The organism is Phenylobacterium immobile (ATCC 35973) (assembly GCF_001375595.1).
Taxonomy (GTDB): Bacteria; Pseudomonadota; Alphaproteobacteria; order Caulobacterales; family Caulobacteraceae; genus Phenylobacterium; species Phenylobacterium immobile.
This window is the reverse complement of record NZ_CVJQ01000002.1, coordinates 166246-220632: the sequence shown is the minus strand read 5'-3', so window position 1 is coordinate 220632 and position 54387 is coordinate 166246. Positions and strand designations below refer to the sequence as shown.

Genomic DNA, 54387 nt, shown 5'->3' with positions numbered 1-54387 from the left:
GCTGCCAGTACTGCGGTTGTCGCGACGACCTGACCTTCGACCACGTGCTGCCGCGATCAAAGGGCGGCCGCACCAGTTGGGAAAACATCGTCACGGCCTGCGCGCCCTGCAACCTCGCCAAGGGCGGGCGCACGCTCCGAGAAGCAGGCATGAAGCCGTTCCAGGTTCCCAGGCGACCCACGGCGCACGAACTACAGGACCGCGGGCGGCGATTTCCCCCGCACTACCTGCACCAGAGCTGGCTCGACTACCTCTACTGGGACATTGAGCTAGAAGCGTGAGGCGGTGCGCCGGATGGCCTGGTTCTCCAGAGCGTAGAGGCCTTGCTTCAGGCTGGCCATGTCCTGCTCAAGGCCGAGAAGGAGGGCCTCGCGGCTCGGCGTTTCATCGGCGTAGATCGAAAAGCCGAGCAGGATCGCCAGCGTCGAAAGCGCGCCCAGCAACATCGTCTTCTCATAGTCGCAAGCGCCGCCGTGGTGCTCGTCGAGGTACATGATCATCCGGCCGCCGTAGTGGATCGTGCCGGAGTAGAGCGTTGAACGCTCGATCAGCGTGAGGTTCTCAGCCTTGGCCGCTGCGGCCAGTTCTTCCAGCGGTTGAAGGTTGAGTTTGCGCTCGATCATTCGCCTGCCCCCGGACGCGGACTTAACTTGTCGAGCGTCATAGGCCAAGGTGGGTCGGATTGTGTGAAATGATCAAGTATGGCAGCCGCGGCGTATGGTAGCGTCGGCGCATAGCCTCGAGCGAAATGCGACGCTTCTAGACCTTTTCGCTGACCTTGATCGCGGCGAGGCAGCCCGCGCGAATGACGGCCGACATCAGAGCATAGCCCGGCGCCCCGTGGGCGCCTTGCGCGACAGCATGATCGCGGTGAGCGAGTTCCTCGTCGCGGAAAACGCTGAGTTCGGCGGCGAGGTCGGGCTCTCGGGCCGCGACCTCGACGATCTGCTCGGCGTAATGCGCCTCGATAACGGCTTCGACAGCCTCGGTGCAGGCATGCGCGGCCTTTTCGCCAAGCAGCGCTGTTCCCGCGCCCAGCGCGAACCCGGCGAGGCGCCAGAGCGGCGCGAGCGCCGTCGGGCGGACCCGACGTTCGGTGAGGATAGCGTCGAAACGATCGAGGTGGGCCTGTTCGTGGCTCTCCATCTCGGCGAGCTGACCAGCGATGTGTTCACGCCCCGCCGCCTTTCCGAAGACGGCGCGCTGGCCCCGGTAGATGGCGACGGCGGCCATTTCGCCGGCGTGATCGACGCGCAGCAATTCGGCGACCCGGCGACCTTGCGCGCCCTGTCCAGGGCGCGATGGGATCGGTTTGGTCACCGGCGACGCTCGCGCAGGGCGGCGATCAGGCTGAGCACAGCAAGGCTGAGGGAAGCCAGTGCGTTCCAGCCCGCCATCGACAGGCCGGCGAACACCCAGGGGGCTTCGTCACAGCGCGCCGCGCGAATGGATTCGCCACCGACCAGCGCGGCCATGGCGTCGGCCGAGACGCCGACCCCGCCGCTGGAGCAGGCGGTGGGGCCGGGCCAGAACTTCCATTCGGCGCCGGCGTGGTAGATCGCGACGCCCGCGCCGACGAGGAAGACCAGACCGAGCAGCGCGTTCGCCACGGCCTTCAGCCGCGCGCCAGGTGGAGTGCGGACCACGATCATGGCCGCGAGGGCGACGCCGGCGGCGACCCAATAGACTTCGCGCTGACGCAGGCAGAGCGTGCAGGGCTGGTAGCCGCCGAAGGTCTGGAAGGCGTGGGCGGTCGCCAGCATCGCGGCGGAGGCGATGAGGGCGCTCATGCGCCAGCGGTTGAGGATCGGGTGCAGCATCTGCCGACGATATGAGCCCAAACCGAAGGTTACAGAAAGACCTTCAGGGCGATGAAGCCTGAGATGAAGACCGCGAGCAACAGCAGCGAATAGAGTGTCAGGCGCCGCTCAAACTCGGCCAGCATGGCTGGGCCAGCGAACTTCAGCACGCTGGCGACAATGAAGAAGCGCGCGCCGCGGGTCAGGATCGAGGCCCAGATGAAGGTGAAGACATCGAAGCGGGCGAAGCCAGCGGTGATCGTTACAAGCTTGTAGGGGATCGGCGTCAGGCCCTTGGCAAGGATCACCCAGAGACCGAACTGGTCGAACCAGCGCTGGAACTCCTCGCGGCCTTCCGGGTGGCCGAAGAGCTTGAGGATGAAGAGTCCGATGGGTTCAAGAAAAACCCCGATCGCATAGCCCAGCATGCCGCCGACGACGGAGGCGGCGGTGCAGACGAACGCGTAGAAATAGGCGCGATCGGGCCTGGCCAGGACCATCGGCGCCAGCATCACATCCGGCGGCACCGGGAAGAACGAGCTTTCCGCAAAGGACACGGCGGCCAGCGCCGGCGTCGCCCGCGGCGATCTGGCCAGCGTCATTACCCAGTCATAGAGCTTGCGAAGCATAGCGATCCTTGCGCGGCATGGGTCGGTAGCTAACAGGCGATCGGTGGCTTGTCGCTGGATTGCGGTCGACGCGGCGGCGAGCGCGGGCGAAGCTGGAGCGGAGCGGACCATGGAGGATGGATGCGGGCGTTGGCGATCGGATTGGCGGGGCTGGCGATGAGCCTCGCGGCCTATGGCGCGGAGGCGGCCGGGCCCAAATGGGCGCTCGTCGTCCACGGCGGGGCCGGCGTGATCGACCGCAAAGACCTAAGCCCCGAGCAGGAGGCGGCCTATCGCGAGGGTATGGCCGCCGCGGCCGAGACCGGCGCGGCGGTGCTGAAGGCCGGCGGCTCGGCGCTCGACGCGGCTGAGGCCGCTGTCCGGGTGTTGGAGGAGGATCCTCTGTTCAACGCTGGCAGAGGCGCGGTCTTCACGGCCGATGGGCGCAATGAACTCGATTCCGCCATCATGGACGGGGCGACGATGAAGGCTGGCGCCGTAGCGCGGGTGACGACGACGCGCCATCCCATCTCGGCGGCGCGCGCCGTCATGGAGAAGTCGCCGCATGTGATGCTGTCCGCCGAGGGCGCGGACGCCTTCGCCAAGGAAGCGGGCCTAGAGCAGGTCGATCCATCCTGGTTCTTCACGGAACGGCGCTGGCGCTCGCTTGAACGCGAACTTTCCCGGCAAGGCCTGCCGACCCCCGCGCGCCCCGCCGGCGCGCCCACCGCGCCGGACGCACGCGTGAGCCTGGCCCACGACGAAGGCAAACTTGGCACGGTCGGCGTGGTCGCGCTCGACGCCCAGGGCCATGTCGCCGCGGCGACCTCCACCGGCGGGGTGACCGCAAAGCGCTGGGGACGGATCGGCGACTCGCCGATCATCGGCGCGGGGACTTACGCCTCCGACGCCTCCTGCGCGGTGTCGGCGACCGGCACCGGCGAGTATTTCATCCGCCTGACCGTGGCGCGCGACATCTGCGCTCTGGTCGAACTCAAAGGCCTGAGTCTGCAGGCGGCCGCCGACGAGGTGGTGCAGAAGAAGCTCGTCGCCATAGGCGGTGATGGCGGCGTCATCGCTGTCGCGCCCGGCGGCCGGATGGCCTGGAGTTTCAACACCTCGGGGATGTACCGCGCCCGAATCGCCGAGGGTCAACCGTTGACCATCGGCATCTACAAAGACGAACCCTGAAAGAGGAGGCCTTGATGGCCGCAAACACACAACGCACGCTGGGCACCCTGACCGTAAGCCAGCAAGGCTTCGGCTGCATGGGGCTGTCGCACACCTACGGCCAGGCCGACGAGGCCGAGTCGCTCAAGACGCTGGACCGGGCCATGGCGCTCGGAATCACCTTCTTCGACACCGCCGACATCTACGGGAACGGCCACAACGAGGGGCTGGTGGCGAAGGCCATCGACGGGCGGCGCGACCGGCTCGTGGTCGCCACGAAGTTCGGCAATCGGCTGGACCGCGAAACCAGCGGCCGCACGCTGGACGCCAGCCCGGCCTATATCCGACAGGCCGTGGAAGCCAGCCTGACGCGGCTCAAGACCGACCGGATCGACCTCTACTACATGCACCGCCTCGATCCTCAGACGCCGATCGAGGACACGGTCGGCGAGATGGCGCGGTTGAAGGCGGAGGGCAAGATCCTGGCGCTGGGACTTTCGGAGGTGGATAGCGACATCCTGCGGCGCGCCCAGGCGGTCGCGCCGATCGCCGCCCTGCAGAGCGAATACTCCCTGTGGACCCGCGATGTCGAAGAGGACATCCTGGCGACCTGCGCCGAGCTGGGCGTCGGATTTGTCGCCTACAGCCCGCTGGGCCGCGGCTTCCTGGCCAACAGCGAGATCGTCGAGGCCAACGACCGTCGCCTTCAGCACCCGCGCTTCCAGGCCGACGCCATCGCCGCCAACAGCCTGCGCCGGGCCGCCATCGAGGCGGTGGCCGCCTCGCGCGGGGTGACAACCGCCCAGGTCAGCCTGGCCTGGGTGTTGTCAAAGGGCGTCGTGCCGATCCCTGGCACCCGGCATGTAAGCCATCTGGAAAGTAACTGGGCGGCCAACGACATCATCCTCACGCCGGACGAAACCGCGACGCTGGAGGCGGCCTTCCCGATTGGTTCCACAGTGGGCGCAAGATATCCGGCCGGATCACCCCCGGTGCCTTCGGCGAAGCGGATTTAGAGTTCCGGCGCCAGCGCTGCCCGCAAAAGGGCAGCGCTGGCCAATCCACATCAGAAGGCGTCTGCGGGCTGGCGTCCGCATGCGGGCCTGGCGATCTTCAAGCTCGGCGCCCTCGTTCGGGCGAAGCAGGCGTGAAGCGGCGGTTCCAACAAGCCGCGCGCGCGCGTTTGAGGAAGCCATGCGACCAGCGTTCAAGACGATTACGGATGACTTCGCCGAAGATCGGCTGGAGTTGGACGATTTCCTTCCCTATCGGCTGTCGGTCGCGTCGGGCGCGGTCACCGGCCTGATTTCGCGGGCTTATCGCGAGCGGTTCGGTTTGAGCGTGCCGCAATGGCGGGTCATGTCCGCCTTGGCCGAGGATGGCCGGCTGCGTGAGGCTGAGTTGATCGGCCGTACGATGATGGACGGCCTCACCGTGGCTCAGGCGACGCAAGGCCTGGCGCACCGCGGCATGCTGCTGCGCGCGGCCGACACCGTTTCCCTGAACCTCGCCGGGGAGCGGCTCTATGAACAGATCGCACCGCTGGCTCACGCCTACGAGGCGGCGTTGATCGCCGGGCTCAAGCCTGAGGAGGTCAAGTTGTTGAAGCGTCTCCTGCTACGGATCCAGGGCGCGGCCACCTCGCTGGCAGGCGAAGGCGAACCGCCGGAACTCGGCGGGTTCTAGCCCCAGCCCAGCGCCACGGCTGTGTGGTAGACGATGAACGACCCCAGGTAGGCGAGGGCGGTCATGTAGCCGAACATGATCCACATCCAGAGCCAGGAGTTGGTCTCGCGCTTCACGACGCCGAGCGTCGCCACGCATTGGGGGGCGAAGATGTACCAGGCCAGGAACGACAGGCCTGTCGCCAGGGACCAGTCGCCGGCCAGCACCGTGCCGAGCGCGGCGGGCGCCTCATCGGCGTTGGCGACGGCGTAGACGGTGCCGAGCGCTGCAACGGCCACCTCCCGGGCGGCGAAGCCCGGGATCAAGGCGACCACCATCTGCCAGTTGAATCCGATTGGGGCGAACAGCGGCTGTAGCGCCTGGCCGATCATGCCGGCGAAACTGTAGTCGATGGCTGGCCGCGTAGCGTCCTCGGGCGCGAATGGGAAGGTCGACAGCGCCCAGACCAAGATCATCAGCGGCATGATGATCCGGCCGGCGCGGCTCAGGAAGATCTTGGCCCGCAGCAAGAGGTTGTGGATGACGTTCTTGGGGTCGGGGACCTTGTAGGTCGGCAATTCCATCAGGAACGGCTCGACGGCGCTGCGCCAGAAGACGTGGCGGATCACGAAGGAGACCGCCAAGGCGGAGAAGATGCCGGCCGCATAGAGGCCGAACATCACAAGGCCCTGCAGGTTCAGCACGCCAGCGACGGATCGATTGGGAATGAAGGCGCCGATGATCAGGGTGTAGACCGGGATCCGCGCTGAACAGGTCATCAGCGGCGCGACCAGGATCGTGGTCAGCCGGTCGCGCTTGTTGTCGATGACCCGGGCCGCCATGACGCCTGGGATGGCGCAGGCGAAGGACGAGAGCAGGGGGATGAAGGCGCGTCCGTGCAGGCCGGCGCCGCCCATGATGCGGTCCATCAAGAAGGCCGCGCGGGCCATGTAGCCGAAGTCTTCGAGCAGGATGATGAACAGGAAGAGGATCAGGATCTGCGGCAGGAAGACCAGCACAGAGCCGACGCCGGCGATCAGGCCATCGACGAGAAGGCTTTCGACCAGTCCGTCCGGCGCGACCGCCGCCGCGAGGCCGCCCAGCGCGGCGACGCCCGCATCAATGGCGTCCTGCGCCGGACCCGCCCAGCTGAACACCGCCTGGAACATCACGAACAGAAGGGTCAGCAAGATCAGCAGGCCGGCCACCGGGTGCAGCAGCACCGAATCGATGCGCCCGGTCAGGGTGTCGGGGTGCTCCGGCGGCCGAACGTAGGTCTTGAGCAGGCGCTGGGCCTCGCGGTGGGCGGCGCGCAGCTCGCCGGCGTCCGGCTCGCGCCAGGTGTTGGCGGCGACGACGGCGCCAGAGGCGACGAGCGCCTGGACCTGGCCGGTAAGTTCGGCCAGGCCGCGCTTGCGGGTCGCCACCGTGGTGACGATCGGGCAGCCCAGGTCGCGCGACAGGCCTTCGAGGTCGATCCGCAGGCCCTGGCGCTGGGCGATGTCATACATGTTCATGGCCAGAACCATTGGCCGGCCGACGGCCTTGAGCTCCAGCACCAGGCGCAGGACGAGCCGCAGGTTCGTGGCGTCGGCGACGCAGACGATGACGTCAGGAAGCGCCTCGCCCTCCAGGCGGCCCAGGATTGCGTCGCGGGTGACCACTTCGTCGGGGCTGCGGGCGCGTAGGGAATAGGTTCCGGGAAGATCGAGGATCGACAGGTGCGCGCCGTCCGCCGTCGTCGCCTGCCCCTCCTTCCGCTCGACGGTGACGCCGGCGTAGTTGGCGACTTTCTGGCGCGCGCCGGTGAGCGCGTTGAAGAGGGCGGTCTTGCCGGAGTTGGGGTTGCCGACCAGGGCGACGCGGGTCGCGTGTCCGGCGTGGGCGACAGCTTCGCTCATCGGGCCTGGCCCTCATCCATGCGAAGCCAGATCTGGGCGGCGTCGCGCCGGCGCAGCGCCACGCGCATGTCGTCCAGGCGCACCGCGATAGGATCGTGGCCGATCGCGCCCTCGAACAGCACCTCGACATGGGCGCCTTCGACAAAGCCGAACTCCAGCAGCCGACGCTCCAATTCCGCCGGATCGAGGCCATGCTCGTGGTCGTGGTGGGCCTGCGTCGTTTCGCGACGAACCTCGACGATCACGCCGCGGTCGCCGGGGCTGGCCGACCCCAGCGAGCGCAGGGCGACATCCCCAGGCAGTTCAGTCATGACGCGATCCCGACCCAAACATTGCGAGCGATTATCATTTAATTGGCGCAACCGTCGAGCTTTTCAATGGCGGGTCGCTGTGAGGCGCCGAACGGTGTGGCTTGACCGTATCGCCGCGCCGTTTTCGCGAACGGAGCCTTGCCCTGGCGCGCGCGAGGCCGCAGATGACAGCGGTGCCCGAGCCATCCCACGAGAAGAGCGTCTCCGAGCTACTAGGCTCCATCGCCGAACGCGGTCGTGGCAAGATCGCGATCACCGACATCCTGGCGGTGTTTGGAGATCGCGCGTTCGGCGCGGTGATCTTTGTGTTCGCAGCGCCCCTGGTCTTGCCGATGCCGCCCGGCGTTTCAGCCTTGCTGGGCGCGCCGCTGTTGTTTGTCACCGCCCAGTGGATGGTTGGTCGTCGGACGCTGTGGATGCCGAAGGTGCTGCTCGACCGCACGATCTCGCGCAATGATTTCAAGAGCCTGGTCGAGAAACTGAACCCCTACCTGCGCAAGCTGGAGCGGCGGCTGCGGCCGCGCTGGACCTTCATTTTCAATCCCGTGATGGACCGCCTGACCGGCGCGGTCTGCTTCGTGCTGTCGATCATCGTCTTCCTGCCGATTCCCTTCGGCAACATGCTGCCCAGCCTGGCCATCGCCGCCTTCGCGATCGGCGCGGTGGAGCGTGACGGCCTGGCGGTGATCGTCGGCTGGATCTGCGCGATCCTGTCTGTGGCGCTGCTCGTTCTGCTGTCGCGCGCGATCATTGCGGCGGTGACCGCCTTCATGGGTACGCTGGTGGGCATCCTGACCTAGAGAGGGCCTGCTCAGCGTCGAACGTCGCCTGGTCGAACGTCGCCTGCCGGCCGCCGGCCTTCGATGATGGTGCGGGCGGTCGGGGTCGAACCGACACTCCTTTCGGAACCGGATTTTGAGTCCGGCGCGTCTACCAATTCCACCACGCCCGCACAGGCTAGGGCGCGCCAAAGCCGCCCGTTGGATCAAGGCTGATGTGCCACAAGCAGTCTCGCCCCGTCTACTCCTAGAGCGCAGACGAGGCGCACCGTTCAGCCTTCTGGCCGGACCGCGGGGTTTATTCCCATCAGAGGCGCGGGCGCCTCGCGCTCCGCCGTCAGGGACGGATCTTCTCGGGCGGCGAGGCCGGAAGCCTCGAGCGTGCGGACATTGGCCTCATGCTTGGCCCGGTCGATGCGATAGAAGGACAGGGTCACAAGGCAGCCGCCGTTGAAGCAGATCAGTGCGCCGACATAGGTCCAGGCCAGGTGGGTCAGCACCACTGGGTCGACGCCGACGACCTTGGCGTTTTCCGGGAAGTTGGCGAAGTGCAGCATCTGGCCGGCGGCCATGACGCCGACGCCGGACACGGCCTTTTTGAACAGATTGTCCGCCGAGAAGAGCAGGCCTTCGCTGCGTCGTCCGGTGCGGACGGCGGCGTCCTCGACGACGTCGGCGATCATCGCCTGGATGGCGATGGCGGTGGCCTGGGTGAAGGCCTGGGTGGTGAGCGCAAATCCCATCAGGATGCCAAACAGGGCGTCCGTGCCGCGGGCCGGCATGAAGCCCAGCTGGTCGAGAATGATCGGGGCGATCATCAGGACGATGCTGATCGCGCCTGTGGTCAGCCCGCCGACCCGCTTGCCGAGGCGCCTTGAAACCTTTGGCGCCATGTAGGCGCCGAAGATGCCGGAGGTCACCAGCAGGATCGCCAGGATCGTCAGCTGGTTCTGGGTCCAGCCCCAGTAGAAAAGCCCAATGTAGAGATTGAGGCTGGAGGTGATGCCCGTGCCAATGGCCAACACCATCCCGGCTGTCGCCACGACGCCGAACGAGGGGTTGCGGACAGTGGCGATGATCTCTTTCAGAGTGTCGCGGACGCTGGGCTTCTTCAGGCGAACAGGCGGCTTGGACAGGTAGGGGATTTGCCGGTGCGTCCCCATGGTCGAGATCAGGATGACCGTGAAGATGAAGAGGCCGGCGGCGAGCGCGAAGCCCGGGTAACCGGCGCGGTCGGTCACCCCGCCGGTGCCGTCGGGGTGCTGTCGCATGAAGATCTGATAGACGCTCACCTGCAGGGTGAGCGTGCCCAGGATGCCGAACATCTGGCGTAGCGCCAGTAGCTTGGTCCGTCCGTCGTAATCGCTGACCAATTCCGGTGCGAGCGACGTCGAAGGCAGTTCGAAGAAGGTGTCGAACAGCCGGATCGTCAGCAGACAAGTGAGCATGTAGGCGAAGAGCGCGCCCTCGCTCCAACCCTGCGGCGGGTTCCAGATCAGGAAGAAGGCGATCGAGACCGGCGCCGCGGCCGTATACATGAAGGGGTGCCGCCGACCGAGCCGAGAGCGGAAATTATCCGAGATCTGGCCGACCAGCGGGTCGACCACGGAATCGAACACGAGGGCGATCATGATCGCGCTGGAGACCAGGCGCGGATCGAGACCCACCACCTGATTGTAGAACAGCAGCAGGAGCATCGAGAGCCCCTGCTGCTTAATCTGGTTGGCGGAGGCGCCGGAGCCGTAAAGGATCTTGGTGAGCAAGCCGACGGGCGGGCGCACCCTAGTTTCGTTGACCACGGACTTCCTCCCAATGGTGGGCCGACGTGGGTCTTTCGCCCGTCGTCAGCCGCGTTGAACTCAGCTTGGTTTGGGCTGCACGCCCGGCTCCGTTCCGAAGAGCGGCGCCGGATTATCCCGCGCTGCGCCCAGGGCGGGCTCCTCGCGCGCAGCCAGGCCCGCCGCTTCCAGGTTGGCGACGTTGGCCTCATGTTTCTTGCGATCGATCGTGTAGAACGACAGCGTCACCAGGCAACCGCCGTTGAAGCACCATAGGGCGAAGACGTAGGTCCAGCCGAGGTGGCTGAGAACGTCGGCCGACACGCCGACGACCTTGGCGTTCTCCGGGAAGTTGGCGAAGTGCAGCATCTGGCCGGCGGCAAGGACGCCGACGCCGGACACCGCCTTCTTGAACAGATTGTCGGCGGAGAACAGCAGGCCCTCGCTACGCCGACCGGTCTTCACCGCAGCGTCTTCGACCACGTCGGCGATCATGGCCTGGATGGCCACGCTGGTCGCCAGCATGAAGGCCTGCGTCGACAGCACGAAAACCATCATGGTGTAGAACAGGATGTCTTCGCCCCGCGCGGGCATGAAGCCGAGCTGGTCGAGAATGACCGGCGTGGTCGACAGCGTGATCCCGATGGTCCCGGTGGTGATGCCGCCGATCCGCTTGCCGAAGCGCTTCGCCAGCGCAGGGGCGATAAAAGCCCCGCCGATGCCGGAGATCACTTGCAACACCACCAGGATGGTCAGCTGGTTCTGGTTCCAGCCCCAATAGAAGAGGCCCATGTAGACGTTGAGGCTGGTGGTGATGCCGCTGCCGATCGCCAGCACCATGCCGGCGATGCAGACAACCGCGAAGGACCGGTTCCGCACGGTGGCGCCGATTTCCCTGGCCATGGCGGCGAGGTTGACCTTCTCAGGACGCTTGGGCGGTTGGGTGAGGAACGGGATCTGCCGGAATGTCCCGGCGCTGGACAAGACGATGACCACGAAGATGAAAAGGCCAGCGGCCAGGGCGAAGGCGGGGTAGCCCTCGCGAACCGTGACGCCGCCGCTGCCGTCGGCATGCTGTCGCATGAAGATCTGGTAGACGCTCACCTGCAGGGCGAGCGTGCCGAGGATGCCGAACGCCTGGCGCATCGCCAGCAGCCTGGTCCGCTGGTCGTAGTCGCTGACCAGTTCTGGCGCGAGCGCGGTCGAAGGCAATTCGAAGAAGGTGTCGAACAGCCGGATCGTCAGCAGACAGGTGAGCATGTAGGCGAAGATCGCCCCTTCGGACCAACCGTGCGGCGGATTCCAGATGAGGAAGAAGGCGACCGCGACCGGCGCGGCTGCGGTGAACATGAAGGGATGGCGCCGGCCAAGCCTCGACCGGAAATTGTCTGATATCTGGCCCACCAGGGGATCAACGATGGAGTCGAAGATCAGGGCGATCATGATGGCGGTGGAGATCAGACGTGGATCCAGACCCACCACCTGATTGTAAAAAAGCAGCAAGAGCATCGATAAGCCCTGCTGCTTTATCTGGTTCGCCATGGCGCCGGAGCTGTACAGCACCTTGGTCAGCAGCCCCACGGGGGGACGGATTCTGGCCTCTGCCGGCATTGTTAACCTCCCGATTTTTATTCTTTTTGTCGTTTTATTCTATCGGTTGAGGCCGCCGCGGCAACGGCGGCCTCTGTAACAAAGCTTGTAAGACTCTAGGCGCTGGCCGCCGCCCTTGCGGCCTCGATGGCGTGAAGGGCGATCTCGTCGTCCTGCTCAGGGGTGCCGCCCGAGACGCCAATGCCGCCGATGGGGGCGAGGTCGCGCACCGGCTGGCCCCCCGCGTAGAGCGTGAAGCGCTCAGCGAGGCGGGCAGAGATTGGATTGGTGAGGCCGGGCCAGCGATCCTGGACCTTGGCGAGCTGCGCCGTCGGCATTCCCGTGAAGTTCGAGGTGCAGGCCTTGGCTTCGGCCACCACCGCGGTGAGACCCGGCATGCCCGGCGCGCGGCGGAACGCCAAAAGCACGCCGCCGGTATCGACAATCGCGATGCTGATGCCGCGCAGTTCGAGCGTCTTGGCGTGTTCGGCGGCCGCCTTGAGAACGAGATCGACTGGATCAGACATATTAACCCTCCATGAAGGAGGGCACCTTGCCATCGTCCGAGGCGATGGCAAGTGGTTCAGCAAAGCTAGGTTTCTATTCTGCCTGATCCAGAATTTCAGCGGGTTACATCTGTATCAGATCGTGCGGACCCGACAGATTATCTGTTAAATTACAATGGATCTATCTCAAATTCATGGATCGCCAGTCGATCTCGGCTGAAGGCGAGCGTCACACCCTCCCAGAATCCGTTGTCGTTTTCAAAGTAGAGAAAAGCGTCGGCGCCCTGGGCCGTCTGGGTGTCGACCCCTGTCACGCTCCACTCGCCGCGCAGTTCGCCATCGGCGCCGTAAACCTTGGCCGGGACTTGCATCAGATCCGGCGCGCAGATTTCGCTCAGCACGCCGCAGCGAATCTCCAAAGGGTCTGGCCCATGGATGAGGCAGACCGAATCCTTCCAGCCCTTGTCGGACATCCGAAACTCCAAGGAGTCGGCGGCGATCTTGCGCTGGACGGTGAAGCCGTAGGTCGCGACGGAAAGTTCGACGGTCATGGCGATCTCTGTTCTCATTGGCGGCCGGGGCGGGCGGGGAGTGATAGCGTCGGCGTCCCCAGACAGTAAAGCTGTGCCCCGCGCGGCTGTTCCCAGCCATGCTTCGGGACGGCGAGGATGGCGAGGCCGGACGCGCTAGAAGGCCATTTACATCAGACGTGAAGATGATAGTCCTTGCCTCAGCAAGAATGTGGTCGTAATGGCTGCAACTCGGCTTTTGGGGGAAACGCGGGCGGGCGCAGCTCTTTAAACGCGCACTGCAAGACAAGCTCGCGACCCCGATGGGGATGGTCTGACACGTGCTTTAAATACGGCCTTGGCCGATAAGGAGAACAACAGGAATGGTTGACGTGATTGAAAAGCCGGCCGTGAAGCTGGACCTCGACGCCCTGCTGCTGCAGCACGAAATCGAGCAATATTATTACGTGGAAGCTGGCCTCCTCGACAACCGCGACTACGCGGAATGGCTGAAGCTGTTCACCGAGGACTGCCACTATTTCATGCCGGTTCGTCGCACGAAGACCAGCAACGAGCTGGACCGCGAATTCACGCGTCCAGGTGAAATCGCCTTCTTCGACGACGACCACGCCATGCTGGTCGCCCGCATCAAGAAGCTCGACACCGGCTACGCCTGGGCTGAAGATCCGCCCTCGCGCCAGCGCCACCTGGTCAACAACGTCCGTATTCTTGAGAATGACGGCGAGAAGCTGAAGGTCACCTCGAACTTCCACTTCTATCGCACGCGTCTGAACTCGGAAGAGGACAACTGGATCGGCCATCGCGTTGACGAGCTGGTCCGTGTCGACGGCGAACTGAAGATCAAGACCCGCAACATCTATCTGGAGCAGACCGTTCTGCTCTCCCGCAACCTGAGCAACTTCTTCTAAGCTTCAGGCCAACGCCTATCAGCGACGGCGCGGGTTGTCATAGGCAGCCCGCGCCGTTTGCGTTTGAAGCGCCCACGGGATCGCAGTGCTATCTGCGCCGTCTATACGTCATACTTGCCATGGCAAATATGCCGCCCTAAGTTTCGGTAGCCTGACAGCGTACGTCGTTTGAGTCTGTCGAGAGCCTCGCCAAGGATCCTGACCCATGTCCAAGTCGCCGGATGCGCCCGCTCTGGAATTCCCGCCGCGGGAGCAATGGATGGTCTGGGGGCTCTTCCTCAAGGCGTTCAAGGTGGTCACCGATCAGGTGGATAAGGCGCTGAAGGCCGAGGCGCCCGTGTCGCTGCCGGAATTCGAGATCCTGCACATCCTCAAGAACAACGACGGCCGGATGCGGCTGATCGACCTGGCGACGGGCACGCTTCTTAGCCAGAGCCGGATCAGCCGGCAGGTGGACGCTCTGCAAGCCAAGGGATTCCTGGTGCGCGAGGTCTCCGAGGCCGACCGTCGGGCCACCTATGCGGTCCTGACGCCCGAGGGGGTGCGGACTTACGACCTCGCCAGCCAGCCGTTTCTGCGGGCCTACTACAAGCATTTCGCCGATTTGATCGGTGAAAACGCCCAGGCGTTCGGGACCATTCTCGGTCCCTTGATGAACCAGGAAAAGCTGCCATCAGGCTCGAGCCTGTTCATTGACGCGCTGCGCGCGGGCGCGATCCAGGCGCATTCGGACGCTCGTCCTGCGGCCAGCCCAGCAGCCTCGCCGTCCCGCGAGCGCGCCGAGCCGCGGATGCCGATGGAAGGCTTCGCCAGCTAGGACTGGGCGAGCTGACTATTGGATGTCCGGCAACCAAGCCTGAGCGGTAAAACCGTCTATTGAGGTCAAGTTAAGCCCGCGCGCGCGCGGTTGCCGCGGTCTAGCTAACATATTGCCTTTCCTCAGGAAATTGGCGCTTCCAGCTTAGCCTGAGACAGGGGCGCCGCGAAAATCTGTCGCCGACCCTTGCCATGTCAAGCCACACATTCTAGTCCTTCGGACGCCCGTAGCGGAGGCGCTGTCCGAGGCACGGGACACTCGAATTTTTGCCACCCGAAACGGGGGCGGGGAGGTACTACAATGGCTTCTAACGACATTGCGCGTCTTAGCGTTGAAGACGTCGAAAAGCTCATCAACACGTCGGACGCCCAGATCGTCGACGTTCGTCCGCCCTTCGACTATTTCGGCGGTCGCGTCCCTGGCGCCCTGAACCTGCCGGCGACTTCAGTCGTCAGCCGCAACGCCCAGGTCCCGAAGGACCGCAAGCTGGTGTTCGTCGACGACGACGGCCAAGGCATGTCCCTGGAAGCGGCTCAAGCTGCTCTGGACTCTGGCTTCTACACCGAAGGCGTGGCGATCCTCGACGGCGGCTATGACGCCTGGATCGAAGCTGACAAGACCACGGAAACCATCTCGGACGGCATCCAGCCGCCGCCGGTGAAGAAAGCCGCTAGCTGAGATCGATGGCGTACTACGACACCGTAGCCGCCGAACTCAGTCCTGAAGTCTACTCCGATCCCGGCCTGCTCGGCCGGGAGCTCGACGGACCGTTCGCACGCTCTTGGCTGTTCGGCGGTCCGGCGAGTTGGGTTGAACAGCCCGGCGCATTCTACGTCACGCGCGTCGGCCGAAAGGCCGTCGTGTTGTGGCGGGATTCGGCCGGGGTGCTCGGCGCCTACGAGAACCGCTGCGCGCGCTCGGAAGAGTCGATTGTCGCCGAGCCGCGAGGCTCCGCAGAAGAGCTGATCTGCGGCTGCCACGGGTGGGCCTACACCCGCGACGGCGCCAAGGGCAGCGTGCCACTGAAAAGCATGGGCGCTGCGGTGGTTGACCGCGGCTTCGTCTTTGTGGGCCGCGGCTCACGGACCTTCCGCGAGCAGCTGGGCGAGTTCGCCTGGTACTTCGACCTGATCGCCGACAGTTTCGCCGGCGGCGTCGTCTTTCACGGCGAACTGCCGTTGAAGACCAGGCTCACCTGCAACTGGAAGCTTGGTGTCGAGACCTACTGCGGCGACCAGTACCGCCGCCTGACCGTCACCAAGGCCACGACGGACGCCCTAGACAAGGGCGAACCCAACTTGACCGAGGGCTTCCAGGCCGCGGCTGGCGGCGGCGTGGTGATGTTGAGCGCCGAATATGCCGAGACGGAGGTGAAGGCGCTCAGCGCAACGATCTTCCCGAACCTGTCGTTCGATGGAGACATCGGCGTCCTGCACGTCTGGCATCCGGTCAGCGCGAATGAGACGGAGGTTCATACCTACTGTCTTGTCGCCGCCAATGATCCGCAGTCGGTGAGGGACGCCAAGCGTCGCCGTTGCAGTCTGCATTTTGGGCCTACCGGCATGGAGACCCAGGACCACGAGGCGGTCTGGTCGCAAATCACGAAGATCAGCCGCGGACGCCGCCGCCGCCGCGCAGGGCTCAACCTGCAGATGGGCCTCGGCCATGAGCGCCGATCCAACTACCCCGGCCAGATCTCTGATCTCGTCAGCGAGATGGGGCAGCGCAGCTTCTACGCCTGGTGGCAGGCGGAGATCGACGCGCCTGTCGATCCGGCCGTCCACGAGGACAAGCTTCAACTGATGATTCGCAAGCCCTCCGCAGAAGAGGGCGCGCCGCTTTCCAGTCAACAAAACCAAAATTAGGGCCCAGGAGGTCAACGACCATGAAATACAATCAACTCGGCCGTACGGGCGTTCGCGTCTCCGCACTCGCTCTGGGCACTGCGACCTTCGGCGTCGCGCCCCTTGAGAAGGATGGGCTCAAGCTCATCGACCGCGCCCTTGAGTTCGGCATCAACCACATCGACGTGGCCAACAGCTACGGCAACCAACCCCATTTTGATCGTCCTGGCGCGCCGGCCGCGAAGGATCGCGCCTCTTCTGAAGAGATCGTCGGCAAGGCCATCAAGGGTCGCCGCAATGACATCATCCTCTCCTCGAAGGTGATGGAACCGGTAGGTGAGGGCGTGAACGACCGTGGTCTCTCGCGCCGTCACATTTTCCAACAGATCGAGCGCAGCTTGAAGCGCTTCGACACCGACCATATCGACATCTACTACGCTCACCATCCGGACGTGACGACGCCGATCGACGAGACGGTGGCGGCCTTTGACGATCTCGTCCGCCAGGGCAAAATCCGTTACTATGCGCTGTCGACCTATCCGGCGTGGCGTCTGACGGACGCGCTGTGGAAAGCCGACAAGATGGGCGCCCGGCCGCCCGTGGCGAACCAGATTCCCTACAACTTGGCGCTCCGCACGCCCGAAGCCGAGGTCATCCCCGCGGTCCTGGCCGCCGGCCTGTCGCTGACGGTCTTCAGCCCGCTGGCGGGCGGCTTGTTCGCCGGCGCCGCCACCGACGGCCGCGCCTTCGCCGGCGCCCAGCGCTGGGGCGGCGCGGGTTTTAACGAACGACAGATCGAGCTCGCCAAAAAGGTCGAAGCCTTGTCGGCCGAGTGCGGCATTTCCAGTCCACACTTGGCGCTGGCCTGGTTGATCGCTCAGCCGGCTGTGGCGAGCGCGGTGATCGGTCCTGAGGACATGGCCCAGCTGGAAGCCAATATTGGCGCGGCTGACTTGGACCTTGATCCGGCCGTGCTGGCGACCTTGAACGAGATCAGCAAGGTCTGATCCAGCGTCCGTAGGATGACGTAGCGCCCGCCGACCTGAAACAGGTCGGCGGGCCTTTCGGTCGGGCCTAGACGTTCACCCAGGCGCCAGTGGCGTTGGATTCGTGCAGAGCATCCGAAATACGCTGAAGCTGATAGGCGTCATCGAAGTTCGGGGCCGGAGAGGTTCCAGCGCCTATGCCCGCAGAGAAATCGAGATAGAGCTTCCTATAGGCGCGGTAGATCGCCGGCTTCGGATCGTTTTCAAGAGTCGGCAGGATGAAGGCGGGCGGGATCTCGAGCGGCCTGATCTGAGGGCCATCGGCGAACCTGCCCCCGGACACCGTCTCGGCATCGCTGGCCACGAGGATGGGCTGAACGATTTCCAGAGCGCCTTCACTACCCAGGATGTTGATCCTGCCGCCGGGGCCGAAGGGTGATGCGCTCGAGGCCGAAATGGCGCCCCAGGCGCCGTTCGCCAGCTCGAAAGTGGCTGTGACGCCGCTGTCGCCGTCCAGAGCGCTGCCATCAGCCTGGAGCGCACCCGGCTTCGGTGCGATCGTGCGGCCGTTGATCGCCTTCACCGGGCCGAACCAATCGATGATGCTGTCGAAGAACGTTGACATCTGGCCCGTCGAGAAGCCGCCGCCGGTCTTCATGCCAAGGCGCCAGTGGCTCCGTGCCGGCGCCGGAAGCGGAGGCTCTTTTGGACCGACGAAGAAGGTCATGGAGATGCCCTGCAAGGTCCCGATATAGCCTTCGTCGATCAGGGATTTGACGTAGGCACGAGCGGGCGCATGGCGAAAGGCGTGAGCGATCATCGCCGTGCGGCCACTCGCCGCTGCGCGCGCCCGCATTTCCGTCGCTTCAGCCGTGTTGAGGGCGAAGGGCTTCTCCAGCATCACATGCAAGCCGGCGTCGAGGGCTTTCAGAACCATGTCGTGATGTGGCGCCGGCGGGGTCGTGATGGCGACGGCGTCCAGGCCCGGGTGGGCCAGGAGCGCTTCGAAATCGGTATAGCGACCCTCCACTCCTAAGCGGTCCGCCGCTTCGGTGAGTTTGTCAGCTGTGCGCGCCGCCAGAGCGACAACCTCGAATCCCTCGAGACGTGCAGCCGGAATGTGTCCCGTGACCCCCACTCCTAAACCCACGACGCCAAGTTTCAATTTTTCACTCATCGTTTCCTCCTCTGCCCGGGGCGCTGCTCGGCCCCTTGGTTCTAAACGGGTACTGGAGCTATAATGAATACTGCGGCCCCGCAAGAAGGCACAATTGCGTAACTAGTGACAAGGCGCTGGCCCGAGCACGCCAATGGGCCCGCCCGACGATGTGTCTCGCGCAACAAAAAAGCGGGCCGCGTGAGCGGCCCGCTTCTCTGTGCCGGGAAGCCGGACTGCCGGCTTCCCTTGTCGATTGGCTTACGCCGGTTGCTTGGCCGGCGCGGCGTTGGCCGAGGCCATCGCCTGCGGCGCAGCGGGCGCCGGACGGGCTTGGACCATGCCGTGACCCCAGATCGAAGCGGCCCGGTGTTGAACCACTTCCCACTTGTCCTCGTCGAGGATTTGCAGGCCGCCGAAGCCGTACTCGACGTTGAAGCCCGAAGGCGTGTTGCCGTAGAACGAGGTCATCTTGTCGTTGGTGTGACGACCGATGGCGCCCGTCGGGATGCCGCGCTGTTGGAACAGACCGAGGCCCAGGCCGACATCGTCCAGATCCTTCACTTCAAGCATGAAGTGGTTCAGGCGCTTGGGCGCAGGCTCGCCCTCAACCGCCGGACGCCGGGGCACGACGGCCAGGGAGTGGTGGCGCGGGTTCACGTGCATGAACGTGGCCCGGACCTGCGGGTTGAACTGGATGTAGTCCGAGAGCTTCGCGCCCAGCACTTCAGTGTAGAAGCGGACGTACTCTTCAACGTTGGCGACCTGCACCAGGATGTGGCCCAGGCCCATGCTGTCGGCGTTGAAACCGCGCACGCCGCGGGGCGAGACGAAGGGCTTGTGATCGACGAAGGCGCCGCAATAGATCTCGACGGGGAGGCCGTCCGGATCCGTGAACTTGATGAGGCCCACGACCATGCGACGGGCGCACTCTTCGGCCGTGCCCTGCGTGACTTCAATGCCATAGGCGCGGATCTGGTCGGCCATCTGGGCGAGCGACTCCAGGTCCTTCACTTCCCAGCCCGAGAAGACCAGATCGTCCTCGCCCGTGGGGCGCAGCTCGATACGGCGATGATAGCCGTCGTGACGGAGGAAAACCGAGCCGTCCTCAGCTTCGCCCACTTCCTGGAGACCCAGCAGGTTGCCGGCGAAATCGCGCCAGGCCGCCATGTCCGAGACACCGAAACCCACATAGCCAAGCTGCGTCACAGACGCCCGGTCGGCCGAATTGCTTCTCACGTAACCCATGGTAGCGCCTTCCTCAATGAAGCGGCCCACTCCGGGACCTGCTCGGTTTCAATTCAGAACTAAAGCTCTTATATAGTCTGGGCGAAGTCGCAAGGAGGCACAATTTTGGAACCGACCGAACTGGGTATCAGCGGCGATTGCAAGATTACGGGCCAGATCCTCGCGCGCATCGGAGATAAATGGAGCGTCTTCGTCATTGGCTCTTTGGCCCATCGTACGATGCGTTTCAATGAACTCAAGCGCCGGATCGGCGGGGTGTCGCAACGCATGCTCACCCTCACTCTGCGCGGGCTCGAGCGCGACGGCCTAGTCCGGCGCACTGTTTACCCAACGATTCCGCCGCGCGTGGACTACGACCTGACCCCCCTGGGCCGCACCCTTGTCATCCCGCTTCGCGGCATCGCCGACTGGGCCGGCGCACATATCGACGAGGTCATAGCCTCGCGCACCGCCTATGACAGCGAGGCTGACGCCGCGGGCGAGAAACGGGCGGCCTAGATGTCGAAGCTATGAAGGTTGTTCACCCGGGACAGGGCTGAGAGGCTGGGGTTGCAAAGCTCCAACTCCTAACCCGGAAGGTCCCGGATGAACGTCCACCAGAATGCCCGTCTGACGCCTGGGGGTCGAGCGCTGCTGGCGCGGCGCGTGTCGCAAGGCTGGACGGCGAAGGCGGCGGCGGAGGCGGCAGGGGTGTCGCTGCGGACAGCGCGCAAATGGATCGCCCGGCATCGTCGCGGCGGCGAGCGAAGGCATCACGACCGCAGCTCGGCGCCGCGACGATGTCCGCGCAAGGTGGCTGCGGCTCGTGTGGCTGAGATCGAGCAACTGCGGCGTCAGCGGATGACCGGTCCGGCGATCGCCCGGACGCTGGGCATGGCCCGCTCGACGGTGGGGGCTATCCTGCGCCGGCAGGGGCTGGGCAAGCTGGCCGCGCTCGATCCGAAGCCGCCGGTGATCCGCTACGAGCACAGCCGACCGGGCGCGATGATCCATCTGGATATCAAGAAGCTCGGCCGCTTCGACGTCGCCGGCCACCGCGTCACCGGCGACCGCCAGCTCGGCCGCTCGCGCCGCGCTGGCTGGGACTTCCTGCACGTCTGCGTCGATGACGCTTCGCGCCTGGCCTACACCGAGATCCTGTCTTCGGAAGGCCAACTCGACACCACCGGCTTCCTCGAACGCGCCCTGGCCTGGCTCGGCCGTTGCGGCGTCCGCGTCGAGCGGGTGATGACCGACAACGGCTCGGCCTACCGTTCCAAGCTCTTCGCCAACGCCCTGCAGGCCGCCGGCGCCCGCCACGTCCGCACCCGGCCGTACACGCCCAGGACCAACGGCAAGGCCGAGCGCTTCATCCAGACCAGCCTCAGGGAGTGGGCCTACGCCAAGCCCTACAGCTCATCGGCTGAACGCGCCCAAGCCATCGGACCCTGGATCGACGCCTACAACCTCAGCCGACCTCACGCCGGCATCGGCGGACTCTCACCCTGGACAAGGGTGAACAACCTTCTTGGAAACGACACCTAGATCGCGCGCGGCATGAAGCCGGGCCGGGCGGTTGTGGCGGACATGGTCTGTAAGAAATCGTTGCTGATCTGCCTCGCCATGTTCCTGGCGCTTTCCGGTGAAGCCGGCGCGCAGGGCGGCGCAGCGCAGATCGAGCTCGACGTGCTGCGGGCGCAGCAGTCGCAACTCGAGCAGCGCGACATCCTGCGACAGAATGAGATGATGGCGCTGGAGACGCGCCGGCGGGCTGATGATGCGGTCAACCTAATGCAATGGCCATCAATTCAGGGTTCGCCGCTGGCCGCCAGCGCGCCGCTTCAGCCGGCGTCGGGCATGATCGCCATACCTGACGCTGCGCTGGCGGCCTCAAGGGCTCGGGTGGAGGCCGTGACGCGCGCGCGTCGGTAGGCCCGGAGCGTCTCGCGCGCGGCGGCGTTATGGTTCAGGTCTGCGGACAGGAGAACGAGCAATGCGCTGGAGCGGCGGTAGGGGTTCCGGAAATGTGGAGGATCGGCGCGGCCTGGGGCCGGTCGGCGTCGGCGGGCTTGGCGCCGGCGGGGTGGTCTTGGCGCTGATTGGCTATTTCGTTTTCGGCATCGATCCGTCGACGACCATGAGCGTCGTCAACGGCGGCGGTCAGGCCCAGCAACAGGAAGGCGTGCGTGGGGGGCCGGCCGACGAGGCGGGCCGCTTCGTCGACGTGATCTCGACCTCGGTGGACGATGTCTGGTCCGGCGTCTTCAAGCAGGCCGGCCAGCAATACCAGTCGCCGGCGGCGGTGGTGCTGTACGACCAGTCGACCGGCACCGGTTGCGGCCTCGGCCAGTCGGCCATGGGCCCCTTCTATTGCCCGAGCGACCAGAAGGTCTACCTGGACCTCGCCTTCTGGCAGGACCTGGAGACCAAGCTCGGGGCGGGTGGCGAGGCGGCGCGCGCCTATGTCATCGCCCATGAGATAGGTCACCACGTGCAGCATCTGCTGGGCGCCGATGAACAGGCGCAGCGCCTCGGCAGACAGGGCGCGGAGTCCGGATCCGTCCGCCTGGAGTTGCAAGCCGACTGTTACGCCGGCGTTTGGGTGGCCCGCGCGCCCCAGGTCTCGGGCGGCCAGGTGGCGCTGGCGCCGGCCGACGTCGAGGACGGGCTCCGCGCTGCGGCGGCCGTCGGCGACGACCGGCTGCAGCAGCAGGCGCAGGGCCGCGTCGCGCCCGACAGTTTCACCCACGGCTCCTCCGCGCAACGCATGCGTTGGTTTCGTCGGGGCGTGGAGAACGGCGATCCCGCGGCCTGCGATACGTTCGCGTCCGGCAGCCTTTGATCCAGGCGCGGTTTTAGCCTAGTCTTGGGACGATCCTCGGGGGGCCGCGCCTAGGCGGCTGAGATGTGCGCGATCGCACGACCCGTCGAACCTGATCCGGGTCATGCCGGCGAAGGGAAGGACGTCTCGACGCCTATCGCGTCGGCGAATCCGTCCGTCCATCGTCGCTCTGACCGATTGCGCTCGATCGCTCGTCTTGGAGCGCTCGTCTTGGAGGCGACTGATGAACAAGCCCCTGGTTCCGCAAAGCCTGGACGCCGCACAGATTCCGACCGGCGAACGACCGGGCTCCAAAAAGGTCTATCAGTCTGGAGTCCTGTGGCCGGATATCCGGGTGCCGTTCCGCGAGGTCGCTGTGCACCCGTCCGCGGGGGAGCCGGCCCTGACGCTCTATGATCCCTCGGGCCCCTATACCGATCCGACCACGCAGATCGACATCGCCCAGGGTCTGTCGAAAACCCGCGAGCCGTGGGTTGTCTCCCGTGGCGACCTGGATCTTGTCGAGACCCCGCGGGAGGTGAAGCCCGAGGACAACGGCTTCGCCAAGGGCGAGCACCTGGCTCCGCAGTACAAGGCGCCGCGCCGCGTCTATCGCGCCCAGGCCGGCCGGACCGTCACCCAGATGGAATATGCGCGCCGCGGGATCATCACGCCCGAGATGGAATATGTGGCGATCCGCGAGAACCTGCGCCGCCAGGCCGGCGACCCCTTCATCCGCGACGGCGAGAGCTTCGGCGCCTCCATCCCCGACTTCTGCACGCCTGAGTTTGTCCGCGACGAGATCGCCCGCGGCCGCGCCATCATCCCGGCCAATATCAACCACCCCGAATTGGAGCCGATGATCATCGGCCGCAACTTCCTGGTGAAGATCAACGCCAATATCGGCAACTCCGCCGTCCTGTCGAACGTCGGCGACGAGGTCGATAAGATGGTCTGGTCGATCCGCTGCGGCGCGGACACGGTCATGGACCTGTCGACGGGCCGCAATATCCACAACATCCGCGACTGGATCGTTCGCAATAGCCCCGTGCCCATCGGGACGGTCCCCATATACCAGGCGCTGGAGAAGGTGAACGGCGTCGCCGAGGACCTGAACTGGGAGGTCTTCCGCGACACCCTGATCGAGCAGGCCGAGCAAGGGGTGGATTACTTCACCATCCACGCCGGCGTGAGGTTGGCCTATGTGCCGCTGACCGCGCAACGGGTGACGGGCATCGTCAGCCGAGGCGGTTCGATCATGGCCAAGTGGTGCCTGGCGCACCACAAGGAGAACTTCCTCTACGAGCACTTCGAAGACATCTGCGAGATCATGGCCGCCTACGACGTGTCGTTCTCGCTGGGCGACGGCCTGCGGCCGGGCTGCATCGCCGACGCCAATGACGCCGCACAGTTCGGCGAGTTGGAGACCTTGGGCGAGCTCACGCAGATCGCGTGGAAGCACAATGTGCAGGTGATGATCGAAGGGCCCGGCCACGTGCCGATGCACAAGATCAGGGCCAACATGGATAAGCAGCTCGAGGTCTGCCACGAGGCGCCGTTCTATACCCTGGGCCCGCTCACAACGGACGTGGCGCCGGGGTATGACCACATCACCAGCGCTATCGGCGCGGCCATGATCGGCTGGTTCGGCACGGCGATGCTCTGCTACGTCACCCCGAAGGAACATCTGGGCCTGCCGGATCGCGAAGACGTCAAGCAGGGCGTGATGGCCTACAAGGTCGCGGCCCACGCGGCCGACCTGGCCAAGGGCCACCCGACGGCGCGCGCCTGGGACGACGCCCTCTCACGCGCGCGGTTCGAATTCCGCTGGGAGGACCAGTTCAACCTCGGCATCGATCCCGAGACGGCGCGCGAGTATCACGACGAAAGCCTTCCGAAGGAGGCTTTCAAGACGGCCCACTTCTGCTCGATGTGCGGCCCGAAGTTCTGCTCGATGAAGATCAGCCAGGACATCCGTGAGGCGGCGCGCAGCCAGAATGAGGTCGCCGACGCCGGGATGGCTGAAATGTCTCAGAAGTTCCGCGATACCGGCGGGGAAATCCTGGTGCCCCTGAAGGGCGCGTGATCGGCCCGCCCCGCCCGCGACCTTAATCGTCGCGGGCGTGGGCGGCCTGATCCGGCCAGACGCGAACCGCGACGGCGACGGTTACCGATCCCAGGACCGCGGCGATGGCGCCGGCCCACTGGATCAGGTTCATGCCGTCGGCGGCGTGACGGCCCGCGACGGCGCCGCAGATGAAGACGAGGCAGGCGCTGCCCCATTCTGACACGGTCTGGGAAGACAGTTTGAACATGCCGGACGCCCCCAACGGAAGACTGAGCGAAGGCGGCGGACATAACCCTTCCGCCCAACGCGCTGCGATGTGAGGAGCGCCCCATCGCAGAAATCGGGCGCCGGCGAAACGAAAAAGGACGGCCAAGCTGGCCGCCCTTCTCGCTTTTGACAGATCGCGTGGCGCTTACGGCGTCGGGTTGCTGGTCATGTCGGCGCCCGGTTGGCTGGCCGCCTCGGGCGTCGGGTTGACTGGAGTGGGCTGGGCCGGCGCGACGGTGGCGGGGGCCGCCGCGGCCGGCGTCATGGCTGCGGTCGTGCTGGCGGGGACCGGCGCCGGCGCGACTGTCCCACCGGTTGAGACCTGCGGAATCTCTCCGTACGGGATCGGGCTCGCCGGCAGGGTGGCGCTGGCGCTCATGCCCATCTCGTCAGCGCTCGTGGCGGCGGCGCGCGTCGGAGCGGCGCGGGCCACGCGGACCGGTTGGGCGACTGTGGCGGCAAGCGGCGCCTGCGCGGTCTCGACGGGGGCAACGAGGGGGGCCGCCGGCTGGGCGGCGGGCGCGGTCATTGACGCCGTCTGGACGGGCGTGCTGGGTGTAATGGTCTCGACCGCGCCACGCGGTTGGCTGGCGTACCAGGCCCCGGCGGCGATCACACCGACCGCAGCCACGCCGGCGGCGATGGCCATGCCGGAGACGCCGCCCTTGCGGGCGCTAGCCGTCTTGCGTGGTTGCGAGGCGTAAATCGGGGCGGCGGCGAAGGTGTCTCCGCCGGTCAGGCCGCGCGTGTCCTAATCCCGGGCGTCCACGACCGGCGCAGGGCTTTCATCGATGCTTGTCACTGTGCGTGGCGTGACGGAGCGGTAAGTGGGCTCAGTGACGATGGTCTTGGTCGCGGCCGGCGCAAAGCTGCGCGGTTCAACGCTCAGAGACGACTCGCTCAACGACGATTCGCTCAAGGGCGCTTCGACGGCGCTCGGGGTGTGCGTCGCCGCGGGCTTGCGAGCGCCGAACAGGGACTTGTTGCGCTTGGCGCTACGTTCCCAGGTGGGCACGGGGGCGAAGGTCGATTCGGTCTCGCCGATGTTGTCTGAACGGGTTTGCATGATCGGTCTCCCTAACCTCTTGTCGAAGTGAACAACGGCAGGCGATCAAGCAAGGTTCCGAACACTTGATCTATAGATACTGGTAGTCGACCACGAGCACCGAAGCGGAATTTTACGGGATAGATCGGAAAATGGCGGGATTTAGACTTAACCATTAAGGGCGCTCCACGCACCACGCCGCATCGTGACCAAATCGAGACGCCGAAGCCCTCCAATGACCTTATTTGCGCGGGGGGCCGGCTTGACCATACCGATCTCTCCCGTCCAAGGTCGGCGCCAAGAACCGGAGGAAGCCATGGGTGTGACCGCGTCGCTGAAGCGCGACTGGCGTTTCTTGCGCGGCCTCCTGCGGACGCTCCGCCGCGTTGGTTCAGCGGCGTCCGACAGCGACAAACTGATCTGCGATGATCTTGAAGCGGCCGTCGCCGTTCATCGTTCGCGTCTGGCGATCCGTTGCGAGGGCCATGAGGCGACCTATGGCCAGCTGGACGAGATGGCCAACCGATATGCCAGTTGGGCGCGGAACGTGAACCTGGCGCGGGGTCAGACCGTCGCGCTGTTTGCGGCGAACCGCCTGGAGTACCTGGCCATCTGGTACGGGCTGAGCAAGGTTGGCGTCGTAACCGCCCTGATCAACAACCAGCTGGCCGGGGCGCCCCTGGCCCATTGCCTTAGCCTCTGCGGCGCGACGCAGGTCATTGTCGATATCGAAACGGCGCAAGCCTTGCAGGCGGTGCGCGAAGGCCTGGCGCGTCCGATCGAGGCCTGGACCCTGGACGAGCCCTCCGAAGGCTTCCGCGACTTGAAGCTCGCGCTGCGCAGCGCCAGCGCCGTGGCGCCGCACCGCGAGGTTCGCGCTGGGCTGAAGGGTTCTGATACGGCGCTGCTGATCTTCACCTCGGGCACCACCGGCCTGCCGAAGGCGGCGCGGATCACCCATGTTCGGGCGCAGCTCTATATGCGCGGCTTCGCCGGGGCGACCGGCGCAAGGGCCGAAGACCGGATCTATGTCGCCCTGCCCCTCTATCACGCCACAGGCGGTCTCTGCGCCATGGGCGCGGCGCTGCTGAACGGCGGCTCTGTGGTGTTGCGCAAGAAGTTCTCGGTCTCCCATTTCTGGGAGGAGGTGATCGCCGAAGATTGCACGATGTTCGTCTATATCGGCGAGCTGTGCCGCTACCTGGTCAACCATCCGGAAGCGCCTGAGGAGCGGCGCCACAAGATCCGCATGGCCTTCGGCAACGGCCTGCGCCCCGACATCTGGTCTGTGATGACCGATCGGTTCGCCATTCCCGAGATCCTGGAGTTCTATGGTGCGACGGAAGGCAATGTCTCGCTGTTCAATTTCGACGGCAAGCCGGGAGCGGTGGGTCGCGCGCCGGCGTGGCTACGCTCGCGGTTCAATGTGCGGCTGGTGGCTTTTGACGTGGAGACCGAGACGCCAGTGCGGGGTCCCGACGGCTTCTGCATAGAGTGCAAGCCCGGCGAAGTCGGCGAGTGCATCGGCGAGATCGGCGCCACGGCGCGGAGCCAGTTCGCGGGCTACGCGGACAAGGCCGCCTCTGAGAAAAAGGTGCTGCGCGACGTGTTCAGAAAGGGGGACGCCTGGTTCGCCACCGGCGACCTGATGCGCGGCGACTCCGAGGGCTATCTCTATTTCGTCGACCGGGTGGGCGACACCTTTCGCTGGAAAGGTGAGAATGTCTCAACGAACGAAGTCGCCGAGCGGCTCATGGGAGCGCCGGGCGTGCTGCAGGCGACGGTCTATGGCGTGGCCGTTCCTGGCGCCGAGGGCCGCGCCGGCATGGCGGGCCTGGTCGTCGAGCCTGCGGCGTTCTCCACGGCCGCCCTGGCCGATCATGTCGCCCGGGAGCTTCCCGGCTACGCCCAGCCGATGTTCATCCGCCTGCTGCCGGCGATGGATACGACCGGCACCTTCAAGATTCGCAAGCTAGACCTCGTTAACGACGGCTACGACCCGGCGAGCACCAACGATCCGCTGTTCTTCCACGATGGGGCGCGCGGCTATTCGCCCCTGACGCCAGCCATTCACGCCGAGATTGCGGCTGGGGCGGCGAGACTCTGATCGGCCTCTCCCAGGACGCGCGAAGCGGCCTATATTGGCGCCATGCTTGATACGCCCGTCGCCGCCGGAGGGACGCCCCTGATCGGCGCAGCCCTGATCAAGGACGAGGTGACACGCCTGCCGGATCGGCCGGGCGTCTATCGCATGATGGGCGAGGGCGGCGAGGTGCTCTACGTCGGCAAGGCGCGGTCGCTCAAGAAGCGCGTGATCCAGTACGCCCAAGGTCGTTTCCACACCCAGCGTATCGCTCACATGGTCGACCTGACGCGGTCCATGGAGTTCGTAACGACGCGGACTGAGACCGATGCGTTGCTACTTGAGATTAATCTTATCAAGCAGTTGAAGCCGCGTTTTAATGTTCTTTTGAGGGACGATAAGTCTTTCCCCGAGATCGTCATCCGGCGCGAGCACCCGGCCGCACAGCTGCGCAAGCACCGTGGCGCCCACACCATCAAGGGCGATTACTTCGGGCCGTTCGCGAGCGCCAACGCGGTGAACCGGACGCTGAACACTTTGCAGAAGGCTTTTCTTCTAAGGTCTTGTTCTGACAGTGTTTATGATAGTCGTAGCCGCCCATGCATGCTGCACCAGATCAAGCGCTGCGCGGCGCCGTGCACAGGGCTTGTCGCTCTTGACGACTACGCGGCCCTGGTCGAGCAGGCGGAGGACTTCCTGCGCGGCAAGAGCCGGGCGGTGATGGGCCGGATGTCGGCGGAGATGCAGGCGGCCTCTGACGAGATGGAGTTCGAGCGCGCCGCACGTCTTCGCGATCGGATCCGGGCTTTGGCCAGCGTGGCTCAAGAACAGCAGATCAATCCTGAGACAGTGGAGGAAGCCGACGTCTTCGCTCTGCACGCCGAGGGCGGCCAGGCCTGCGTGCAGGTGTTTTTCTTCCGCGCGGGCCAGAACTGGGGCAACCGCGCCTACTTCCCCCGGGTCGACAAGGCCGATGAAGACGCGGACATCATGGGCGCCTTCCTGGGCCAGTTCTACGACGACAAGCCGATCCCCAAGGTCATCCTGGTCAATGTCGTCCCCGCCGAGGAGGCCTTGCTGGCCGAGGCCTTCACTCAGAAGAGCGGCCGCAAAGTCGAGATCGCCAGGCCCCAACGCGGCGAGAAGAAACAGCTGGTGGAGCACGCCTTCACCAACGCCCGCGAGGCTCTCGGTCGACGGATGAGCGAGAGTTCCGCTCAATCAAAGCTGCTCGCCGGCGTCTGCGAAGCCTTCGGCCTGGAGGGTCAGCCGGAGCGCATCGAAGTCTACGACAATAGCCATATCATGGGGACGAACGCCGTCGGCGGGATGATCGTCGCCGGGCCGGAAGGCTTCCAGAAAAGCCAGTATCGCAAGTTCAACATCAAGAGCACCGAGCTTACCCCGGGCGACGACTTCGGCATGATGCGCGAGGTGCTGCGCCGCCGCTTCGCCCGCCTGGTGAAGGAAGAGGAGGAGGGCGCGGGCGCTGTCCGCCCCGACCTCGTGCTGGTGGACGGCGGGGCGGGGCAGCTGAGCGCGGCGCTGGAGATCATGGCGGACCTGGGCGTCGACGACATCGCCGTGGTCGGCGTGGCCAAGGGCCCGGATCGCGACGCCGGCCTGGAGCGGTTCTTCCTCCCGGGCAAGCCGCCCTTCATGCTCGAGCCCAAGTCGCCGGTGCTCTACTATCTGCAACGCCTGCGCGACGAGGCTCACCGCTTCGCCATCGGCACGCACCGCACCAAGCGGGCGATGGACATGAAGAAGAACCCGCTGGACGAGATCGACGGCGTGGGGCCGGGGCGCAAACGGGCCCTACTGCATGCGTTCGGCTCGGCGGCGGGGGTCTCGCGGGCCTCGGCGGAGGATCTGATGAAGGTGGCGGGCGTGAGCCAGCCGCTGGCGGAACGGATCTACGCGTACTTTCGGAAGTAGGGGGGAAGTATGCGGCTGCTCGCCCTGATCATTCTCCTTGCTTTTGCGAGCTCGAAGAGCGCCACCGCAGAGATCTTCGAGACCTTGCCCAGCCTGGATGAAATCGCAGCTAGCTATCCTGAGGCCGCAAAGGCGGGGAATCTAGGAGGGCGCGTGGTGCTGCATTGCGTTCGTCGGGGTCAGGCCGTTACCGGATGCGCCGTCGCAATGGAAGGTCCCGCAGGTTACGGCTTTGGCGCGGCCGCTATGACTTTGCTGGAGAAGGTTCGGCTTGCGGAGAGCTACGTTTCGCCATCGGTTGATGGGCCGGTTGAGTATCTCCCGCCACGCGCCCTGACGGTGAAATTCAAGATGGACAAGACCTATGGGACCACCGGTGCCGGGCCCTATTATCCCGTGAAGGCTTATGACGCCGGAGCGACTGGCGGGGCGTTGCTGGCTTGCAGTCGCGGGCGGGACGGCGTCCTCGACGCGTGTCGGGTGTTGGGCGAAGGACCCTCAGGCATGGACTTTGGAGGCGCTGCGCTGCGTGCGGCCAAGGCGGGGTGGATCAAGGTTCAATCTCGCCAGGGCAACGGCCCAGCGGACCTAGGCGAGCCGGTTCTGGTTTTGGTGCCGTTCGGGTTTTCGAAGCGCTGAGACGCGGGCGCCTTTAGCGACGGCGCGCGTTGAACAAGCTACAGCTTCGCCATACGCCGATGGAACCATCTTTATGAAATCCCTGCCGAACATCCTGACGTCGCTGCGCCTGGTCATGGCGCTGTTCATGTTCGTGGCCCTGGCGGCGGCTTCGGGCGCGGTGCCGTACCTGTCGGCCAATCTGACGCCCGAGGCGCAGTTCGCCCTGCAGCGATGGGCTGTCTACGCCTTTGTCCTGGCGGCGATCACCGACTATTTCGACGGCTGGCTGGCGCGCAAGCTCGACGCCATGTCGATGTGGGGCGCGATCCTCGACCCGATCGGCGACAAGGTGCTGGTCTGCGGCGCGATCTTGGGCCTCATGTCCCTGGGTCCGCAGCCTATGGTCCTGCTGCCCGCGGGTCTGATCCTGTTCCGCGAATTCACCGTCAGCGCGCTGCGTGAAGTGGGCGCGGCCAAGGGTGTGAAGTTGCCCGTGACCCGGCTGGCCAAGTGGAAGACGGCCCTACAGATGGTCGCCTTGACCGCCCAGCTTGTCGTCGCCGCCTGGGGCGCCTTCGGCTTGACGGACGAGCCCTCGATCCGCGGTCCGGCGACCGTGACCGCCGACGTCCTGTTCTGGCTGGCCGCGATCGTCACCTTGATCACCGGCGCCCAGTATTGGGAACAGACACGCAAGGCCCTGAAGGGGCTTTAGGCCTTCCCATCCGCAGCGGCGAAGTGCGCCATCTGGTCGGCGTAGGCTTTCTGGAAAGCCGGCCGTTCGACCGCGCGGTCGACGTAGGCCTTCGTCGCGGGATGGGCGGAAAGGCCGTCGAAGCGGTCAACGATGCGCAGGACGTCGGCCATCATCAGGTCCGCGATGGTGAAGGCGTCGGCGGCGAGATGTTCGCGCTGGGCCAACACCGGCTCAAGGCGGTCAAGGCGCAACTTCACGAAGTCATCGCAGCGCTTCCAGTTCGGATTGGCCGGGTCGGTGTCGTTGGAGAACTTGAAAAGCACCCAGGGCTGGGTGGCCATCTCCACGGAATTCAGGGCGGCGAACAGCCACTCGATGGTCTCGCTACGGGCGGCGGGGGCGGTCGGCAGCAGGACTGGGCTCAGTTCACCCAGGTGCAGCAGGATCGCGCCGCTTTCGAAGATGGAGAGGTCGCCGTCGGTCAGCCACGGCGCCTGGCCGAAGGGCTGGTGGGCGAGATGGTCCGGCCCCCGCTCGCGGAAGGGGGTCGAGGCGACGCGATAGGGCAGGCCCGCCTCCTCCAGCGCCCAACGGATGCGCAGGTCGCGGACATAGCCGCGCGGCGGCGGCGGCGCCCAGTCGTAGGTGGTGAGAACAAGCTCGCCCATCAGGCGCGGTCCCGAATGCGCATCACTCCATCCTTTCCTCGCTCAACCTCAAATCGGCTGGTGGCCTTGATGAGGTCGGATAGTTTGGCGAAGCCATAGGTCCGTTGATCGAAGTCCGGATAGGCGTTGCGCAAACGATTGCTGACGCCGCCGACGGCCACCCAGCCGCCTTCTTCGTCCATATCAGCGATGATCCCGGCGATGAGGCGTGCGGCTTCTGCTGGCTTGCGCTTATCCGGTCCGGCCACGCGTCCGGCGGACTTGGGCGCGCCGCTGTCGGCGACCTCGACGGGTGGGCCTAGGTTCTCAGTGTAAATGAAGCGGGTGCAGGCCTGGCGGAAGCTCTCCGGAGTCTTCTGTTCGCCGAAGCCGAAGACATCGACGCCCTCCTCGCGGATGCGCGAGGCCAGGCGCGTGAAGTCGGCGTCGGACGAGACCAGGCAGAACCCGTCGAACCGGCCGGAGTGCAGCAGGTCCATGCCGTCGATGACCAGGGCGATGTCGCCGGAATTCTTGCCCTTGGTGTTGGCGAAGTTCTGCTGCGGCTGGATAGCGAAGCGCGACAGCACCTTGGTCCAGCCGGCGATCTGCGGACTGGCGAAGTCGCCATAGATGCGCCGGGCCGAGGCCTCGCCCAGGGTGGCGATCTCAGTAAACAGGGCCTCGGCGATCCGCGGCGAGGCGTTCTCGGCGTCGATCAGGACCGCCAGGCGCGGCGGCTTGTCATCAGGCATCGCGGCGTCTCCGAGACTGGCGGTTCACAGTGCGCCACCTATAGGCAGACAGAGCCTGTCATGCGTAACCCAGATACTCGCGAACGCGCGCGAAGTTTTTGACGTTGGACTCGATTGCGGTCCGAGGGGTGGGTGCGTTCAGAAGCTTCCGCACATCATCGAACTCGCCCATCCGGTGCAAGGTGAGCACGAGGCCGATGGCGCCAAAGCCGCCTCCACCCCGCAGTCGTTCGAGTTGCCGTTCGCGAAAATACCACTCGCGGGCCTGCACCTCGAGTGGCCATGGTTGCTCGAACCAAGGGATGACGTTGTTGAGGACGGCTGTGGCCATATCCGCCGCCGCATCTGGGTCTTCCGTCGCCCACCAGCCGTCATGCCCTTCAATAAATTCACCCATGCGACGGTAAGGGACAGGAAACACGACCGCTTCCGGAAAGATCTCAAGATAAAGTCTTTCAGTGACGAGATCCTTGAGCGCGCAATTTACGGCTACTCCGCCCAACCAACTCGACTGCCGATTGATGGTCGCTTCGAAGTCGCCGCGAATTCGGGTCCAATCATCCTTGTTCCGCTCAAATCCAATCGGCCGAAGCGCAGCGTCAAGGGCCTTGGCGAAGAGAGATCTACTCACGGTAGTCGCTTTGCTTGTAAAAGATCGCTCGCGCCTTGTTTCCCGTCCACTCCTCGTAGCTCTTCACTGCCTTCGCCGCCGCTTTTCGTCCGTATGGCGTGTCAGGTTTGAGCTCCATCAAGAAGCGCTCCCCATTCTTCGCTTGGCTGCGAACAGGGGCGCTGATGTCGGGCCGAACGTATCCACCGTCGTTCGTCTTCGTATAGCGTTCGGATTCCCAACCAGGCTTCTCGCGAACGCGGGCCCTCATCTCGGCGTGGGCCTTCTTGCCCGCCCGCGTGGCCCACGTCTCCCCTCTGAGCGGTGGCATGCGTCTGGTGAGGACCAATTGGCCCGTCGAGATCGCTGGCTTCGCCAGCATAGCGGCGGCTAAGCCAGCACCTTCCAACCCCAGGACTGCGGCGACTGGCGCGAGAGCGGGGAGAGCCAGCAATTGATTCTGGCGATCAATCTGCCGGCGTATTTCGGCGAACTCCGCCTGCTGGCGGCGGAGCGCGGCGAGTTCCCTGGAATTCTGCTGTTGTAGAGCATTGTAGGGTCGTGCCGACCCGGAAGGCCCTCGCCAGGGAGTTGACGACCTGGCAGGCGCACGGGTGCGCTCCGGTTGGCGCAGCGCCATCCGCTTTTCCCCTATAAATATTGAAATCGCGGCCGTCCGCGTCTTTCCCCAAGCTAGACTCTAGCTCGTAGGCTATTCGATGTCAAGAACAAAACGCGAACAAACGACTTTAGACCAAAGCCTTCATCGCCGCGGCCTGGAAGTCCTTGTGGATCTGGGGCGGGTCGGGGGTGTCGAAGAGGCGCTGGGTCAGGAGGATGGCGGTGAGGTCGCGGGCGGGGTCGTTGAACCAGCTGGTCCCGAAGCCGCCGTCCCAGCCGTAGGCGCCGGCTCGCAGACCCTCTGGCGTCGGGGTCATGACGACGCCCATCCCGTAGCCCCAACCGCGACGAAGCGTCAGGATCTGGCGGCCCCACCAGCGCTGGGTCTTCGTCAGGTGGTTGGTCTTCATTTCGTCCAGAGATCTGGCTGAGAGGAGTGGCCGCCCGTCAGGCGCCTGGCCGGTCATCAGGAAGCGGGCGAAGGCCAGGTAGTCGTCAAGAGTCGAGACAAGCCCGGAGTCGCCGGCGGCGAAGCTGGGCGGCTTGGCGTATCGGCCGTTCGGGGCGTCGTAGAGCTCCAATTGGCCGTTCCTGGGCATGTAGGCGGTGGCCAGCCGTGAGAGCTTCTCGGGCGGGACGAAGAAGGCGGTGTCGCTCATACCCAGCGGGCCGGTGACCCGGCGGGCTAGAAAGTCGGGCAGGGACAGGCCGGAGGCGCGCGCCACCAGGACGCCCTGGATGTTGGACCCCAGGGAATAGAGCCAGCGGTCGCCGGGTTGAGCCATGAGCGGCAGGGCGCCGAGCGCGGCCATGAAGGCGTCGTTGGTGAAGGGCGCCTGCGCGTCGGGCATGCCGAAGCCCGGGATCCGTTGCGTCGCCTGCAGGATGGGCGTGTTTTCGAACGAGACGCCCCAGCCCAGGGTGAAGTTCAGGATGTCGCGGAGGGTGATCGGCCGGTTGGCCGGCACGGTCTCGCTGAGCGGGGCGTCGGGACGGGCGAGCACCCGGCGATTGGCTAGTTCTGGAAGCAGGCGCTCGGCCGGCTCGTCGAGGATGAATTTGCCCTCGTCGATGAGCATCATCACCGCTGTCGCCGTCAGCGGCTTGGTCATGGAAGCGATGCGGAAGATCGTGTCGCGCTGCATCGGCTCGGCGCCTTGCAGGGCCTTGAAGCCGGCGGTGAAAACCTGGGTCTCGCCGCCGCGGCTGACCAGGCCGACTGCGCCGGGGATAGACCCCCGGGTGACGTGGCGTTCGAGGGCCGCCTCGAGCGTCGCAAGGCCGAGCTCGGTGAAGTTCGGCGAGGTTGCGGCCTTCGGCGCACAGGCGGCCAGCGTCAGAGCGGCCCCGCCGGCGAGAACGCCGCGGCGGTGGGGCGTCGGCCGGTTCATCAGCTCATCGCGGGCGCTGGCGGCGGCGGGTCGGCGGGCAGGGGGATGAACTCCTGATCGTCGGCGTCGGGCAGTTTCATGCGGCCTGCGCGCCAGTCGGCCTTCGCCTGTTCGAGGCGGTCCTTGGACGAGGACACGAAATTCCACTCAATGAAGCGCGGGCCGACCGGATCGCCGCCCAGCAGCATGACGACAGCGTCGGTCGTCGCGGTGAACAGCACCGGCCGGCCGGGCGCGAAGACCGCCATCTGGCCGGCGGAGAGCGGACGGCCCTCCACCTCGACGATGCCTTGGGCGACGTAAGCCGCACGCTCGGGGTAGCGCGCTTCCAGCTGGGCGCGGGCGCCCGCCTTCATCGCCCAGTGGACGTAGAAGAGCGGCGAGCGGACATCGACCTTGGCCTGGGCGCCGAAGGCCTCGCCGGCGATCAGTCGGGCCCAGAGCCCATCGCCGAACTCGACGGTGGGCAGATCTTCCGGACCGTGGTGGGCGAAGGTCGGCGCAGTCTCTTCCTGTTCAACCGGCAGGGCGACCCAGGCCTGGATGCCGTGGATGCGGCCGCCGTGGGCGCGCAGGTCCTCGAAGCGCTCGGAATGGGTGATGCCAGAGCCGGCGGTCATCCAGTTCACCTCGCCGGGTAGGATTCGCTGGGTGACGCCGACGCTGTCGCGGTGGGTGATCGCGCCCTCGTAGAGGTAGGTGACTGTGGACAGGCCGATGTGCGGGTGCGGGCGGACGTCGACCGTGCGCGGGAAGCCGGGCTCGAAGGCGGCCGGACCCATGTGGTCGAAGAAGACGAAGGGCCCGACCATCCGGCGCTGGGCGAACGGCAGGACGCGGCCGACCTCGAAACCGCCGAGATCGCGGCGCCGCTGGTCGATGACAAGTTCGATCATGCTTGGGGGTCGCTCGTGATGTGTTCGCTGATGAGGCCAAGGGGGGCCGCAGTGGTGTTCTTCACGGCGCGGATGACAATCCGGCTTTCGATATTGGAGACGAGGCCCAGCGACAGGATGCGGTCGCGCAGGAATTCATCGAAGGTATGCATGTCGCGGGTGACGACGCGCAGCTCGTAGTCGGCGGCGCCGGTCACCGTGGCGCACTGGACGACTTCCGGAAGCTTGCCGATGGCGGATTCGAAATCGGCCAGATTCTCGCGAGTCGGCAGGCTGAGCTTTACGGTGCAGTAGACCTCGAAGCCAAGACCCAGAAGTTCGCGGTCGAGGATGGTGACGCGGCGCTGGATGATGCCGGTGTCCTCCAGCCGCTTGATCCGCCGCCAGCAAGGGCTGGACGATAACCCGACGCGGTCGGCGATCTCGGCGACGGAGAGCCCCGCGTCATGTTGGATCAGATCGAGGATCCGTGCATCAACGGCGTCCAGGGGATCAGACAATGATTTCCTCCGAAGCCACCGGTCAGGCCGCACATCCGTGCCCGGAACCACTTGGCTCCGGCACGCTTTTGGCAGACTATCGCCTTGATCTTATATGATCCTTGCAAGGGCTTTGGGAGGCCCGAAAGGAAGAAAATTGCGATGCGGCACACAAACGTGACGCTAGACGACAAGTTTCTGCTCACGGAAGGCCGGGTCTTCATCACCGGCATCCAGGCGCTTTTACGGATCCTGCTGGATCAGCACCGGCTGGACGCCGCCGCAGGAAAGAATGTCGCCGGATTCGTTTCGGGATACCGAGGCTCGCCCCTGGGCGGGCTCGACCAGCAGGCCGGGCGCGCGACCAAGCACCTGAAGGCGGCCAACGTCGTCTTCCAGGAAGGCGTCAACGAGGACCTGGCCGCCACCGCCATCTGGGGCAGCCAGCAGGCGAACCTGTTTCCGTCCGCCACCTACGACGGCGTGATGGGGATGTGGTACGGCAAGACCCCGGGCGTCGACCGCTCTGGCGACGTCTTCAAGCACGCCAACATGTCGGGCGTCTTCCCGACCGGCGGGGTCCTGGCGATCGCCGGCGACGACCACGCCTGCAAGTCCTCGACGATTCCGGCGCAGTCTGAGTACGCCTTCCAGGATTATGAAATCCCCCTGCTGTCGCCGGCCGGCGTGCAGGAGGTCCTGGACTACGGCCTCTTTGGCTATGCGCTCTCGCGCTACTCAGGTCTGTGGGCCGGGCTGATCGCCGTGGCCGACACCATGGACGCAGGCGAGACCATCGATGTCTCGCTGGAACGCCACCGGTTCATTGAGCCCACCGATTTCACGACGCCCCCCGGCGGACTCGGCATCCGGCTGAAGGACGCGCCGCTCGACAAGGAGCGCCGACTGCGGACCTACAAGCTGCCGGCCGCGATCGCCTTTGCGCGTGCGAACAAGATCAACCATGTGGCCCTGCCGTCACCGCGTCCGCGCCTGGGGATCGTCTGCCACGGCCAGGCCTATCGCGATGTCATGGAGGCGCTGAGCGCCATGGGCCTCACGGCCGAGCAGGCCGGCGAGCTGGGGTTGATCATCTATAAGATCGGCATGGTCTGGCCGGCCGAGCCCGTGGGCATGCGCGAATTCGCTCAGGGTCTCCAAACTCTGCTGGTGGTCGAGCACAAGCGATCCTTCGTCGAGGAGCAGGTCCGCGCCGCCCTCTACGACATGCCCGGCGAACATCGGCCAAAGGTGATCGGCAAGTTCGACGAGGCGGGTCAGCCTCTGCTGTCGCAGCTGAGCGCGCTTTCGGTCGCCGATATCGCCCAGGCGATCGCGCCGCGGCTGCCGCAGGGCGCCCACTCGGCCGGGGTGCAGGCCTATCTGGACCAGGTGGCGGCGGCGCAGGCCGCCGCGGCGAACGACGCCGCTGGCCAGGTGCGCAAGCCCTTCTTCTGCTCGGGCTGTCCGCACAACTCCTCGACCCGCCTGCCGGAAGGTTCGCGCGCGCTCGCCGGGATCGGTTGCCACTATATGGTGACCTTCACCGACCCGAACACCGACCTCTACAGCCACATGGGCGGGGAGGGCATGGCCTGGACGGGAGCTGCGCCCTTCACCAGCGAGAAGCACGTTTTCACGAACCTGGGCGACGGCACCTACAACCACTCCGGCTCGCTCGCCATCCGCGGCGCCGTGCTGTCCGGCGCCAACATCACCTACAAGATCCTGTTCAACGACGCCGTCGCCATGACGGGCGGCCAGTCCGCCGAGAGCGGCTTTACGCCGGCCCAGATCACCCGCCAACTGGCGGCGGAGGGGGTGAAGAAGATCGTCATCGTCGCCGCCGAGCCGGAACGCTACGACGGCGTGACCGACCTGGCGCCTGGCGTCACGGTGCGTCCGCGCCTTGAGCTCATGAAGGTTCAGCGCGAGCTGCGTGAAGAGGAGGGCGTCACCGTCCTGCTCTATGATCAGGTTTGCGCCACTGAAAAGCGCCGGCGCCGCAAGCGTGGGACACTCGCCCAGGCGCCGCGCCGGGTGATGATCAACCCGCTGGTCTGCGAAGGCTGCGGGGATTGCTCCAAGACTTCCAACTGCGTGTCGGTGGAGCCGCTGAACACCGAGTTCGGCCGCAAGCGGGCCATCAACCAGTCGAGTTGCACGCAGGACTACAGCTGCCTGCAGGGCTTCTGCCCGTCGTTCATCACGCTGGAGGGGGCCGTGAACGCCCACCGCGAGGCCGCGCCGGCGCTGACGGCCGATTCCACACCGCTGCCGACGTTCGAGACCATCGACGGCGTGCGCAACATCGTCTTCACGGGCGTTGGCGGCACAGGCGTGACGACCGTCGCCTCGATCCTGGCGATGGCGGCCCACGTCGACGGCCACGCGGCCTCGGTGGTCGACATGACGGGTCTCGCCCAGAAGAACGGGGCGGTCTTCAGCCATGTGCGGATCGGCGAGGATGAAACGAGCCCGGTCGGCGGCCGCGTGCCGGCGGCCAGCGCCGATGTACTGATCGCCTGCGACCTGCTGGCCGCGGCCGGCCCCGACGCGATGACGCTCTATTCGGCGGACCGGACGGCGGCCGTCGGCAACGCCGACCTGACGCCGACCGCCGACTTCGTGGCCGATCGCGACGCCCAGTTCGATCCGGACGCGGAGGCTGCGCGCATCACCCGGGCGACGCGGTTCTACGACGAGTTGCCGGCCCACAACCTGGCCGAGACCCAGCTCAGCGACGCCATCTATTCGAACATGATCCTGATGGGCTTCGCCTGGCAGAAGGGCCTGCTGCCCGTCTCCAGCCGGGCGATCTACCGGGCGATCCAGCTGAACGGCGTGGATGCGGAGACCAACCTGCAGGCCTTCGAACTGGGCCGGCGCGCCTGTTTCGAACCTGAGATCCGGGGCGAGCGGATGGACGCCGCGCCGACGCCGGAGACGATCCCGCTCGTGGACTTGATCGAGGGTCGAACCGCGGAGCTGAAGGCCTATCAGAACGCCGACTACGCGCGGCGCTATCGGACGCTCGTCGATCGGGTGGCGGCCAAGGGCTCGGACGATCTGACGCGAGCTGTGGCGGTCAATCTCTACAAGCTGATGGCCTACAAGGATGAGTACGAGGTGGCCCGCCTCTACACGGACGGCCGCTTCGCCGCCTACCGGGCCGAGACCTTCAAGGGCGGCAAGGCCAAGGTGCTGCTGGCTCCGCCGCTGTTCGCCAAAATCGGCGAGGGCGGCCGACCGAAGAAGACGGCGTTCGGCGGCTGGATGCTGACGGCGGCCTTCCCGGTGCTCGCCAGGTTCAAGGGCCTGCGCGGCACGCCGCTCGACCTCTTCGGCGCGACGCACGAGCGCCGCATGGAACGCCGCCTGATCGCCGACTATGAGGCCGACGTGGCGCGCATCCTGGCCGAACTCACGCCCGCGCGCGCGGACCTGGCCGTCAAGATCGCCGAGATCCCGCAGCAGATCCGCGGCTTCGGCCACATCAAGGAAGCCTCGGTCGAGCCGGCCGAGGCGGAGCGCGCGCGGCTGTGGGGCGAGTGGGAGCGGATGGCGGCTTGGGTGGCGGTCTGAAGACGTTGAGCCTTCAGGTGGCCGAGAGCGAGTTCGAGACCGCTGACGGGATCAGCGTTCACTATCGCGATCACCAGCCCCGATCGACCGCGGGCATCCCTGTACTTTGCCTCCACGGGCTTACGCGTAACGAGCGCGACTTCGAAGAGCTGGGGCCTCGCATCGTCGAACTGGGCCGGCGCGTCATCATCGCCACCCAAAGGGGCCGCGGGCTTTCCGGCTGGGACCCTGACGCCGAGCGCTACAATCCGTCCGTCTATGTCGCTGACATGCTCGGATTGCTCGATCGCCTTGCGATCGAGAAGGCGGTCTTTGTCGGCACCTCGATGGGGGGCCTGATGACGATGATCGCCGCCGCCATGGCGCCTGAGAGGGTCGGGGCGGCGGTGCTCAATGACATTGGCCCTGAGATCGATCCCGCAGGGCTCGAGCGAATCCGCAGCTACGCCGGCGGATCCAGGACTGCGCGGTCCTGGTTGGACGCCGCGAGCCTCTGCCGGGACATCAACGGGGTCTCATTCCCTGCGGAGGCCGGGGAGGCGTTTTGGATCGCCTTCGCCAAGCGGATTTTCCGCGAGGTCGCACCAGGCGAGATCGTCCTGGACTATGACCCGGCGATCGCTCGCACCGTGAGCGGCCCTCAGGTTGATCTGTGGCCGCTGTTCGACGTGCTGAAGCCGGTCCCGACACTGTTGATCCGCGGCGACATTTCCGACGTGCTCATGAGGTCCACGGTCGCGGCGATGCGTGCTCGCAAGCCCGACCTGGCCTTCGCCGCCGTCCCGGAGGTTGGACACGCCCCCTTCATGACCGAACCGGCGGCCTGGGCGGCCTTGAGCGATTTCCTGCGAACTTCGGCGCCCTGAGTCGCTCGCCCAGCAAGGCGGTCAAAGCTCGTCCAGCGCCCAAGCGTGTCGGCGCGGACCTCTCAGTACGTCTGCGGGATCGTCACTGTCCGGGAAAAGTCGGCCTGTCGAGCGTCCGCCTCACGGATGAAGACGTAGAACATGCCGCCGTCGCCATACGACATGCCCACTTGCTCATCGGTGTCAATTTGCAGGAGCAGACGCCAGTCTTCTGCGGAGCGAATGAACGCTTCAGAAGGGCGCTCTGCGTAAACGGAACCTTCTCTTCCGCAAGCGAGGTGCTCGCACTCCAGCCAAAGTTGGCCGGACTGGATCTCGGCCGGATAGCCGAAGAGTCGATGATCAGGGCTGTCGTTTGGGGGCTGACTTAGCGCCGCGTCTTCCTCGAGCTGCTCGATCATTGCTGACCCGGGATCAATGTCGACCCAGTCTGCGCTGGGTGTCGAAGGGAAATGCTCCATGCGGAGGCGTTTCTCCTTGTAGCGATGCTTACGCCCCAGGGTTTCGGGAAACTGCGCTGGAGCCTCGCCAAGCGTCGGACTGAACAGCACACGGATTTCGTCTCCGAAACCGAACCGGTCGTCGTCCAGAAAAACGTAGAGGGCGCCAGAAGACGGCGCCCAATCTGGTCCGCCGCAGTTGCGCGCCACGCCGAGGTCAAGTTGGGCGATGAAGGCTTGCGGGCCCTTTACGCCGATAGGCCACGCGAGATGGGGCGGCAGATTGGGCGCGCCGCCCAGTTTCGAGAATGCCGAGGTCTCGTCCTCTTCAAGGAGAAGGGTGGGCCGCTGCATCCCGGTCAGACGCTCGGCCATCTCCGAAGCGTCGGTGTTGTCGTCGGTCCAGGTGTAGAACCGGGCCGCTCGCGGCTTGGCTGGAAAGACCCGCCGATAGAGGATGACAGCCAGAATGACCGCGTTAATGACAAAGAAGATCTGGCCTAGCAGCATCATCGCCTTCGCCCGTCAGACTTTCACCTTGGCCATGAAACGGAGTCAGAGCTTCATGGTCAAGAACAAAAGAGCAACTTAGAGCTGTTTTGTTGGCGCCAAACCCAGTCATGAGCGTTAGCCTAGCGGATGGCCGACTTCGATTTCGATGCTGTGGTGGTGGGCGCGGGCGCTGTGGGGCTTGCGTGCGGCTATGCGCTCGCACGACGCGGGCTGATCGTGGCGGTTCTGGAGAAGGATGCGGCGATCGGGCAGGGGGTTTCGTCGCGGAACTCCGAGGTGATCCATGCGGGGCTGCAGTATCCGACGGGGTCGCTGAAGGCGCGGTTGTGCGTCGAAGGTCGGCGCGCGCTCTACGCCTTTTTGGATGCCCACCACGTGGACTACGCCCGCTGCGGCAAGCTGGTGGCGGCGACGAAGCCGGAGCAGCTGGAGGGCCTGCGGGCGCTGCTGCGGCGCGCGCAGGCCAATGGCGTCGAGGATGTGATCGAGCTGAGCGCGGCGGAGGCCATCGCTCTGGAGCCGGAGCTCTTCTGCGTCGGCGCGCTCTCGTCGCCGCAGAGCGGGGTCTTCGACAGCCACGGCTACATGTTGGCGCTCGAGGGTGAGATCGAGGCCGCCGGCGGAACGGTGGTGCTGGCGACGCCGTTTGAGGCCGCACGGCCGCTGGCCGACGGCGGGTTCGAGATCCAGGCGGGCGGGGAACAGCCCACAACCCTGACCTGCCGCTATCTGGTGACCGCGCCGGGCCTGTCGGCGCAGGGAGTGGCGGCGCATATCGCTGGCTTTCCGGCAGCGGAGATCCCGGAGCCGCATTATGGCAAGGGCATGTACTTCCGTCTGGCTGGAAAGCCGCCGTTCAGCCGGCTCATCTACCCGCCGCCGGGACATGGATCGGTGGGCGCGCACTATCGGACCGACCTAGGCGGGCAGGGCGTGATCGGGCCTGACCTGCACTATGTGGACCACCCCGACTATACGGTGGATGCGAGCGCCGAGGCGGAGTTCTCGGCCTATATCCGGACCTTCTGGCCTGGGCTGCCGGACGGCGCGTTGACCCCCGACTACGCCGGCGTACGACCGAAGCTGCACGGGCCGGACGAGCCGCAGCCCGATTTCCGGCTGGATGGGCCGGACATGCATGGACTTGCGGGGCTGGTCGCCCTGTTCGGCATCGAGAGCCCCGGCCTCACCGCCTCGCTGGCGATCGGCGAAGAGGTGGCGTTGCGGTTGGGGCTCTAAGGTTTCGGCGCGATCCGCAACACCTTGCCGGCGGTTTCGTCGGTGGCGACGTAGAGGGCGCCGTCAGGGCCAACGATGACGTCACGGATACGCTGGCCCAGGTCGGTGAGCAGGCGCTCTTCGCCGACGATCTTGTCGCCGTCGAGGACGAGGCGGACCAGGGCGGTCGACCGGAGGCCGCCGACGAACAGGCTGCCCTTCCAGGCGGGGAACAGGTCGGCCTCATAGAAGGCCATGCCGGACGGGGCGATGACCGGGTCCCAATAGTAGGCGGGCTGTTCGGTCCCGGCCTTCTGGGTCAGGCCGCCGGTGATCTTGCCGCCGGCGTATTCGACGCCATAGGCGACGCTGGGCCAGCCGTAGTCGGCGCCCTTCTTAACGATGTTGACCTCGTCGCCGCCCCGCGTGCCATGTTCGACCTCCCAGAGAACCCCCGAGCGCGGGTTGATGGCGGCGGCCTGTATGTTGCGGTGGCCGTTCGACCAGATCTCGGGCTTTACGCCTTCGCGGCCGACGAATGGATTGTCGGCGGGGATCGAGCCGTCGGTCTTGATACGGACGATCTTGCCCAGGGTCACGCCGAGGTTCTGGGCCTGCATGCGGCCGCTCGCCACAGAGCGCTCGCCGGTGGTGATGAACAGCGCGCCGGTGTTGTCGAACACCAGGCGCGAGCCGAAGTGTTTCGTGGACTCCCAGGGCGGGGTCTGGCGCCATATCACCTTGGTGTCCGTCAGGATCGGCGCCTGGCCGTCCTTCAGCACCAGTTGGCCGCTGGCGACGGCGGTGTTGGTCTTGCCGTCCGGATAGCCCTCCGAGAAGCTCAAGTAGATGCGGCCGTTGGCGGCGTAGTTTGGGTCGACAGCGACGCCGAGGAGGCCGCCCTGGTCGCGGGCGTCGATGGGCGGCAAGCCGCCGATCGGGTCGGACAGCTTGCCGGCCTTGAACAGGCGCAGGCGGCCGGCCTTCTCTGTGATCAGGAGGCCGCCGCCCGGCAGGAAGGCGAGGCCCCACGGCTTGTCGATACCGGAGACATAGGTCTGGCTGCCGAAGGCGACGCCAGACTTGATCTCAGGCGCGCGAGTCTGGCCGGGGAAGGCCGGCGCCTGGCCCTTGGCGTTCGGCGGATCGGTCGGCACGGGCGCACCGGGCCGCATCGCGGTCGCGCTGGTCTGGGCTGAACCGGACTGTCCGCAGGCGCAGAGCAGGGCGGCGAGCGCCGCTGTGGCGAGAAGCTTGGGCATGGCGGGTCCTCCTGGCTGAGCCAAGGCGTGCGGGCTCAAATAGTTCCAGTAACCGTCTCCAGCGCCTGGGCGGGCGTCGCGCCGTCCAGGTGGATCTGCGACCACAGGGCGAAGAACAGGATCGGCCAACGGCGGCCAGGGGCGAAGGCGTCCGCGGTGATACCCGCCTCGCGCAGGGCCCGCACTTCGGAAAGCCGACCGGCGATGTCGGCTGCGCGCGGCGCGATCCAGCGCTCCACAGGCACGGTGAAGCCCTGTTTGCGCGCCCAGGGCTGGGCGGCTGGGCATTCCCGCTCCAGCCACTGGCGCAGGACACGCTTGCCGAACCGACCGTGAATCTTGTGGCTGTCGTGCAGGTTGAAGGCGAAGTCGGCGACGACGGGATCGAGGAACGGCGTGCGGCCCTCCAGCCCATGGGCCATCAGACAACGGTCGAGTTTGAGCAGGAGATCGTCGGGCAGCCAGGTTGCGATATCGGCGAACTGCGCGCGTTGCAGGTCGTCCATCCCGGCGGGTGCGATCGCGCGCAGGCGCCAGCGGTGCAAGGCGTCCGCATCGGTGGTCTGCGGCTCTGACCTGCGGCCGCCCAGCCAGGTCGGTCGCATGGCGCGGCGATAGCGGCCGTAGCCGGCGAACAACTCATCGCCGCCTTCGCCGGAGAGCACGACGGTCAGCGTTTCTTTCGCGGCTTCCGCCAGGCGGTAGGTCGGCAGGGTCGCGTAGTCGGCCGTGGGGTCGTCGAGCGCTTGGGCGACCAGGGGTGCGATCCGCCAGAAGTCGGCCTCGCCGAAGGTCGTCTGGCGCCAGTCGAGGTCGAGCGCGGTCGCCACCCGTTCGGCCTGGGCCCGTTCGTCTGCGGCGCCCGGCGCGTCGAAGCCGCAGGTGAAGGCGGTGACCGGCCGGCTGTTCTGGCGGGCCATAACGGTGGCGATGACGCTGGAGTCGACGCCGCCGGACAGGAACAGGCCGTAGGCGACATCAGAGCGCTGATGGACGGCGATGGCGTCGTCCAGGACCGTGTCGAGCTGATCCAGCAGGACCGCCTTGTCTCTGTATCGAACAACCGGGCGCTTGGGTCGGCCGCCCTCTATGGCGCGCTGGAAGCGCCGCCCGGTGATGCGCCCGGCGGTGATCTCGAGCATCTGGCCGGGCTCGAGCCGCTGAATGTGGGGGTAGGGGGATTGCAGGGCGTAGTTGAAGGCCAGAAGCTCGCTGCGGCCGTGCTCGGCGAGCCCAGGCTCGATGACCCCGGCGGCGAGCAGGGCGTGCGGCTCGGACGCGAAGGCGACGCCATCGTCGTGCCGGACGTAATAGAGCGGCTTGATGCCGAAAGGGTCGCGCGCCAGCCAGGCGCAGCCATCCGCACCGATGAGGCAGAAGGCGTACATGCCACGGAGCCGCTGAAAGGCCGCCTCGCGCTCGCTGGCGTAGAGGTGGAGCAGGGGTTCGAAGTCGGAGCCCGTCGCCGTCTCCAGGCCGAAGTCTCGGGCGAGTTCGAGGTAGTTATAGATTTCGCCATTGCCGACCACGGTCGCGCCGGCGGCGTGCAGGGGCTGCCAGCCGCCCTCAAGGTCGATGATGGAAAGCCGGGCGTGGGCGATCACGCCGGCCGGCGTCCGCTCGATCCGCACACCGTCGGGGCCGCGGTGGGACAGGGCCTCGATCATCGTCTGGACGATGGCCTCGACTCGGCTGTTCTCGGCGTCCGGCCGGGTCAGGAAGCCGGCGATGCCGCACATCAGCGCAGGCCGTGGGCGGCGAAGAGTTCGCGCCATTGGGCGACGACAGCGGCTTCCGAGAAGCCCTGGGCGACGCGCTTGCGGCCGGCGTCGGCCAGGCGGACCCGCAGAGCGGCATCGGCGATGAGGGATCGCACGGCCTCGGCGAGGGCGGAAGCGTCGTCGATGGGCGTCAGCAGGCCGTCAGCGCCGGAGTGAATCAGGGCGGCGGGGCCCTGGCTGGCGGCGGCCACCACCGGCAAGCCATGAGCCCAGGCCTGGATCACCACATTGCCCAGGGGCTCGTAGCGCGAGGGGAACAGGCAGATGTCAGCCGCCCGATAGAGGGCCGAGGCGTCGGTGCGCCAACCCAGGAAACGGACGCGATTCTCAACGCCCAGGGCGGCGGCCAAGGCGCGGAGCTTGGCCTCCAGCGGCCCTGAGCCAGCGATCCAGAGGTGGGCGTCGGGGATTTGGGTGAGCGCCTGGAGGGCGATGTCATGGGCCTTGGCCTGGTGCAGGCGCCCCATGGCCAGGAGCAGCGGCGCATCGGCGGGGGTCGCCAGGCTGGCGCGGTCAACGGGGACAGCGGCGGGAGGCTCGGCGGCGAAGTTGGGAATGTAGCTGATGGCCCGCGCCGACCAGCCCTGGCCCACCGCCCAGTCGGCGATATCCTCGGTGTTGGCCACGAGATGGTCGAAGCCGCGATAGTATTTGAGCTTGTAGTAACCGCCCAGCCGGCCGATCCGCGCCCAGCGGCCTTTTGGCGTGTGTCGGGCGGCGCGGTTCATCCAGGCTACCGCGACATCCGTGTGCTGCTGCTCGGCGAAGCGGGCGACGCCCATGCGGGTGAAGGGATCGAAGGGCCGTCCGAATCGCGCGGTCATGGTTGGCGCGCCGGCGGCCGTCAGAGCAGCCTCGCGAACGGGATGGGCGCGGATTGCGGCCGACTGCACGACGCCCGCGGCCGCCAGGGCCGCGATCAGGTCGAGGAAATAGGTCTCGGCGCCGCCGTCGCCGGCCGTTCCCAGGAGGTGAAGCACGCTCATCGCGGTTGCGAACCTAGCGGCTGCAAGGCCTGGCCCCAAGCCGCTTGATGGCTGAAGCGCAAATCCCTATAACGCGCCCCTCTCCGAGGGCCGCGGCCCAATGGGGCTGGGTAGCTCAGATGGTTAGAGCGGTGGATTCATAACCCACAGGTCGGCGGTTCGATCCCGCCCCCAGCTACCAACCGGCAGACAACTGACAGTCCGGTCGATCTTGAATGGATTGCGAACCTGACGGTCCGTGGCCATCGTCAGAACATGAGATTGGCAAGATCGCTTACCTCTTGTCTGAGTGCGACAGCGTGCATGTTGCTGTCACTCAGCGGGGCCCACGCTCAAACTGTCGATGAGTTCGTTGTCCGGCCGATCTGGCTGGACCGACCCGCCCTGCCGGATGCGCGCGACAGATGCGTTGGGCGTACCAGTTGAGGGGCGCAAGCTGAGGCTGCCGGTTCGCTGGGACCCCAGCTAGCCGGCGTCTCGCCGACCCTAATAGACCTTCGGCGCGGGCGCGATCGCGATGGGGCCGAGGGTCGCCTTGCCGGCTTGGAAGTAGAGGGTCGCCTCCGCGGTCTGGCCGAGGCCCTGGCGGGCGGAGGCGATGAGGGCGGCGCCTTCGGCGGTCTCGGGCGGGATGGCGGCGATCTGGCCGAGAGCGAGGAGCGCGCGGGGACCGTTGCGCAAGGTGACGGGCACGCTGCCTGAGAGGCGGCCGTCGCGGCCGGCGGCCAGCGTCGCGTCGCGGGCGGTCAAGCTGACGTCGCCGGCGGTTACGCCCGCGTCGCGCAGGTGGACGGCGCCGCCGGCCGCCGACCAGGCGCGCACGGCGGCCGCCCAGTCTTCACCCTTCAGCGCACTCGATTTCGAGAAGGTCGAGTTCCAGGCGAAGGACACGGGCTTGCCCTCGCCAGCGATGGCGAACAGGCGGCCTGGCGTGGCGCGGCCGCCTTCGAGTTTCGCAAAGACGCCACCCTCGTTGTCGGGACCCTTGCGGAGGTGGAACTCGACGGTCTTGGCCGCCGCCAGGACGAAGGGTTGGGCGCCTGCGCCAGGTGCGAAAGCGAGGTCGGCGCCTTCGAAGGAGAAGGCCGGCGGGGTGTCGTCCAGGCTGCGGAGCGAGGCGCGCAGGAGCCTGCCCGTGACATCGATGCGCCCGCCCTCGGGCCGGATGACGCTCAGGCCCTGCGGTGTGGCCAGGATCCAATGGCCCAGCGCAAGCATATTGGCCTCAGCCTCCAGCCTGGGAGTCTCCAGCGCCCAGCCGGATCGGTCGGCGATCCGCGCGCCGGCGAGGACGATGTCGAGGCGGAAGGGATAGCCTCCCAAGCTGATGTCCTGCCAGGCCACGTCGTAGCCAGCCGCCCGCAGGCTGCTGGCGCCCGACTCCAGCTGGGCCCGGGCCTCGCCGCGGGACCAGAGCCACCAGCCAGTCCAGCCGATCGACAAAAGGACCGCAGCGACGAAGGGGAGCCAGACGCCGATGTGGCGACGTTTGCGAGGCGGGGGCAGATCGTGCAGAGACATCAGATCCTTCGGGGCAGGGTGATGGCGGACGCGCGTTGGGTCTTCGGGTACGGCTCGCTGATGTGGCGGCCTGGGTTTCCGTTCGCGGAGCGACAAGACGCGATCCTACATGGTCGCCGCCGGGCCTTCTGCATCTATTCCGTCCACCACCGCGGCACGCCGGAGCGGCCGGGCCTGGTGCTGGGCCTGGCGCCAGGCGGCACGGCCCGGGGCACGGCCTATCGGGTCGATGAGGCCCATTGGGACGAGGTCTATGCCTATCTGCGCGAACGCGAGCAGCCGACCGAGACCTACTACGAGGCGCAGTCGGCGGTCCGGCTGGCGGACGGGCGTCGCGTGACGGCGCTCTCCTTTCTGTCCGATGTGGCGCACCCGCAGTGGGCCGGCCGATTGAGCTTGGAGCAGCAGGCGGCCCTGATTGCGGGAGCCTCGGGACTGTCGGGCAGGAACATCGACTATCTGCGGGATCTCGTAGGACATCTGCAGGCGCAAGGCGTGCGTGATCGCGGGATGGAGAGCCTGTTGGCGATGGTCGAGGCGCTGGAGCCTTAGAGGCGCGCGAGGCGGGCCGAGGCGTCCTCGATACGCTCTTCGAGCAGGCGCATGAATTCGCCGCGTTTGAGGCCGGGGGGGATCGGTTCAAGATACTCGAAGACGATGGTCCCAGGCGTCATGCGGAAGCCTTTGCGCGGCCAGTGGGCGCCGGAGTTCGTGGCGAGCGGCGAGACCGGCATGCCGAGCTCGCGATAGAGGGCGGCGACGCCGGGTTTGTAGTCAGGCTCGGCGCCCAGCGGGCGACGGGTGCCCTCGGGGAAGATCAGGACCTGGCGGGAGTCCTTCAGTCGGTCCTGCGCGTCGCGGACGAGCTTCTTGAGCGCGCCGGAGCCGCCTTCGCGATCGACGTAGATCATCCGCGCCTTGAGCGCCCACCAGCCGAAGCCGGGGATCTTCCGCAGCTCCTTCTTGGCGACGAAGCACGAGTCCGGCAGCCAGGCGAATTCGGCGTAGACGTCCAGCGCGCTCTGGTGCTTGGCGGCGATCAGGGCTGGGCCCTGGGGCGGCGCGCCGCGGACCTCGACCCGGATGCCGCAAATAACCCTCAGCAAGACGATCACCGTCCGCGACCAGAAGCGCATGGCGACGACGCACCACCCGCGCGGGCAGATCAGCAGCGGGGTCATCCCCAACGAATACAGCGCCGTCCAGCTGTAGAAGACGATGGCGAAAAGGGTCGATCGGAGAGCCAGCACCGTCGCGTCCTCAGGCTTCGCCGGGGCGCGTCCGCGGCCCCAGGCTGAGAACCGCCTCGCGTACCAGGATCGCCAGGTATTTGCTGTATTCCAGCGCCATCAGACGCACGGCGCTGGGCCGGCGCCACCAGCGGGCCGACTGCAGCGCGGGCGTCGGCACGGCGTAGGTTTGCAGGGCCAGGTCCTTTGGTGTGACGGCGCGCAGCTCAAGCATGGCCCGCGGCATGTGGTAGTCGGCGGTGACGATGATCAGGCTCTTGTAGCGCATGGCGGCGGCCCACTCGATCGTCTCGCGGGCGTTGCCGACAGTGTCGGCGGCGCGAAAGCCAAGATCTACGCAGCAGTCATAGAGGCGACGGGTCGCGCCAGAGGCGGCGCGGATGTCCTCGCGGTTGGCGATGCGGCTGACGCCGGAGATCAGCACGCGCTGGGCCTTGCCGTCCTCCAGCAGGCCGACAGCCGCGCCCAGGCGCAGGTCCGAGCGCGGTCCGGTCAGAGCCACGACGCCATCGGCGAAGGCGGGCTCGATGGGCGGTGTCGACTGCTGGACGCGGCTGGCGAAGGCGAAGAAGCCCGCCAGCCAGATGGCGACCAACACCATAAATGTGGTGACGCTTCTCATGCGCTCTCGCGGATCATCCGCGCTGCGGCGGCGCGGGCGGCCAGAGCGGCGACCATCGCGGCCAGCAGAGGGCAAGGCAGGAGCGCCGCCAGATCGATCCATGCGACGGGCAGGGCGGGCGTGAGGCCCGCGCCGCCGCCAGCGAGGCGGGCGAGGGCGCCGACGACGGCTGCGCCCACCGCGCCGATCGCACCGGCGACCGCGGCGAGGCCGGCGTAGCGGCCGACGAACAGGCGCGCGATGAAGCCGGGACTGGCGCCGGAGAGCTTCAGCACTTCGACCACGTCGCGACGGGTGGCGAGGCCTGCGCGGGCGGCGAAGGCGATGACGGCGCCCGCGGCGGCCGTGATCAGGACAAGGATGGCGATGGCTGTCCAGCGCACGGCGCCGGCGGCGCGGCGGATGTCCTCGATCCACACGGAGTGGTCATCGACGACAGCGTCCAGGCCCTGACTGGCCAGGGCCGCGCGCAGGGTCTGGGCGTCAGCCGGCGTGTCGCGGTCGAGGGTGACGGCGACGAGGCGCGGGGCGGGCAGGTTTTCGATATCGGCGATGTCGCCCAGCCACGGGCGGATCAGGTCGTAGGCGACCTTGGGTTCCAGGGCGCGCGCCTCAGAGACGCCCTTGGCGCCCGCCAGCGCCTCGGCCGCGCGTGCGGCGGCTGAGTCGGGGCTTTCGCCGCCGGCGGCGCGAACGATGACGGTGGCTTCGGCGCCCAGCTGGCCGTTCCAGTTCCGCGCCGCCCGGTCGCCGGCCAGGACGGCGAGGGCCGTCAAACAGGCCAGGAAGCAGAGCGTCGCCATGGCGAAGGTGAGACCGAGGTCGCGGCCCTCGCCCTGGGGCAGGAAGGGCGCCGGCTTCCAGCGCGCGGCGAAGTCGGGGCCGCTCATGCCTTGGTCTCTTCAAGGCTACGGATGCGACCCCCCTCCAGGCGCAGGACCGGCCGGCCGGAGCGGGCGATCAGGTCCTGGTCATGGGTGGCGATGATGACTGTGGCCCCGAGGCGATTCATCTCGACAAAGAGGCGCAGGATGCGCAGCGCCATCTCCTGGTCGACGTTGCCGGTGGGCTCGTCGGCGACAAGAATGTCGGGGCGGTTCACCAGGGCGCGAGCGATAGCCAGCCGCTGCCGTTCGCCGCCAGCAAGCGTTGGCGGCATGGCGTCCATTCGTCCGCCGAGGCCGACCCAGGTCAACAGTTCAGCGACGTCGCCCCGATAGTCGGCGGGCCGGCGGCCGGCGATCCGTAGCGGCAGGGCGGCGTTGTCGAAGGCCGAGAGGTGATCGAGCAGCAGGAGATCCTGGAAAACCACGCCGATGCGGCGGCGCAACTGCGGTCGGGCGCTGGCGGGCAAGGCGGTGGCATCCCGCCCGAATAGGCGCACGGCGCCTGTAGAGGGCTGGGCGGCGAGGCAGATCAGCTTCAGCAGCGAGCTCTTGCCGGCTCCGGATGGGCCCGTCACGAAATGGAAGCTGCCGGGCGCAAGGGCGAATGACAGGTCGCGCAGCACCTGGGGGCCGTCTCCGTAGCGCATTGAGACCTGGTCGAACTGGATTGCGGGCAAGTCGCCAGATGCAGAAAGTTTCGGGTTGGCCATGTCAGGGTGCGGGTTTGATGGACATGGAAGCCGAAATCGGCGACCTCGACTGAGGTTGCTGGAGCGTCCGATTCATTGGCCATGATACTGACCTGCCCCGCCTGCGCCACCCGCTATTTCGTCGACAACGACGCCGTGCCGCCGGGAGGGCGGAGCGTGCGCTGCTCAGCGTGCGATACGACGTGGCGCGCACAGGGCCATGTTGAGGCGCCGGCGGGGCCGTCGGACGAGATCAGGGAAATGCACGATCCGTTACCGGAGCTGTTTTCGCTACGGCCAGCGCCGCCGCCGCGCCGCCGGCGATCGGTGCTGAAGGTGTGGGCGGCGGCGGGCGTCGTTGTGGTTCTGGCGGGCGTCACGGCGGTCTTCCGAACGGAGATTGAACGGGCTTGGCCGGCGTCGGCCGGCGTCTACGCCGCGGTCCTGGGGGAATGATGAAACAGGTTGGAACCGTGCTGCTAAGCGAGGCGGAAATCGCCGCGAAGGTGGAGGCGCTGGCCCAGGAGATCGCGCCGCGGATCGACGATGACACAGTGGTTGTCTGCCTGCTGACGGGGGGCGTCTGGTTCTGCGCGGACCTGATGCGGGCGTTGGCGCGGGCCGGTCGCAACGTGCGCTTCGACGCCCTATGGCTGGCCTCCTACCGCGATGAGCGACAAAGTTCGGGGCGGTGCGAGGTGCGCGCCGACCTGCAACGCCCAGTGTCGGGGCGGACGGCGCTGATCGTCGACGATGTGTTCGACACTGGCCTGTCGCTCAGTGAGGCGGCGCGGCTCGTCGGCGACTCCGGCGCCCGGTCGGTGCTGACGGCGGTGTTCGCCAGCAAGCCCTGGCCGACGGAACGGGCGATCAAGCCGGACTTTGTGGCCTGGGAGGCGCCGGCCCGCTACCTCGTCGGCTATGGCATGGATAGCGCCGGGACCCTGCGCGGCCTGCCCCACATCGCCGCTCTGGACTGATCCCGCCGCCTGATGTAGAGGCGAAGGCATGATCCGCGCCTCGGGCCAGTTTTCGTTTTGGTTTAGCTATCGCCCCTCTGCGGCGGCGATGCGGGACCTTGCGACCTGAACGGATCGTAGAAACCCACATCAAGCCGCCGCCTCCGGCGGCTTTTTTTATGCCGCTGGGACCGCTCCGAACACCGGAAGAGACCCATGCCCGACTCCACAGACGACCTCCGTATCGCCGCCATGCAGCCGCTGAGCACGCCAGCGGAGGTGATGGCCGAAATCCCCGCGGGCGACCGCGCCTCCAGCGTGACGGCCGGCTCCCGCCGCGCCCTGCATCAAATCCTGAACGGCCGGGACGACCGGCTGGCGGTGATCATCGGGCCCTGCTCGATCCATGATCCGATCGCCGCCATGGACTATGCGCGCCGCCTGGCCGAGGTGCGCGAGCGCTTGTCGGGCGAGCTCGAGATCATCATGCGGGTCTATTTCGAAAAGCCGCGCACGACGGTGGGCTGGAAGGGCCTGATCAATGATCCGGACCTCGACGACACCTTCCAGATCAACAAGGGCCTGCGCCTGGGCCGCACCCTGCTGCGCGACGTCAATGACCTCGGCCTGCCGGCGGCGGTGGAGTTCCTCGACATCATCACCCCGCAGTACATCGCCGACCTAGTGAGCTGGGGCGCCATCGGCGCGCGCACGACCGAGAGCCAGATCCACCGGGAGATGGCCTCGGGGCTGTCGTGCCCGGTCGGCTTCAAGAACGGCACGGCGGGTGATGTGAAGATCGCCGTCGATGCGGTCTATGCGGCTGCCCAGCCGCACCATTTCCTGGCGGTGTCCAAGGATGGCCGCTCGGCGATCGCCACGACCACCGGCAATCCGGACGCCCATGTGGTGCTGCGCGGCGGCAAGGCGCCCAACTATGACGCCGCCAGCGTCGCGGCGGTCTGCGCCGAACTCGCCCGCGCGGCCCGGCCCCAGGCCCTGGTCATCGACGCCAGCCATGCCAACAGCGGCAAGAAGCCGGAGAACCAGCCGAAGGTTGTGGCCGACATCGCCGAACAGGTGGCCGGCGGCGAGACGCGGATCGTCGGCGTCATGGTCGAGAGCCACCTCGTGGCGGGCCGTCAGGACCTCGTCCCGGGCCGGCCGCTGATCTATGGCCAGTCAATCACCGACGGCTGCATCGGCTGGGAGGATTCCGTCGCCGTGCTGGAAGACCTGGCCCAGGCGGTCCGCGGCCGGCGTCGGCGTCAGGCGGCGGCCTAACAATCTGCGC

At 66.5% G+C, this 54387-nt stretch carries 57 protein-coding genes, 2 tRNA genes and 1 riboswitch (1 of these 60 only partly in view); of the genes, 27 read left to right on the top strand and 32 right to left on the bottom strand.

Annotation, left to right across the window (positions count from 1 at the left end; genetic code table 11):
* A protein-coding gene (locus BN1313_RS15145) for an HNH endonuclease (protein ID WP_091743133.1) crosses the window boundary here: on the top strand, positions 1-281 show its 3' portion. It extends 280 nt beyond the left edge of the window; 281 of the gene's 561 nt are visible here — the last part of the coding sequence; its start codon lies beyond the left edge, outside the window; it ends in the stop codon at positions 279-281.
* On the opposite strand, the gene BN1313_RS15140 is transcribed toward BN1313_RS15145, so the two are convergent.
* From BN1313_RS15140 to BN1313_RS15125, 4 genes are all read right to left on the bottom strand, one after another.
* On the bottom strand, positions 270-623 hold the full coding sequence (locus tag BN1313_RS15140) for a hypothetical protein (RefSeq protein WP_091743132.1): 354 nt from the start codon (positions 621-623) through the stop codon (positions 270-272). The two genes, BN1313_RS15145 and BN1313_RS15140, sit on opposite strands and share 12 nt — an antisense overlap.
* A 136-nt stretch (positions 624-759) precedes the next feature.
* Entirely contained in the window at positions 760-1320 is a 561-nt protein-coding gene (locus BN1313_RS15135) for a demethoxyubiquinone hydroxylase family protein (RefSeq protein ID WP_091743131.1), read from the bottom strand.
* Positions 1317-1820 (bottom strand): disulfide bond formation protein B, encoded by a 504-nt coding sequence (locus tag BN1313_RS15130; RefSeq protein WP_091743196.1) that lies wholly within the window; start codon positions 1818-1820, stop codon positions 1317-1319. Before BN1313_RS15130 ends, BN1313_RS15135 begins: the two co-directional genes overlap by 4 nt.
* Positions 1821-1849: 29 nt before the next feature.
* Complete coding sequence (locus tag BN1313_RS15125) at positions 1850-2428, bottom strand: YqaA family protein (protein ID WP_091743130.1); 579 nt, start codon at positions 2426-2428, stop codon at positions 1850-1852.
* A 120-nt stretch (positions 2429-2548) separates the two neighbouring features.
* Between BN1313_RS15125 and BN1313_RS15120 the strand changes: the two genes are divergently transcribed.
* The 3 genes from BN1313_RS15120 (at position 2549) to BN1313_RS15110 (ending at position 5263) form a co-directional block, all read left to right on the top strand.
* Positions 2549-3598, top strand: coding sequence for an isoaspartyl peptidase/L-asparaginase family protein (locus BN1313_RS15120; protein WP_091743129.1), 1050 nt, complete (start codon positions 2549-2551; stop codon positions 3596-3598).
* 14 nt (positions 3599-3612) lie between these two features.
* A complete protein-coding gene (locus BN1313_RS15115) occupies positions 3613-4593 on the top strand; it encodes an aldo/keto reductase (RefSeq protein ID WP_091743128.1) in 981 nt (326 codons plus the stop codon).
* 178 nt (positions 4594-4771) lie between these two features.
* Positions 4772-5263, top strand: coding sequence for a MarR family winged helix-turn-helix transcriptional regulator (locus BN1313_RS15110; protein WP_091743127.1), 492 nt, complete (start codon positions 4772-4774; stop codon positions 5261-5263).
* Here BN1313_RS15110 and feoB read toward each other — a convergent pair.
* Both feoB and BN1313_RS15100 read right to left on the bottom strand, forming a co-directional pair.
* Positions 5260-7143, bottom strand: coding sequence for a ferrous iron transporter B (gene feoB / locus BN1313_RS15105; RefSeq protein WP_091743126.1), 1884 nt, complete (start codon positions 7141-7143; stop codon positions 5260-5262). The two genes, BN1313_RS15110 and feoB, sit on opposite strands and share 4 nt — an antisense overlap.
* Positions 7140-7454 carry a FeoA family protein gene (locus tag BN1313_RS15100; protein ID WP_091743125.1) on the bottom strand — a complete coding sequence of 105 codons (315 nt, stop codon included), beginning with the start codon at positions 7452-7454 and terminating at the stop codon, positions 7140-7142. Before BN1313_RS15100 ends, feoB begins: the two co-directional genes overlap by 4 nt.
* A gap of 164 nt (positions 7455-7618) precedes the next feature.
* Between BN1313_RS15100 and BN1313_RS15095 the strand changes: the two genes are divergently transcribed.
* The gene (locus BN1313_RS15095; protein ID WP_091743124.1) at positions 7619-8254 is read left to right on the top strand and encodes an exopolysaccharide biosynthesis protein; all 636 of its coding nucleotides are present in this window, start codon (positions 7619-7621) and stop codon (positions 8252-8254) included.
* A 67-nt stretch (positions 8255-8321) separates the two neighbouring features.
* Here BN1313_RS15095 and BN1313_RS15090 read toward each other — a convergent pair.
* The 5 genes from BN1313_RS15090 to BN1313_RS15070 form a co-directional block, all read right to left on the bottom strand.
* Positions 8322-8406: transfer RNA gene (locus BN1313_RS15090), tRNA-Leu, on the bottom strand.
* A gap of 99 nt (positions 8407-8505) precedes the next feature.
* Positions 8506-10032 (bottom strand): MFS transporter, encoded by a 1527-nt coding sequence (locus BN1313_RS15085; protein ID WP_176696057.1) that lies wholly within the window; start codon positions 10030-10032, stop codon positions 8506-8508.
* A gap of 60 nt (positions 10033-10092) precedes the next feature.
* Positions 10093-11622, bottom strand: a complete 1530-nt coding sequence (locus BN1313_RS15080) for an MFS transporter (RefSeq protein ID WP_091743122.1) — start codon at positions 11620-11622, stop codon at positions 10093-10095.
* Between the two features lie 95 nt (positions 11623-11717).
* A complete protein-coding gene (locus BN1313_RS15075; RefSeq protein ID WP_176696055.1) occupies positions 11718-12128 on the bottom strand; it encodes a GlcG/HbpS family heme-binding protein in 411 nt (136 codons plus the stop codon).
* A gap of 149 nt (positions 12129-12277) precedes the next feature.
* The gene (locus BN1313_RS15070; RefSeq protein ID WP_141653173.1) at positions 12278-12658 is read right to left on the bottom strand and encodes a hypothetical protein; all 381 of its coding nucleotides are present in this window, start codon (positions 12656-12658) and stop codon (positions 12278-12280) included.
* 341 nt (positions 12659-12999) lie between these two features.
* Between BN1313_RS15070 and BN1313_RS15065 the strand changes: the two genes are divergently transcribed.
* The 5 genes from BN1313_RS15065 (at position 13000) to BN1313_RS15045 (ending at position 17213) form a co-directional block, all read left to right on the top strand.
* On the top strand, positions 13000-13545 hold the full coding sequence (locus BN1313_RS15065; RefSeq protein ID WP_091743119.1) for an aromatic-ring-hydroxylating dioxygenase subunit beta: 546 nt from the start codon (positions 13000-13002) through the stop codon (positions 13543-13545).
* Between the two features lie 205 nt (positions 13546-13750).
* On the top strand, positions 13751-14362 hold the full coding sequence (locus BN1313_RS15060; protein WP_091743118.1) for a MarR family winged helix-turn-helix transcriptional regulator: 612 nt from the start codon (positions 13751-13753) through the stop codon (positions 14360-14362).
* Between the two features lie 300 nt (positions 14363-14662).
* Positions 14663-15040, top strand: a complete 378-nt coding sequence (locus tag BN1313_RS15055; RefSeq protein ID WP_091743117.1) for a rhodanese-like domain-containing protein — start codon at positions 14663-14665, stop codon at positions 15038-15040.
* Positions 15041-15045: 5 nt separating this feature from the next.
* Complete coding sequence (locus BN1313_RS15050) at positions 15046-16227, top strand: SRPBCC family protein (RefSeq protein ID WP_091743116.1); 1182 nt, start codon at positions 15046-15048, stop codon at positions 16225-16227.
* A 20-nt stretch (positions 16228-16247) separates the two neighbouring features.
* Entirely contained in the window at positions 16248-17213 is a 966-nt protein-coding gene (locus tag BN1313_RS15045) for an aldo/keto reductase (RefSeq protein WP_091743115.1), read from the top strand.
* A 67-nt stretch (positions 17214-17280) separates the two neighbouring features.
* Here BN1313_RS15045 and BN1313_RS15040 read toward each other — a convergent pair whose 3' ends face one another.
* Entirely contained in the window at positions 17281-18369 is a 1089-nt protein-coding gene (locus BN1313_RS15040; protein WP_091743114.1) for a Gfo/Idh/MocA family protein, read from the bottom strand.
* Positions 18370-18609: 240 nt separating this feature from the next.
* Positions 18610-19596, bottom strand: coding sequence for a VOC family protein (locus tag BN1313_RS15035; RefSeq protein ID WP_091743113.1), 987 nt, complete (start codon positions 19594-19596; stop codon positions 18610-18612).
* 105 nt (positions 19597-19701) lie between these two features.
* Between BN1313_RS15035 and BN1313_RS15030 the strand changes: the two genes are divergently transcribed.
* From BN1313_RS15030 to thiC, 5 genes are all read left to right on the top strand, one after another.
* On the top strand, positions 19702-20094 hold the full coding sequence (locus BN1313_RS15030; RefSeq protein WP_176696054.1) for a winged helix-turn-helix transcriptional regulator: 393 nt from the start codon (positions 19702-19704) through the stop codon (positions 20092-20094).
* An 87-nt stretch (positions 20095-20181) separates the two neighbouring features.
* Complete coding sequence (locus BN1313_RS15025; protein WP_091734875.1) at positions 20182-21120, top strand: IS481 family transposase; 939 nt, start codon at positions 20182-20184, stop codon at positions 21118-21120.
* Between the two features lie 42 nt (positions 21121-21162).
* Complete coding sequence (locus tag BN1313_RS15020) at positions 21163-21507, top strand: hypothetical protein (protein ID WP_176696053.1); 345 nt, start codon at positions 21163-21165, stop codon at positions 21505-21507.
* A gap of 61 nt (positions 21508-21568) precedes the next feature.
* A complete protein-coding gene (gene ypfJ / locus BN1313_RS15015; RefSeq protein WP_091743110.1) occupies positions 21569-22417 on the top strand; it encodes a KPN_02809 family neutral zinc metallopeptidase in 849 nt (282 codons plus the stop codon).
* Positions 22418-22444: 27 nt separating this feature from the next.
* A riboswitch (TPP riboswitch) is annotated at positions 22445-22552 on the top strand.
* An 88-nt stretch (positions 22553-22640) separates the two neighbouring features.
* On the top strand, positions 22641-24482 hold the full coding sequence (gene thiC, locus BN1313_RS15010; RefSeq protein WP_091743109.1) for a phosphomethylpyrimidine synthase ThiC: 1842 nt from the start codon (positions 22641-22643) through the stop codon (positions 24480-24482).
* 22 nt (positions 24483-24504) lie between these two features.
* On the opposite strand, the gene BN1313_RS15005 is transcribed toward thiC, so the two are convergent.
* From BN1313_RS15005 to BN1313_RS14995, 3 genes are all read right to left on the bottom strand, one after another.
* Entirely contained in the window at positions 24505-24711 is a 207-nt protein-coding gene (locus BN1313_RS15005; protein WP_091743108.1) for a hypothetical protein, read from the bottom strand.
* 165 nt (positions 24712-24876) lie between these two features.
* Positions 24877-25380, bottom strand: coding sequence for a hypothetical protein (locus BN1313_RS15000; protein ID WP_091743107.1), 504 nt, complete (start codon positions 25378-25380; stop codon positions 24877-24879).
* A gap of 102 nt (positions 25381-25482) precedes the next feature.
* Entirely contained in the window at positions 25483-25797 is a 315-nt protein-coding gene (locus BN1313_RS14995) for a hypothetical protein (protein WP_091743106.1), read from the bottom strand.
* A gap of 295 nt (positions 25798-26092) precedes the next feature.
* On the opposite strand from BN1313_RS14995, the gene BN1313_RS14990 reads away from it, so the two are divergent.
* The 4 genes from BN1313_RS14990 (at position 26093) to pgsA (ending at position 31133) form a co-directional block, all read left to right on the top strand.
* Positions 26093-27883 (top strand): long-chain-acyl-CoA synthetase, encoded by a 1791-nt coding sequence (locus BN1313_RS14990; protein WP_091743105.1) that lies wholly within the window; start codon positions 26093-26095, stop codon positions 27881-27883.
* Positions 27884-27925: 42 nt separating this feature from the next.
* On the top strand, positions 27926-29797 hold the full coding sequence (uvrC, locus tag BN1313_RS14985; RefSeq protein WP_091743104.1) for an excinuclease ABC subunit UvrC: 1872 nt from the start codon (positions 27926-27928) through the stop codon (positions 29795-29797).
* 9 nt (positions 29798-29806) lie between these two features.
* Positions 29807-30436, top strand: coding sequence for a hypothetical protein (locus tag BN1313_RS14980; RefSeq protein ID WP_091743103.1), 630 nt, complete (start codon positions 29807-29809; stop codon positions 30434-30436).
* A 73-nt stretch (positions 30437-30509) separates the two neighbouring features.
* Entirely contained in the window at positions 30510-31133 is a 624-nt protein-coding gene (gene pgsA, locus BN1313_RS14975) for a CDP-diacylglycerol--glycerol-3-phosphate 3-phosphatidyltransferase (protein WP_091743102.1), read from the top strand.
* On the opposite strand, the gene BN1313_RS14970 is transcribed toward pgsA, so the two are convergent.
* The 7 genes from BN1313_RS14970 to BN1313_RS14940 form a co-directional block, all read right to left on the bottom strand.
* The gene (locus tag BN1313_RS14970) at positions 31130-31783 is read right to left on the bottom strand and encodes a glutathione S-transferase family protein (RefSeq protein ID WP_091743101.1); all 654 of its coding nucleotides are present in this window, start codon (positions 31781-31783) and stop codon (positions 31130-31132) included. The two genes, pgsA and BN1313_RS14970, sit on opposite strands and share 4 nt — an antisense overlap.
* Entirely contained in the window at positions 31783-32517 is a 735-nt protein-coding gene (locus tag BN1313_RS14965; protein ID WP_091743100.1) for an NYN domain-containing protein, read from the bottom strand. The genes BN1313_RS14970 and BN1313_RS14965 overlap by 1 nt, the downstream gene beginning before the upstream one ends.
* Before the next feature lie 58 nt (positions 32518-32575).
* Entirely contained in the window at positions 32576-33148 is a 573-nt protein-coding gene (locus BN1313_RS14960; protein ID WP_091743099.1) for a DUF4304 domain-containing protein, read from the bottom strand.
* Complete coding sequence (locus BN1313_RS14955) at positions 33141-33767, bottom strand: hypothetical protein (RefSeq protein WP_141653171.1); 627 nt, start codon at positions 33765-33767, stop codon at positions 33141-33143. The genes BN1313_RS14960 and BN1313_RS14955 overlap by 8 nt, the downstream gene beginning before the upstream one ends.
* Positions 33768-33876: 109 nt before the next feature.
* Positions 33877-35139 carry a serine hydrolase domain-containing protein gene (locus BN1313_RS14950; RefSeq protein ID WP_091743097.1) on the bottom strand — a complete coding sequence of 421 codons (1263 nt, stop codon included), beginning with the start codon at positions 35137-35139 and terminating at the stop codon, positions 33877-33879.
* Positions 35139-36035 (bottom strand): pirin family protein, encoded by an 897-nt coding sequence (locus tag BN1313_RS14945; protein WP_091743096.1) that lies wholly within the window; start codon positions 36033-36035, stop codon positions 35139-35141. The genes BN1313_RS14950 and BN1313_RS14945 overlap by 1 nt, the downstream gene beginning before the upstream one ends.
* Positions 36032-36535 carry an Lrp/AsnC family transcriptional regulator gene (locus BN1313_RS14940; RefSeq protein ID WP_091743095.1) on the bottom strand — a complete coding sequence of 168 codons (504 nt, stop codon included), beginning with the start codon at positions 36533-36535 and terminating at the stop codon, positions 36032-36034. Before BN1313_RS14940 ends, BN1313_RS14945 begins: the two co-directional genes overlap by 4 nt.
* Before the next feature lie 141 nt (positions 36536-36676).
* Between BN1313_RS14940 and BN1313_RS14935 the strand changes: the two genes are divergently transcribed.
* Complete coding sequence (locus tag BN1313_RS14935) at positions 36677-40099, top strand: indolepyruvate ferredoxin oxidoreductase family protein (RefSeq protein WP_091743094.1); 3423 nt, start codon at positions 36677-36679, stop codon at positions 40097-40099.
* Positions 40100-40116: 17 nt separating this feature from the next.
* On the top strand, positions 40117-40965 hold the full coding sequence (locus BN1313_RS14930) for an alpha/beta fold hydrolase (RefSeq protein ID WP_091743195.1): 849 nt from the start codon (positions 40117-40119) through the stop codon (positions 40963-40965).
* A gap of 62 nt (positions 40966-41027) precedes the next feature.
* Here BN1313_RS14930 and BN1313_RS14925 read toward each other — a convergent pair whose 3' ends face one another.
* Positions 41028-41780 (bottom strand): DUF1963 domain-containing protein, encoded by a 753-nt coding sequence (locus BN1313_RS14925; protein ID WP_176696052.1) that lies wholly within the window; start codon positions 41778-41780, stop codon positions 41028-41030.
* Between the two features lie 264 nt (positions 41781-42044).
* Here BN1313_RS14925 and BN1313_RS14920 point away from each other — a divergent pair, with 264 nt between their 5' ends.
* The gene (locus tag BN1313_RS14920) at positions 42045-43157 is read left to right on the top strand and encodes an NAD(P)/FAD-dependent oxidoreductase (protein ID WP_091743092.1); all 1113 of its coding nucleotides are present in this window, start codon (positions 42045-42047) and stop codon (positions 43155-43157) included.
* Here the strand turns inward: BN1313_RS14920 and BN1313_RS14915 are convergent.
* From BN1313_RS14915 to BN1313_RS14905, 3 genes are read right to left on the bottom strand one after another with little or no spacing between them, the layout of a single operon-like run.
* Complete coding sequence (locus BN1313_RS14915; protein WP_091743091.1) at positions 43154-44398, bottom strand: PQQ-dependent sugar dehydrogenase; 1245 nt, start codon at positions 44396-44398, stop codon at positions 43154-43156. The two genes, BN1313_RS14920 and BN1313_RS14915, sit on opposite strands and share 4 nt — an antisense overlap.
* A gap of 35 nt (positions 44399-44433) precedes the next feature.
* Complete coding sequence (gene asnB, locus BN1313_RS14910; RefSeq protein WP_091743090.1) at positions 44434-46137, bottom strand: asparagine synthase (glutamine-hydrolyzing); 1704 nt, start codon at positions 46135-46137, stop codon at positions 44434-44436.
* Positions 46137-47165 (bottom strand): glycosyltransferase, encoded by a 1029-nt coding sequence (locus BN1313_RS14905; protein ID WP_091743089.1) that lies wholly within the window; start codon positions 47163-47165, stop codon positions 46137-46139. The genes asnB and BN1313_RS14905 overlap by 1 nt, the downstream gene beginning before the upstream one ends.
* 104 nt (positions 47166-47269) lie before the next feature.
* Between BN1313_RS14905 and BN1313_RS14900 the strand changes: the two genes are divergently transcribed.
* Positions 47270-47346: transfer RNA gene (locus tag BN1313_RS14900), tRNA-Met, on the top strand.
* A gap of 305 nt (positions 47347-47651) precedes the next feature.
* On the opposite strand, the gene BN1313_RS14895 is transcribed toward BN1313_RS14900, so the two are convergent.
* Positions 47652-48686 carry a DUF2125 domain-containing protein gene (locus tag BN1313_RS14895; protein WP_091743088.1) on the bottom strand — a complete coding sequence of 345 codons (1035 nt, stop codon included), beginning with the start codon at positions 48684-48686 and terminating at the stop codon, positions 47652-47654.
* Between the two features lie 21 nt (positions 48687-48707).
* Between BN1313_RS14895 and BN1313_RS14890 the strand changes: the two genes are divergently transcribed.
* Entirely contained in the window at positions 48708-49238 is a 531-nt protein-coding gene (locus BN1313_RS14890; protein WP_091743087.1) for a gamma-glutamylcyclotransferase, read from the top strand.
* Here the strand turns inward: BN1313_RS14890 and BN1313_RS14885 are convergent.
* From BN1313_RS14885 to BN1313_RS14870, 4 genes are read right to left on the bottom strand one after another with little or no spacing between them, the layout of a single operon-like run.
* Positions 49235-49936, bottom strand: coding sequence for a lysophospholipid acyltransferase family protein (locus tag BN1313_RS14885; protein WP_091743086.1), 702 nt, complete (start codon positions 49934-49936; stop codon positions 49235-49237). The two genes, BN1313_RS14890 and BN1313_RS14885, sit on opposite strands and share 4 nt — an antisense overlap.
* Positions 49937-49946: 10 nt before the next feature.
* Positions 49947-50558 carry a YdcF family protein gene (locus tag BN1313_RS14880; RefSeq protein WP_091743084.1) on the bottom strand — a complete coding sequence of 204 codons (612 nt, stop codon included), beginning with the start codon at positions 50556-50558 and terminating at the stop codon, positions 49947-49949.
* Positions 50555-51448, bottom strand: a complete 894-nt coding sequence (locus BN1313_RS14875) for a cell division protein FtsX (protein ID WP_091743082.1) — start codon at positions 51446-51448, stop codon at positions 50555-50557. Before BN1313_RS14875 ends, BN1313_RS14880 begins: the two co-directional genes overlap by 4 nt.
* The gene (locus tag BN1313_RS14870; RefSeq protein WP_425415040.1) at positions 51445-52155 is read right to left on the bottom strand and encodes a cell division ATP-binding protein FtsE; all 711 of its coding nucleotides are present in this window, start codon (positions 52153-52155) and stop codon (positions 51445-51447) included. The genes BN1313_RS14875 and BN1313_RS14870 overlap by 4 nt, the downstream gene beginning before the upstream one ends.
* 81 nt (positions 52156-52236) lie before the next feature.
* On the opposite strand from BN1313_RS14870, the gene BN1313_RS14865 reads away from it, so the two are divergent.
* From BN1313_RS14865 to BN1313_RS14855, 3 genes are all read left to right on the top strand, one after another.
* On the top strand, positions 52237-52590 hold the full coding sequence (locus tag BN1313_RS14865; protein ID WP_091743080.1) for a zinc-ribbon domain-containing protein: 354 nt from the start codon (positions 52237-52239) through the stop codon (positions 52588-52590).
* Positions 52590-53114: a phosphoribosyltransferase gene (locus BN1313_RS14860; protein WP_245620247.1), complete on the top strand. Its 525-nt coding sequence runs from the start codon at positions 52590-52592 to the stop codon at positions 53112-53114. The genes BN1313_RS14865 and BN1313_RS14860 overlap by 1 nt, the downstream gene beginning before the upstream one ends.
* A 195-nt stretch (positions 53115-53309) precedes the next feature.
* Complete coding sequence (locus BN1313_RS14855; protein WP_091743076.1) at positions 53310-54377, top strand: 3-deoxy-7-phosphoheptulonate synthase; 1068 nt, start codon at positions 53310-53312, stop codon at positions 54375-54377.
* Positions 54378-54387 lie beyond the last annotated feature (10 nt).

Coding starts and splice junctions, on each gene's coding strand:
- BN1313_RS14970 (WP_091743101.1), bottom strand. CDS start 31,783: ATGGGCGAGCTTGTTCTCACCACCTACGACTGGGCGCCGCCGCCGCCG.
- BN1313_RS14905 (WP_091743089.1), bottom strand. CDS start 47,165: ATGAGCGTGCTTCACCTCCTGGGAACGGCCGGCGACGGCGGCGCCGAG.
- BN1313_RS14855 (WP_091743076.1), top strand. CDS start 53,310: ATGCCCGACTCCACAGACGACCTCCGTATCGCCGCCATGCAGCCGCTG.
- feoB (WP_091743126.1), bottom strand. CDS start 7,143: ATGAGCGAAGCTGTCGCCCACGCCGGACACGCGACCCGCGTCGCCCTG.
- BN1313_RS14925 (WP_176696052.1), bottom strand. CDS start 41,780: ATGGCCGAGCGTCTGACCGGGATGCAGCGGCCCACCCTTCTCCTTGAA.
- BN1313_RS15110 (WP_091743127.1), top strand. CDS start 4,772: ATGCGACCAGCGTTCAAGACGATTACGGATGACTTCGCCGAAGATCGG.
- BN1313_RS15035 (WP_091743113.1), bottom strand. CDS start 19,596: ATGGGTTACGTGAGAAGCAATTCGGCCGACCGGGCGTCTGTGACGCAG.
- BN1313_RS15100 (WP_091743125.1), bottom strand. CDS start 7,454: ATGACTGAACTGCCTGGGGATGTCGCCCTGCGCTCGCTGGGGTCGGCC.
- BN1313_RS15045 (WP_091743115.1), top strand. CDS start 16,248: ATGAAATACAATCAACTCGGCCGTACGGGCGTTCGCGTCTCCGCACTC.
- BN1313_RS14920 (WP_091743092.1), top strand. CDS start 42,045: ATGGCCGACTTCGATTTCGATGCTGTGGTGGTGGGCGCGGGCGCTGTG.
- BN1313_RS15050 (WP_091743116.1), top strand. CDS start 15,046: ATGGCGTACTACGACACCGTAGCCGCCGAACTCAGTCCTGAAGTCTAC.
- BN1313_RS14965 (WP_091743100.1), bottom strand. CDS start 32,517: ATGCCTGATGACAAGCCGCCGCGCCTGGCGGTCCTGATCGACGCCGAG.
- asnB (WP_091743090.1), bottom strand. CDS start 46,137: ATGTGCGGCATCGCCGGCTTCCTGACCCGGCCGGACGCCGAGAACAGC.
- BN1313_RS15070 (WP_141653173.1), bottom strand. CDS start 12,658: ATGACCGTCGAACTTTCCGTCGCGACCTACGGCTTCACCGTCCAGCGC.
- BN1313_RS15025 (WP_091734875.1), top strand. CDS start 20,182: ATGAACGTCCACCAGAATGCCCGTCTGACGCCTGGGGGTCGAGCGCTG.
- BN1313_RS15000 (WP_091743107.1), bottom strand. CDS start 25,380: ATGGCCATCGCCGCCGGCGTGGCTGCGGTCGGTGTGATCGCCGCCGGG.
- BN1313_RS14870 (WP_425415040.1), bottom strand. CDS start 52,155: ATGGCCAACCCGAAACTTTCTGCATCTGGCGACTTGCCCGCAATCCAG.
- BN1313_RS15060 (WP_091743118.1), top strand. CDS start 13,751: ATGTCCAAGTCGCCGGATGCGCCCGCTCTGGAATTCCCGCCGCGGGAG.
- BN1313_RS14865 (WP_091743080.1), top strand. CDS start 52,237: ATGATACTGACCTGCCCCGCCTGCGCCACCCGCTATTTCGTCGACAAC.
- BN1313_RS15065 (WP_091743119.1), top strand. CDS start 13,000: ATGGTTGACGTGATTGAAAAGCCGGCCGTGAAGCTGGACCTCGACGCC.
- BN1313_RS15055 (WP_091743117.1), top strand. CDS start 14,663: ATGGCTTCTAACGACATTGCGCGTCTTAGCGTTGAAGACGTCGAAAAG.
- ypfJ (WP_091743110.1), top strand. CDS start 21,569: ATGCGCTGGAGCGGCGGTAGGGGTTCCGGAAATGTGGAGGATCGGCGC.
- BN1313_RS14945 (WP_091743096.1), bottom strand. CDS start 36,035: ATGATCGAACTTGTCATCGACCAGCGGCGCCGCGATCTCGGCGGTTTC.
- BN1313_RS14980 (WP_091743103.1), top strand. CDS start 29,807: ATGCGGCTGCTCGCCCTGATCATTCTCCTTGCTTTTGCGAGCTCGAAG.
- BN1313_RS15075 (WP_176696055.1), bottom strand. CDS start 12,128: ATGTCTGATCCAGTCGATCTCGTTCTCAAGGCGGCCGCCGAACACGCC.
- BN1313_RS14935 (WP_091743094.1), top strand. CDS start 36,677: ATGCGGCACACAAACGTGACGCTAGACGACAAGTTTCTGCTCACGGAA.
- BN1313_RS14890 (WP_091743087.1), top strand. CDS start 48,708: ATGGCGGACGCGCGTTGGGTCTTCGGGTACGGCTCGCTGATGTGGCGG.
- BN1313_RS15120 (WP_091743129.1), top strand. CDS start 2,549: ATGCGGGCGTTGGCGATCGGATTGGCGGGGCTGGCGATGAGCCTCGCG.
- BN1313_RS15095 (WP_091743124.1), top strand. CDS start 7,619: ATGACAGCGGTGCCCGAGCCATCCCACGAGAAGAGCGTCTCCGAGCTA.
- BN1313_RS14880 (WP_091743084.1), bottom strand. CDS start 50,558: ATGAGAAGCGTCACCACATTTATGGTGTTGGTCGCCATCTGGCTGGCG.
- BN1313_RS15005 (WP_091743108.1), bottom strand. CDS start 24,711: ATGTTCAAACTGTCTTCCCAGACCGTGTCAGAATGGGGCAGCGCCTGC.
- thiC (WP_091743109.1), top strand. CDS start 22,641: ATGAACAAGCCCCTGGTTCCGCAAAGCCTGGACGCCGCACAGATTCCG.
- BN1313_RS14895 (WP_091743088.1), bottom strand. CDS start 48,686: ATGTCTCTGCACGATCTGCCCCCGCCTCGCAAACGTCGCCACATCGGC.
- uvrC (WP_091743104.1), top strand. CDS start 27,926: ATGCTTGATACGCCCGTCGCCGCCGGAGGGACGCCCCTGATCGGCGCA.
- BN1313_RS14875 (WP_091743082.1), bottom strand. CDS start 51,448: ATGAGCGGCCCCGACTTCGCCGCGCGCTGGAAGCCGGCGCCCTTCCTG.
- BN1313_RS15080 (WP_091743122.1), bottom strand. CDS start 11,622: ATGCCGGCAGAGGCCAGAATCCGTCCCCCCGTGGGGCTGCTGACCAAG.
- BN1313_RS15040 (WP_091743114.1), bottom strand. CDS start 18,369: ATGAGTGAAAAATTGAAACTTGGCGTCGTGGGTTTAGGAGTGGGGGTC.
- BN1313_RS15140 (WP_091743132.1), bottom strand. CDS start 623: ATGATCGAGCGCAAACTCAACCTTCAACCGCTGGAAGAACTGGCCGCA.
- BN1313_RS14860 (WP_245620247.1), top strand. CDS start 52,590: ATGAAACAGGTTGGAACCGTGCTGCTAAGCGAGGCGGAAATCGCCGCG.
- BN1313_RS15020 (WP_176696053.1), top strand. CDS start 21,163: ATGGTCTGTAAGAAATCGTTGCTGATCTGCCTCGCCATGTTCCTGGCG.
- BN1313_RS15130 (WP_091743196.1), bottom strand. CDS start 1,820: ATGCTGCACCCGATCCTCAACCGCTGGCGCATGAGCGCCCTCATCGCC.
- BN1313_RS15115 (WP_091743128.1), top strand. CDS start 3,613: ATGGCCGCAAACACACAACGCACGCTGGGCACCCTGACCGTAAGCCAG.
- BN1313_RS14915 (WP_091743091.1), bottom strand. CDS start 44,398: ATGCCCAAGCTTCTCGCCACAGCGGCGCTCGCCGCCCTGCTCTGCGCC.
- BN1313_RS15125 (WP_091743130.1), bottom strand. CDS start 2,428: ATGCTTCGCAAGCTCTATGACTGGGTAATGACGCTGGCCAGATCGCCG.
- BN1313_RS14950 (WP_091743097.1), bottom strand. CDS start 35,139: ATGAACCGGCCGACGCCCCACCGCCGCGGCGTTCTCGCCGGCGGGGCC.
- BN1313_RS14995 (WP_091743106.1), bottom strand. CDS start 25,797: ATGCAAACCCGTTCAGACAACATCGGCGAGACCGAATCGACCTTCGCC.
- BN1313_RS14955 (WP_141653171.1), bottom strand. CDS start 33,767: ATGGCGCTGCGCCAACCGGAGCGCACCCGTGCGCCTGCCAGGTCGTCA.
- BN1313_RS14990 (WP_091743105.1), top strand. CDS start 26,093: ATGGGTGTGACCGCGTCGCTGAAGCGCGACTGGCGTTTCTTGCGCGGC.
- pgsA (WP_091743102.1), top strand. CDS start 30,510: ATGAAATCCCTGCCGAACATCCTGACGTCGCTGCGCCTGGTCATGGCG.